Source organism: Pseudokineococcus basanitobsidens (assembly GCF_037482545.1).
GTDB classification, from domain to species: Bacteria; Actinomycetota; Actinomycetes; order Actinomycetales; family Quadrisphaeraceae; genus Pseudokineococcus; species Pseudokineococcus basanitobsidens.
Window position 1 is genome coordinate 1 of sequence record NZ_JBBIAA010000002.1, and the last position, 56,878, is coordinate 56,878.

The 56,878-nt window shown below is 77.4% G+C and carries 51 protein-coding genes and 1 tRNA gene (1 of these 52 cut by a window edge); 40 read left to right on the forward strand and 12 right to left on the reverse strand.

Translation table 11 applies throughout. The features are described 5' to 3' along the window. The first annotated feature begins 159 nt into the window (after positions 1-159). From WDZ17_RS02280 to WDZ17_RS02295, 4 genes are all read left to right on the forward strand, one after another. Entirely contained in the window at positions 160-1,197 is a 1,038-nt protein-coding gene (locus tag WDZ17_RS02280; RefSeq protein ID WP_339573513.1) for a hypothetical protein, read from the forward strand. After that, positions 1,130-2,737: a putative bifunctional diguanylate cyclase/phosphodiesterase gene (locus WDZ17_RS02285; RefSeq protein WP_494516965.1), complete on the forward strand. Its 1,608-nt coding sequence runs from the start codon at positions 1,130-1,132 to the stop codon at positions 2,735-2,737. The genes WDZ17_RS02280 and WDZ17_RS02285 overlap by 68 nt, the downstream gene beginning before the upstream one ends. 141 nt (positions 2,738-2,878) lie before the next feature. Then, the gene (locus tag WDZ17_RS02290; protein ID WP_339573515.1) at positions 2,879-3,394 is read left to right on the forward strand and encodes a glutathione peroxidase; all 516 of its coding nucleotides are present in this window, start codon (positions 2,879-2,881) and stop codon (positions 3,392-3,394) included. A 137-nt stretch (positions 3,395-3,531) separates the two neighbouring features. Continuing rightward, positions 3,532-3,605: transfer RNA gene (locus tag WDZ17_RS02295), tRNA-Thr, on the forward strand. Positions 3,606-3,731: 126 nt separating this feature from the next. On the opposite strand, the gene WDZ17_RS02300 is transcribed toward WDZ17_RS02295, so the two are convergent. Continuing rightward, positions 3,732-4,412 (reverse strand): flagellar brake protein, encoded by a 681-nt coding sequence (locus WDZ17_RS02300; RefSeq protein ID WP_339573516.1) that lies wholly within the window; start codon positions 4,410-4,412, stop codon positions 3,732-3,734. A 181-nt stretch (positions 4,413-4,593) separates the two neighbouring features. Between WDZ17_RS02300 and WDZ17_RS02305 the strand changes: the two genes are divergently transcribed. From WDZ17_RS02305 to WDZ17_RS02335, 7 genes are all read left to right on the forward strand, one after another. Beyond that, on the forward strand, positions 4,594-5,385 hold the full coding sequence (locus WDZ17_RS02305; RefSeq protein WP_339573517.1) for an SOS response-associated peptidase: 792 nt from the start codon (positions 4,594-4,596) through the stop codon (positions 5,383-5,385). Next, positions 5,382-5,834, forward strand: coding sequence for a hypothetical protein (locus tag WDZ17_RS02310; protein WP_339573518.1), 453 nt, complete (start codon positions 5,382-5,384; stop codon positions 5,832-5,834). The genes WDZ17_RS02305 and WDZ17_RS02310 overlap by 4 nt, the downstream gene beginning before the upstream one ends. Positions 5,835-5,994: 160 nt before the next feature. Further along, entirely contained in the window at positions 5,995-7,038 is a 1,044-nt protein-coding gene (locus WDZ17_RS02315) for an efflux RND transporter periplasmic adaptor subunit (protein WP_339573519.1), read from the forward strand. Further along, on the forward strand, positions 7,035-8,063 hold the full coding sequence (locus tag WDZ17_RS02320) for an ABC transporter ATP-binding protein (protein WP_339573520.1): 1,029 nt from the start codon (positions 7,035-7,037) through the stop codon (positions 8,061-8,063). The genes WDZ17_RS02315 and WDZ17_RS02320 overlap by 4 nt, the downstream gene beginning before the upstream one ends. Then, positions 8,060-9,262 carry an ABC transporter permease gene (locus WDZ17_RS02325; protein WP_339573521.1) on the forward strand — a complete coding sequence of 401 codons (1,203 nt, stop codon included), beginning with the start codon at positions 8,060-8,062 and terminating at the stop codon, positions 9,260-9,262. Before WDZ17_RS02320 ends, WDZ17_RS02325 begins: the two co-directional genes overlap by 4 nt. A gap of 87 nt (positions 9,263-9,349) precedes the next feature. After that, positions 9,350-10,705 (forward strand): MFS transporter, encoded by a 1,356-nt coding sequence (locus WDZ17_RS02330; protein WP_339573522.1) that lies wholly within the window; start codon positions 9,350-9,352, stop codon positions 10,703-10,705. An 83-nt stretch (positions 10,706-10,788) separates the two neighbouring features. Continuing rightward, positions 10,789-11,391, forward strand: a complete 603-nt coding sequence (locus WDZ17_RS02335) for a hypothetical protein (protein ID WP_422631796.1) — start codon at positions 10,789-10,791, stop codon at positions 11,389-11,391. A 58-nt stretch (positions 11,392-11,449) separates the two neighbouring features. Here WDZ17_RS02335 and WDZ17_RS02340 read toward each other — a convergent pair whose 3' ends face one another. Then, positions 11,450-12,010, reverse strand: coding sequence for a type 1 glutamine amidotransferase domain-containing protein (locus tag WDZ17_RS02340; protein ID WP_339573524.1), 561 nt, complete (start codon positions 12,008-12,010; stop codon positions 11,450-11,452). A 292-nt stretch (positions 12,011-12,302) separates the two neighbouring features. Between WDZ17_RS02340 and WDZ17_RS02345 the strand changes: the two genes are divergently transcribed. Next, the gene (locus WDZ17_RS02345) at positions 12,303-14,615 is read left to right on the forward strand and encodes an HAD-IB family phosphatase (RefSeq protein WP_339573525.1); all 2,313 of its coding nucleotides are present in this window, start codon (positions 12,303-12,305) and stop codon (positions 14,613-14,615) included. After that, a complete protein-coding gene (locus tag WDZ17_RS02350; protein WP_339573526.1) occupies positions 14,612-15,133 on the forward strand; it encodes a MarR family winged helix-turn-helix transcriptional regulator in 522 nt (173 codons plus the stop codon). The genes WDZ17_RS02345 and WDZ17_RS02350 overlap by 4 nt, the downstream gene beginning before the upstream one ends. Positions 15,134-15,151: 18 nt before the next feature. On the opposite strand, the gene WDZ17_RS02355 is transcribed toward WDZ17_RS02350, so the two are convergent. From WDZ17_RS02355 to WDZ17_RS02365, 3 genes are all read right to left on the reverse strand, one after another. Beyond that, positions 15,152-15,991: an energy-coupling factor ABC transporter ATP-binding protein gene (locus WDZ17_RS02355; RefSeq protein ID WP_339573527.1), complete on the reverse strand. Its 840-nt coding sequence runs from the start codon at positions 15,989-15,991 to the stop codon at positions 15,152-15,154. Then, complete coding sequence (gene cbiQ, locus WDZ17_RS02360) at positions 15,988-16,728, reverse strand: cobalt ECF transporter T component CbiQ (RefSeq protein WP_422631797.1); 741 nt, start codon at positions 16,726-16,728, stop codon at positions 15,988-15,990. Before cbiQ ends, WDZ17_RS02355 begins: the two co-directional genes overlap by 4 nt. Before the next feature lie 89 nt (positions 16,729-16,817). Continuing rightward, positions 16,818-17,888 carry an energy-coupling factor ABC transporter permease gene (locus WDZ17_RS02365; RefSeq protein ID WP_339573529.1) on the reverse strand — a complete coding sequence of 357 codons (1,071 nt, stop codon included), beginning with the start codon at positions 17,886-17,888 and terminating at the stop codon, positions 16,818-16,820. A 188-nt stretch (positions 17,889-18,076) separates the two neighbouring features. Between WDZ17_RS02365 and WDZ17_RS02370 the strand changes: the two genes are divergently transcribed. The 5 genes from WDZ17_RS02370 (at position 18,077) to WDZ17_RS02390 (ending at position 24,548) form a co-directional block, all read left to right on the forward strand. Further along, positions 18,077-18,601: a Fur family transcriptional regulator gene (locus WDZ17_RS02370; protein WP_339573530.1), complete on the forward strand. Its 525-nt coding sequence runs from the start codon at positions 18,077-18,079 to the stop codon at positions 18,599-18,601. A 176-nt stretch (positions 18,602-18,777) separates the two neighbouring features. Next, the gene (locus WDZ17_RS02375) at positions 18,778-20,421 is read left to right on the forward strand and encodes a DUF4331 domain-containing protein (protein WP_339573531.1); all 1,644 of its coding nucleotides are present in this window, start codon (positions 18,778-18,780) and stop codon (positions 20,419-20,421) included. Continuing rightward, positions 20,421-21,329 (forward strand): sortase domain-containing protein, encoded by a 909-nt coding sequence (locus WDZ17_RS02380; protein WP_339573532.1) that lies wholly within the window; start codon positions 20,421-20,423, stop codon positions 21,327-21,329. Before WDZ17_RS02375 ends, WDZ17_RS02380 begins: the two co-directional genes overlap by 1 nt. Next, entirely contained in the window at positions 21,322-22,899 is a 1,578-nt protein-coding gene (locus tag WDZ17_RS02385) for a tetratricopeptide repeat protein (protein ID WP_339573533.1), read from the forward strand. The genes WDZ17_RS02380 and WDZ17_RS02385 overlap by 8 nt, the downstream gene beginning before the upstream one ends. Beyond that, on the forward strand, positions 22,896-24,548 hold the full coding sequence (locus WDZ17_RS02390; RefSeq protein WP_339573534.1) for a HoxN/HupN/NixA family nickel/cobalt transporter: 1,653 nt from the start codon (positions 22,896-22,898) through the stop codon (positions 24,546-24,548). The genes WDZ17_RS02385 and WDZ17_RS02390 overlap by 4 nt, the downstream gene beginning before the upstream one ends. A gap of 81 nt (positions 24,549-24,629) precedes the next feature. Here WDZ17_RS02390 and WDZ17_RS02395 read toward each other — a convergent pair whose 3' ends face one another. Beyond that, the gene (locus tag WDZ17_RS02395) at positions 24,630-25,130 is read right to left on the reverse strand and encodes an inorganic diphosphatase (RefSeq protein ID WP_339573535.1); all 501 of its coding nucleotides are present in this window, start codon (positions 25,128-25,130) and stop codon (positions 24,630-24,632) included. Between the two features lie 316 nt (positions 25,131-25,446). Here WDZ17_RS02395 and dacB point away from each other — a divergent pair, with 316 nt between their 5' ends. From dacB to WDZ17_RS02450, 10 genes are all read left to right on the forward strand, one after another. Beyond that, positions 25,447-26,922: a D-alanyl-D-alanine carboxypeptidase/D-alanyl-D-alanine endopeptidase gene (gene dacB, locus WDZ17_RS02400; RefSeq protein WP_339573536.1), complete on the forward strand. Its 1,476-nt coding sequence runs from the start codon at positions 25,447-25,449 to the stop codon at positions 26,920-26,922. An 86-nt stretch (positions 26,923-27,008) separates the two neighbouring features. Further along, positions 27,009-28,214, forward strand: coding sequence for a zinc-dependent metalloprotease (locus tag WDZ17_RS02405; RefSeq protein ID WP_339573537.1), 1,206 nt, complete (start codon positions 27,009-27,011; stop codon positions 28,212-28,214). A 148-nt stretch (positions 28,215-28,362) separates the two neighbouring features. After that, positions 28,363-29,472 carry a tRNA lysidine(34) synthetase TilS gene (gene tilS, locus WDZ17_RS02410; protein ID WP_339573538.1) on the forward strand — a complete coding sequence of 370 codons (1,110 nt, stop codon included), beginning with the start codon at positions 28,363-28,365 and terminating at the stop codon, positions 29,470-29,472. 18 nt (positions 29,473-29,490) lie between these two features. Continuing rightward, the gene (hpt, locus tag WDZ17_RS02415) at positions 29,491-30,096 is read left to right on the forward strand and encodes a hypoxanthine phosphoribosyltransferase (RefSeq protein ID WP_339573539.1); all 606 of its coding nucleotides are present in this window, start codon (positions 29,491-29,493) and stop codon (positions 30,094-30,096) included. A 70-nt stretch (positions 30,097-30,166) separates the two neighbouring features. Next, positions 30,167-33,259 carry an FAD-binding and (Fe-S)-binding domain-containing protein gene (locus tag WDZ17_RS02420; protein ID WP_339573540.1) on the forward strand — a complete coding sequence of 1,031 codons (3,093 nt, stop codon included), beginning with the start codon at positions 30,167-30,169 and terminating at the stop codon, positions 33,257-33,259. Positions 33,260-33,492: 233 nt separating this feature from the next. Then, on the forward strand, positions 33,493-35,595 hold the full coding sequence (gene ftsH / locus WDZ17_RS02425; protein ID WP_339573541.1) for an ATP-dependent zinc metalloprotease FtsH: 2,103 nt from the start codon (positions 33,493-33,495) through the stop codon (positions 35,593-35,595). Positions 35,596-35,657: 62 nt separating this feature from the next. Continuing rightward, positions 35,658-36,257 (forward strand): GTP cyclohydrolase I FolE, encoded by a 600-nt coding sequence (gene folE, locus WDZ17_RS02430; protein WP_339573887.1) that lies wholly within the window; start codon positions 35,658-35,660, stop codon positions 36,255-36,257. A gap of 74 nt (positions 36,258-36,331) precedes the next feature. Further along, positions 36,332-37,237, forward strand: a complete 906-nt coding sequence (folP, locus tag WDZ17_RS02435; protein WP_422631798.1) for a dihydropteroate synthase — start codon at positions 36,332-36,334, stop codon at positions 37,235-37,237. Next, positions 37,234-38,169, forward strand: coding sequence for a dihydroneopterin aldolase (gene folB, locus WDZ17_RS17425; RefSeq protein WP_422631787.1), 936 nt, complete (start codon positions 37,234-37,236; stop codon positions 38,167-38,169). Before folP ends, folB begins: the two co-directional genes overlap by 4 nt. Then, positions 38,166-38,648 (forward strand): DUF3180 domain-containing protein, encoded by a 483-nt coding sequence (locus tag WDZ17_RS02450; RefSeq protein ID WP_339573543.1) that lies wholly within the window; start codon positions 38,166-38,168, stop codon positions 38,646-38,648. Before folB ends, WDZ17_RS02450 begins: the two co-directional genes overlap by 4 nt. Before the next feature lie 710 nt (positions 38,649-39,358). Here WDZ17_RS02450 and WDZ17_RS02455 read toward each other — a convergent pair. Beyond that, on the reverse strand, positions 39,359-39,787 hold the full coding sequence (locus WDZ17_RS02455; protein ID WP_339573544.1) for a TA system VapC family ribonuclease toxin: 429 nt from the start codon (positions 39,785-39,787) through the stop codon (positions 39,359-39,361). Continuing rightward, positions 39,784-40,044 carry a ribbon-helix-helix protein, CopG family gene (locus tag WDZ17_RS02460; RefSeq protein WP_339573545.1) on the reverse strand — a complete coding sequence of 87 codons (261 nt, stop codon included), beginning with the start codon at positions 40,042-40,044 and terminating at the stop codon, positions 39,784-39,786. Before WDZ17_RS02460 ends, WDZ17_RS02455 begins: the two co-directional genes overlap by 4 nt. Before the next feature lie 124 nt (positions 40,045-40,168). Between WDZ17_RS02460 and hrpA the strand changes: the two genes are divergently transcribed. Next, positions 40,169-44,512 carry an ATP-dependent RNA helicase HrpA gene (gene hrpA, locus WDZ17_RS02465; protein WP_339573546.1) on the forward strand — a complete coding sequence of 1,448 codons (4,344 nt, stop codon included), beginning with the start codon at positions 40,169-40,171 and terminating at the stop codon, positions 44,510-44,512. 26 nt (positions 44,513-44,538) lie between these two features. On the opposite strand, the gene WDZ17_RS02470 is transcribed toward hrpA, so the two are convergent. Next, on the reverse strand, positions 44,539-45,348 hold the full coding sequence (locus tag WDZ17_RS02470; RefSeq protein ID WP_339573547.1) for an MOSC N-terminal beta barrel domain-containing protein: 810 nt from the start codon (positions 45,346-45,348) through the stop codon (positions 44,539-44,541). A gap of 134 nt (positions 45,349-45,482) precedes the next feature. Here WDZ17_RS02470 and WDZ17_RS02475 point away from each other — a divergent pair, with 134 nt between their 5' ends. From WDZ17_RS02475 to WDZ17_RS02485, 3 genes are all read left to right on the forward strand, one after another. Next, positions 45,483-46,553, forward strand: a complete 1,071-nt coding sequence (locus WDZ17_RS02475; RefSeq protein WP_339573548.1) for an asparaginase — start codon at positions 45,483-45,485, stop codon at positions 46,551-46,553. A 115-nt stretch (positions 46,554-46,668) separates the two neighbouring features. Then, on the forward strand, positions 46,669-47,106 hold the full coding sequence (gene dtd / locus WDZ17_RS02480; protein WP_339573549.1) for a D-aminoacyl-tRNA deacylase: 438 nt from the start codon (positions 46,669-46,671) through the stop codon (positions 47,104-47,106). 79 nt (positions 47,107-47,185) lie between these two features. After that, positions 47,186-47,509: a DUF2516 family protein gene (locus WDZ17_RS02485; protein WP_339573550.1), complete on the forward strand. Its 324-nt coding sequence runs from the start codon at positions 47,186-47,188 to the stop codon at positions 47,507-47,509. A gap of 43 nt (positions 47,510-47,552) precedes the next feature. Here WDZ17_RS02485 and WDZ17_RS02490 read toward each other — a convergent pair whose 3' ends face one another. Next, positions 47,553-48,443 (reverse strand): class I SAM-dependent methyltransferase, encoded by an 891-nt coding sequence (locus WDZ17_RS02490; protein ID WP_339573551.1) that lies wholly within the window; start codon positions 48,441-48,443, stop codon positions 47,553-47,555. Between the two features lie 217 nt (positions 48,444-48,660). Between WDZ17_RS02490 and mshA the strand changes: the two genes are divergently transcribed. Both mshA and WDZ17_RS02500 read left to right on the forward strand, forming a co-directional pair. Further along, on the forward strand, positions 48,661-49,992 hold the full coding sequence (gene mshA, locus WDZ17_RS02495; protein WP_422631799.1) for a D-inositol-3-phosphate glycosyltransferase: 1,332 nt from the start codon (positions 48,661-48,663) through the stop codon (positions 49,990-49,992). Between the two features lie 107 nt (positions 49,993-50,099). Next, on the forward strand, positions 50,100-50,864 hold the full coding sequence (locus tag WDZ17_RS02500) for a phosphoglyceromutase (protein WP_339573553.1): 765 nt from the start codon (positions 50,100-50,102) through the stop codon (positions 50,862-50,864). Between the two features lie 104 nt (positions 50,865-50,968). Here the strand turns inward: WDZ17_RS02500 and phoU are convergent, their stop codons facing one another. Then, entirely contained in the window at positions 50,969-51,634 is a 666-nt protein-coding gene (phoU, locus tag WDZ17_RS02505; protein ID WP_339573554.1) for a phosphate signaling complex protein PhoU, read from the reverse strand. Positions 51,635-51,756: 122 nt separating this feature from the next. On the opposite strand from phoU, the gene WDZ17_RS02510 reads away from it, so the two are divergent. The 3 genes from WDZ17_RS02510 (at position 51,757) to WDZ17_RS02520 (ending at position 54,284) form a co-directional block, all read left to right on the forward strand. Then, positions 51,757-52,956 (forward strand): sensor histidine kinase, encoded by a 1,200-nt coding sequence (locus WDZ17_RS02510; RefSeq protein ID WP_339573555.1) that lies wholly within the window; start codon positions 51,757-51,759, stop codon positions 52,954-52,956. Between the two features lie 112 nt (positions 52,957-53,068). Further along, positions 53,069-53,752 (forward strand): winged helix-turn-helix domain-containing protein, encoded by a 684-nt coding sequence (locus WDZ17_RS02515; RefSeq protein WP_339573556.1) that lies wholly within the window; start codon positions 53,069-53,071, stop codon positions 53,750-53,752. Between the two features lie 118 nt (positions 53,753-53,870). After that, on the forward strand, positions 53,871-54,284 hold the full coding sequence (locus WDZ17_RS02520; protein ID WP_339573557.1) for a VOC family protein: 414 nt from the start codon (positions 53,871-53,873) through the stop codon (positions 54,282-54,284). 89 nt (positions 54,285-54,373) lie between these two features. Here the strand turns inward: WDZ17_RS02520 and WDZ17_RS02525 are convergent, their stop codons facing one another. Further along, positions 54,374-55,141 (reverse strand): hypothetical protein, encoded by a 768-nt coding sequence (locus tag WDZ17_RS02525; RefSeq protein WP_339573558.1) that lies wholly within the window; start codon positions 55,139-55,141, stop codon positions 54,374-54,376. 250 nt (positions 55,142-55,391) lie between these two features. Here WDZ17_RS02525 and WDZ17_RS02530 point away from each other — a divergent pair, with 250 nt between their 5' ends. The 3 genes from WDZ17_RS02530 to ispF all read left to right on the forward strand — a co-directional run. Beyond that, the gene (locus WDZ17_RS02530; RefSeq protein ID WP_339573559.1) at positions 55,392-55,874 is read left to right on the forward strand and encodes a CarD family transcriptional regulator; all 483 of its coding nucleotides are present in this window, start codon (positions 55,392-55,394) and stop codon (positions 55,872-55,874) included. A gap of 101 nt (positions 55,875-55,975) precedes the next feature. Beyond that, positions 55,976-56,674 (forward strand): 2-C-methyl-D-erythritol 4-phosphate cytidylyltransferase, encoded by a 699-nt coding sequence (gene ispD / locus WDZ17_RS02535; RefSeq protein ID WP_339573560.1) that lies wholly within the window; start codon positions 55,976-55,978, stop codon positions 56,672-56,674. Continuing rightward, positions 56,671-56,878, forward strand: the beginning of a protein-coding gene (gene ispF, locus WDZ17_RS02540) for a 2-C-methyl-D-erythritol 2,4-cyclodiphosphate synthase (protein ID WP_339573561.1). 299 nt of this gene lie beyond the right edge of the window; only the first 208 of its 507 coding nucleotides appear in the window; its start codon is at positions 56,671-56,673; its stop codon lies off the right edge, out of view. The genes ispD and ispF overlap by 4 nt, the downstream gene beginning before the upstream one ends.

Consider the following 56,878-nt stretch of genomic DNA (forward strand, 5'->3'; position numbering starts at 1 on the left):
TCCGCTGGGACGCGAAGACGGCCGGCAAGGGTGACGCGTTCCGTTGGGACAGCTCCGAGCGCTGACGGGCGGTCTTCCCGCCGTGGGAACCTTCTCGCGACGGGAGGGCGCCCGACGGGACGGCCTCAGGTGCGGTCGACGATTCGATCGGGGGTCTCGGTGACGAGCGAGGAGCGGCTCGGCTCGCCCGTGGCGCCGCCACGTGGGCAGGCGTCGCGGCGACGTCTCGCCGGACGCCACGACAGCACCATCGCGGTCCTGGCGGTACTCATGGCTGTCGCCGCCGTCGCCCTGTCCGTCCCTCTCCTCCTCGACGACCTCTCGGACGCCTTGCCCTCGCCGGCGTGGCTGGCCGTCGTCGTGCTCTTCGCGCTGTGCGAGGCCCTCGTCGTCTACCTCCCCTCGACGCGGCACTCCCACACCTTCTCCCTGCGCGAGATCCCTGCCGTGCTCGGGCTCGCCTTCCTGCTGCCGCAGCAGTACCTCAGCGCGTACGTGGTCGGGTCCTTGCTCACGCTGGTCATCTGGTCCCGCCAACGAGGCCTCAAGCTCGCCTTCAACGTCGCCATGTTCGCGCTCGAGGCGAGCGTCGGCCTGATCGCCTACCGCTGGGTGCTGGGGACGGGGGAGGCGAGCGAGCCACAGGGCTGGGTCGCGGCGCTGGTGGCCGTCCTCCTGACCGACCTCATCTCGGCCGCGGCGGTGGGCGCGGCCATCTCCCTGGCCGAGGGGCGTCTCCAGGCGTCGCTGGTCCGCGAGATCGTCACCTCGACGCTCCCGGCCTCGCTCGTCAACACGTGCGCTGCCCTCATCATCGTCATCCTCGTCGAGCTCCGTCCCCAGGCGTTGCCCCTGCTCGCCCTGGTCGTCGGACTCCTGCTGCTCGCGTACCGCTCCTACGTGCGGTTGGGCACGGGGTACGCACGGCTGCAGGCGCTCTACCGCTTCGTCGGGTCGACCGGGGGCGTCTCCGAGCTGGACGAGGCGCTCACCACCGTCCTCGAGGAGGCGAGGGACCTCCTGCGGGCAGAGAGCGCCGGCCTCGTGGTCATGGAGGCCTCGGGGACGCAGGCCGTGGTGTACAGCCTGAGGCGGCGAGCTGAGCAGCTCAGCGCTGTCGGAGGCGGAGGTGGAGGCTTCCTGGTGGGCCGCCGCGACCACCGGGTCGGAGGTCCTGCGCAGGAGCGACGCCCGTGAGAGCCCTCGGAGCACGGATCTCGACCCCCGCGACGGCATCGCCGTGCCGCTCGAGTCGGAGGGCTACCGCGGTGTCCTGCTCGTGACCGACCGGACCTTCGAGAAGGAGACGTTCGGGCCGCAGGACGTCCAGCTCTTCGAGACCCTCGCCGCGCACGCGGCCGTGACGCTGGAGAAGGCTCGGCTGGTCGACCGGCTGCGCCGGGTGGCCCTCGAGCGCGAGTACGACGCGCTCCACGACGCCCTCACCGGGCTGCCGAACCGCCGCGCGTTCAACGAGGCGGTCGCCCGGACGCTCGCCGCGGAGGTCGGCGGCGCCGTCCTGCTCATGGACCTCGACGACTTCAAGGACGTCAACGACACGCTGGGCCACCGCGCCGGTGACGAGCTGCTCCAGATCACCGGCCGCCGGCTGCACGCCGCCGTCGTCGAGGACCTGCCCGACGGGGTCGCCCCGGCGCTGCGGGGCACCGTCGCCCGGCTCGGCGGCGACGAGTTCGCGGTCCTGCTCCCGGGGGTGGGGGAGGTGGAGGCGGAGGCGCGGGCGCACGAGCTGCTCGAGGCCGTCATCGCCCCGGTGCCGCTCCAGGACATCACCCTGACGACGACGGCGAGCTTCGGCGTCGCGCCGATCCCGCCCGGGGCCCGGGACAGCGACGAGCTGCTCGTGCACGCGGACGTGGCCATGTACGCCGCCAAGGCCACGGGGGACGGCGTCGCCTCCTACGTCCCCGAGGACACCGACGCCGTGCACCGGCGGCTCGCCCTGGCCGGCGAGCTGCCCGCCGCGATCGAGGAGCGCCGCTTCGAGATGTGGTGCCAGCCGCAGATCGAGGCCCGGACGGGCGCGGTCACGGGCGTCGAGGCCCTGCTGCGCTGGTGGCACCCGGTCTACGGCTGGGTCCCCCCCGGCGAGGTGGTGGCGATCGCCGAGCGCACCGGCCTGCTGGGCCGGCTCACGCTCGCCGTGCTCGCGGAGTCGCTGCGGCTGCGGTCGGCGTGGGCGCGCGAGGGCCTGGAGCTCGACGTCTCCGTCAACGTCACGGCGCGCGACATCTCCGACCTGGCGCTGCCGGGCTCGGTGGGGGCGCTGCTCGCGGCGACGGGCACCCCGCCGGCCTCGCTGGTCCTCGAGATCACCGAGAGCGGCGTGATGAGCGACCCCGAGCGCAGCCTCGAGGTCCTGGCCTCCCTCGGCCGCCTGGGGGTCGGAGTCAGCGTCGACGACTTCGGCACCGGGCACTCCTCGCTCGCCTACCTCGAGCGTCTGCCCGTGCACGAGGTCAAGATCGACCAGTCCTTCGTCAAGCGGCTGGAGCGGGAGGCCACGGACTCCACCGTCGTCCGGTCGATCGTGCTGCTCGCGCACGACCTCGGCATGCGCGTGGTCGCCGAGGGGGTCGAGAGCGACGTCGCCCGCGAGCGCGTGCAGGCGCTCGGCTGCGAGCTCGTGCAGGGCTTCGTCGTGGCGCGCCCCATGCCGGGCGAGCAGATCCCCCGCTGGGTGGACGAGCACGTCGCGGAGCCGCTCGTCGGGTGAGGCCCCCGCTCCGGTGACCGGGACGCCGCGCCCGATCACCGGGACGCGGGCTCACCTGCGCGTCGTCGACCCCCGCGGCTCCGGGCAGCACGCGCGGGGACCGCCGCGGCCGGCGCGGCGGAGCCTCCGTAGCCTCGTCGCATGACCTCCTCGCCGACCCCCTCGACCGGGGTGCTGGGCACCCTCCCCGGTGCCCTGTCCGGAGGCCCGCTCGACCGTGCCGCGCTGGACGGCCGGGCGGTGCTCGTCGTCAACGTGGCCTCCCGCTGCGGGCTGACCCCGCAGTACGAGGGGCTCGAGCGCCTCCAGGAGCGTTACGCCGACGCCGGCCTCACGGTGCTCGGGGTGCCCTGCAACCAGTTCCACGGGCAGGAGCCCGGCAGCGCCGAGGAGATCGCCGACTTCTGCTCCGCGACCTACGGCGTCAGCTTCCCGATGACGGAGAAGGTGGACGTCAACGGTCCCGACCGTCATCCGCTCTACGAGCACCTCGTGCGGTCGAGCGACGCCGAGGGCGAGGCGGGCGACGTGCGGTGGAACTTCGAGAAGTTCCTCGTCGGGCCCGACGGCGACGTCGTCGCCCGTTTCCGGCCCGGCACCGAGCCGGAGGCGCCCGAGGTCCTCGCGGCGGTCGAGGACGTCCTGCCCCGTCCCTGACCCGGGTCCGCGGCGGCACTCCGGCCGGCGGGCTCCTCACCCGCTCCCTCGCGGCGGTCCCGTCGCACGGGCAGGGGTCGAGAGCACGCGCACCGGACCGGTAGCATCCTCGGCTGTCGCGCCCCACGGGCGCGCACGCCGCCTTAGCTCAGTCGGCTAGAGCGACGCACTCGTAATGCGTAGGTCGTGGGTTCGACTCCCACAGGCGGCTCCCGGGCCACGACGGCCCGCCCCTCGACCCCCGTCGGCGCACGCCACGGGGGTCGACGCGCGTCCGGGCCTGTGCTCCTCCACGGCGGGCGCTCGTCCACGGCGGGTGCCCTTCTACGGGACGTGCTCAGAGCGCCCCACGGCGCCGCAGCTCGCGCAGGCGGGCGAAGACGTGGCGGCGCAGGACGTCGGCGTCGCCGTCGGACAGGTCGACCAGGCGCAGCCCGACGAGCACGCCACGGCTGCCGGCGCGGAAGCGGCGGTGCACGACCTGCGCCGCCAGGGGGCCGGACAGCCCCGCCACGGGCAGCCCGAGCCGCACGCGCTCGCCCTGCTCCAGCCGCAGGGCGACCGGGTCGACGACGCAGCGGGCGCCGGACTCGCTGAGGTCGGCGACGGGGACGTCGAGCGTGCCGGGCGCTCCGTCGCCGGCGCCGTCGCGCGCCAGCGTCGCGCGCAGGTCCACGGGCACGCGCACGGCGTCGCGACGCTGGACCCGCTGCGGGGGCGCGACGACGACGGCGGTCCACCCCGGGCCGGTGCGGCGCTCGAGGAGGGCCGCGACGCCGACGACGTCGCCGTGCTCGCCCCAGACGAGGTCGACCTCCTCGCCCTCGACCATCTCCGTGGGCGTCCCCAGCACGTCGGTGGGCGGCCCGAGCACGAGGCGGTCGTGCCCGCTGTCGAGCAGGCGCGCCGTGAGCGCGGGCGCGGCGCGGTGCGGGGCGACGTCCAGCAGCGAGCCGACGGGGGGCACCGCGTCCGCGGGCAGCAGCCGCCCGCTCGTCCCGCCACGCGCAGCCCCCACGGGCCCTCCTCCTGGTCCGACGGCGGCGTCCGTCCCGCGGTGCCGCGTGCGCGGCCGCAGGCCCCATCGGCGGGCGAGGCCCGTCCCTGAGCCCCGACGTCGACCGGTCCCGCGGCGGGCCGGCGGACGTGCCGCCGGCCGCACGTGCCGCGGCTGCCGCCGTCCCCGGCACACTGGGCGCATGTGCGGTCGGTACGCGAGCTCCGTGCGGGACGCCGAGGTCGTCGACGAGCTGGCGGTCGACGACGTCGTGGGGGACGAGCTGCCGCCGTCGTGGAACGTCGCCCCCACCGACGAGGTCCGCGTCGTGGTCGAGCGCCCGGCCCGCGGCGACGACGGCCCGGGGGAGCCGCGCCGCCAGCTCCGGACGGCGCGCTGGGGGCTCGTGCCCTCGTGGTCGAAGGACCCCTCGACGGGGGCCCGCATGATCAACGCGCGCTCGGAGACCATCACCGAGCGCTCCGCCTTCAAGGCCGCCGCGAGCCGTCGCCGCGCCCTGGTGCCGGCCGACGGGTACTTCGAGTGGCAGGCCGTCGAGGGTCGGCGGCGCAAAACGCCCTGGTTCCTGCGCGCCGACGACGCCTCGCTGCTCACCTTCGCCGGCCTCTACGAGCTCTGGCGCGACCCGTCGAAGGGCGACGACGACCCGGCGCGGTGGCTGTGGTCGGTCTCGGTCGTCACGACGGCCGCGCACGACGCCCTCGGCGCCATCCACGACCGGACCCCGCTCGTCGTCCCGCGGGAGTCGCGGGAGGAGTGGCTGAGCACGGGCACGACGGACCTCGAGGAGGTCCGCCGTCTCGTCGCCTCCCTCCCGGAGCCGCGGCTGGTGCCCCACGTCGTCGGCCCGGAGGTGGGCGACGTCCGCAACGACGGGCCCTCGCTCGTCGAGCCCGTGCCCGACCAGCCCGACCAGCCCGACCAGCCCGACCAGCAGGAGCGGCCCGGCGCCGCGGGCGGGAGGTCCTCGTGAGCGCGTCGGGACGGGGGGACCGCCCGGTCGCCTCGGCCGAGCGGGCCGCCCTGGTGGCCCGGGGCGCACGCTCGGGGGCGGCCCTCGGCGCCGTCGGAGGCCTCGTCAGCGGTCTGGCGGTGCTCGCGCTGACCCCCAGCACGGGGGACGCGCTGCTCGTCGTCCTCGCCCCGGTGCTGCTGTCGGCCGCCGTGGGGGCGGCCACCGGCGCGCTGGGCGGGCGCCTCGTCGCGGCGCAGGTCGAGTCCGGCAACGGCGTCCGGCCGGTCCCCGTGCTCGTCGTCTGCGCGCTCGTCGCCGTCGTGCTGCTCCTGCTCGTCTCGGCCCTGCTGCAGAACCTCGCCGTCGGCCCCGTGCTCGCCGGTGCGGGGGCGGTGCTGGGCCTCGTGCGCGTCGCCGGCCTCGCCCGTGCGGCACGCACGAGGGGGCCGCTGCCGCCGGTGGTCTGACCACCGCACCTGGCCAGGTGGTCGCCGGAGGGCCGGCGGGAGCCGGGACCGGTACCCGGACCGTTACCCGGAGGACCTGCCCACTGAGGGTGACGCCGGTTACCGTCTGACCGGCGCCGCCGTGGTGCCGCCCGAGAGGGGCCGAGGGAGAGGGGGCGGCATGGGCGTGCTGCGTCACGTCGTGTTCCCCGCGCTGCGGCTCGTCGTCTGGACCGTCATCGCCGCCGCGCTCGTCTGGCTCGCCTTCGGCCGGGGGGACGCCGACCTGGGCGGGACCGAGGCCGCCGCGCCGTCGGTCGAGCTGACGCCGCCGGAGACCACCGTCACGACCGGCGACGTCACGAACACGGTCGTCCTCACGGGCACCGTGGCCGACGACGCCGCCGTGGAGGTCCGCAGCACCGGGGCCGGCGAGGTGGACGACCTGCGGGTCGCCGTCGGCGACGCCGTGGAGGAGGGGGCGCCGCTCGTCGACGTCACCGTCCTGGAGGAGCGGCCCGACACCACCGAGACGCTGCCCGACGGCACGACGACGACCGTCCCGCAGGACCCGGTCGCGACGACGGAGGTCGTGCGGGCGACCGCCGACGGCACCGTCACGTCGCTGCCGGTGCTGGAGGACCAGGTCGTCTCGGTCGGGGACGTCGTCGCCTCGGTCTCCCCGGGCACGCTGTCGGTCTCGGCGCCGCTGACGCAGGAGCAGCAGTTCCGGCTGCTGGAGCCGCCGTCGGAGGCCACCGTCACGGTGCCCGGCGGTCCCGCGCCGTTCACGTGCACCGACGTCAGCACCGGGGTCCCCGAGGGCGGGGAGGCCGGGGGCGGCGACGCCGCGGCCGCGGACCCCTTCGCGGACCCCTTCGCCGGGGCCGCGAGCGCGCCCACCGGCGCCGAGGTGACGTGCCGGGTCCCCCCGGACGCCACGGCCTTCGCGGGCCTGTCCGCCGAGCTCGAGCTGACCGCCGGGTCCGCCGAGGGCGTCCTCGTCCTCCCGGTGACGGCCGTGCGCGGCAGCATCGGCACGGGAGACGTCTGGCTCGTCGACCCGGGGACCGGGGAGGCCGCGCAGACGCAGGTCGAGCTCGGCCTGACCGACGGCACGCAGGTCGAGATCCGCGGCGGTCTCGCGGAGGGCGACTCCGTCCTGGAGTTCGTGCCCGGCAGCGACACGGTCGAGGACCCCTACGCCGTCGGCCCGTTCGGGTGAGCCGGTCCGAGAGCCCGCGGTCACGGCGCCGGGGGCCCCGCCGGCACCCCGGCCCGGTCGGGGAGCTGCGCCTCGAGGGCGTCGGCCGACGCGTCGAGCTGCCCGACGGCGGGCACCTCGACGTGCTGAGCGGCGTGGACCTCGTCGTGGAGCCCGGCGAGCACGTCGCCGTCGTCGGCCGCTCCGGCTCCGGCAAGTCGACGCTGCTGAACGTGCTCGGCCTCCTCGACACGCCGACGAGCGGGCGGTACCTGCTGGACGGCGTCGACGCCTCCCGCCTGCCCGGTCGACGCCGGGCGCGCCTGCGCGGGGAGTCCTTCGGCTTCGTCTTCCAGCAGTTCAACCTGCTGCCGCGCCGGACGGCCGTCGAGAACGTGGCCGCGCCGCTGCTCTACGCCCGGGGACGGGCGTTCTGGACGCGAGGGCGCCGGGCCCGCGAGGCGCTGCGGCGGGTGGGCCTCGGCCACCGCCTGGAGGCCGTGCCCGAGCGGCTGTCGGGCGGCGAGCAGCAGCGCGTGGCCGTCGCGCGGGCGCTCGTGCGGCGCCCCCGCGTGCTCCTCGCCGACGAGCCGACGGGCGCCCTGGACGTCGACACCGGCGCCGCCGTCATGGACCTGCTCGAGGAGCTCGTGACCGCGCAGGGGACGACGCTCGTCACCATCACCCACGACCTGTCCGTCGCCGCCCGGGCCGACCGGGTGCTGCGCCTGGACCACGGCGTCCTGACCCCCGTGGGGGACGCCGACGTCGCCGCCTCGACGGCCGACCGGGACGAGCTCGTCCTGCCCGACCCGCAGGAGCCCTCGGGCCTCGACGGGCCCGTCGGCCCGGCACCGGAGCCGGCCGAAGGCCCCGCCGACCAGACCGGCGCGGACGAGCCCCTCGTGGACGGGGCCGGCGCGGACGGGGCCGTCCCGGCGACCGAGCCGGTGCCCGCCGGGCCCGCCGCCGGGCCCGCCGCCGGGCCCGTCGCCGGGTCGGGCGGGTGGCGTCGCCGTCGTCGCCTCCTGGGCGCGCGCGGGTGACCGGCCTCGTCGGCGTCCTCGCCGAGGCGTGGGGCGAGGTGCGCGTGCACCGGGTGCGCGTCGTCCTGTCGCTCGTCGGCGTCTTCCTCGCCGTCCTCGCCCTGACGACCGTCACGGCCGTCGGCGCCATGGGGCGCCAGCTCGTCACGGAGGAGGCCGAGCGGATCGGGGGGCGGCCGGCGACGGTCCTCGTCGACGCCTACCCCGACACGGGGGAATTGGACCGCGAGCAGGCCTCGGCCGTCCTCGACGAGTTCGTCGAGCGCCACCAGGTGCGGTGGTCCACCACCGGCGGCTACGGCACCGACGTCGTCGTCCGCTTCCCGGACGGCGCGCAGACCGCGACGATGACCCCCGTCGACCCGGCGTACGGCGTCATCCACCGCGTCGTCACCGAGGAGGGCCGGTGGTTCACCGACGACGACGTCCTCGCCCTCGCCCCGCCGCTGGTCGTCAACCGTGCCTTCGCCGACGCCCTCGGCGGCTTCTCCGCGCAGGACCCGAGGACGGTCCAGCTCGGCGGCAGCACGCCGGTCACGGCCGTCGTCGTCGGCGTCGTCGACGACGGGCAGGTGGACTACCCGAGCGGCTACCTGCTGCACCAGCACGCCGAGCGGTGGATCCCCGACGCGCTCGCGGGCTCCTCGGTCAGCGTGGAGATGTGGGTCCCGCCGGACGACGCGGACGCGGTGGTCGCGCTGGCCACCGACGAGCTGTCCGGCGCCGTCCCCGGGGCCACGGTGCAGGCCTACCGCAGCGACAGCGCGGAGGGCCTCGCCGTGCTCGACCTCGTCCTGGCCTACGGGGTGCGCGGCGCCGGCCTGTTCGCGCTGCTGCTCGGCGGCATCGGCGTGCTGAACGTCGGCCTCGTGACGGTGCGCCAGCGGATCCGGGAGATCGGGGTGCGCCGCAGCTTCGGCGCGACGTCGACCCGCGTGTTCACCGCCGTCCTGCTGGAGAGCGTCGTCGCCACGACGCTGGCCGGCGCCGCCGCCGTGGTGGTCTCGGTCGCCGTCGTGACCAACCTGCCGCTGGACCTGCTGGCCGGCACCGGCCTGTCCCTCACCGACGTCCCGCCCTTCCCGGTGCGCGCCGCCGTCGAGGGCCTCGTCGCCGCCGTGGCGGTGGGGGCGCTCGCCGGCCTCGTCCCCGCCGTCATGGCCGTGCGCGCCCGCGTCGTGGACGCGATCCGGTACTGACGCCGACCGACCGACCGGCCGGCGTCGGCGGGCCGCACCTCCGCAGGCCGCGGGCCGGCTGCGGGAGGTCGCGGGTAGCGTCCTCGCGTGCCCCGCTCCCGCGCCCGCAGCGCCGGGCCGTCGGCGTCGGGCGCGAGCCCGCGGGCGGGTCTCCCGGAGCAGGCCCCGGAGCAGGCCCCTGAGCAGGGCCCTGAGCAGGCCCCGGGCCGGGTCGAGGGCTACCGACGGGGCGAGCCGGGCCTGCGACGGGCGTCGCTCGCGCTCTTCCTCGGCGCGCTCGTCGTCTTCGCGCTGCTGTACGTGCCGCAGCCGCTGCTGCCGCTGCTCGCCGACGACTTCGGCGTCACCCCCGGCGCCTCCACGCTGTCGGTGTCGGCGGCCACCGCCGGCCTCGCGCTCGGCCTGCTGGTCGCCGCGCCCCTGTCCGAGCGGCTCGGGCGCACGCGCCTGGTCTACGTCTCCCTCCTGTCGGCCGGGGCGCTCGGCCTGGCGTGCGCGCTGGCGCCCACGTGGCCCGCGCTCGTGGCGCTGCGGGGGGCGCAGGGCGTCGTGCTGGCCGGGCTGCCCGCGGTGGCCGTGGCCTACCTGCGCGAGGAGGTGCACGCCTCCGCCGCCGGCTGGGCCACCGGGCTCTACGTCGGCGGCAACGCGGTCGGCGGGATGGTCGGCCGGCTGCTCTCCGGCGGTCTCGCCGAGGTGGGGGGCTGGCGCCTGGCGGCGGCCGTGACGGCGGTGGGCGCGCTCGGCTGCGCCCTCGTCGTGCGGCGTCTGCTGCCGGCCTCGCGGCGCTTCACCCCGGCGCCCGCGGGGGTGCGCGAGCTCGGGCGCCGGACGTGGGGCGTGCTGACCGACCCCGCGCTGCTGGCGCTGTACGGGCTGGCGTTCCTGCTCATGGGTGGGTTCGTCGCCGTCTTCAACGCCGTGGGCTTCCGCCTCGCGGCGGCGCCGTACGGCCTGGGCACCGGCCTGGCGGGGCTCGTCTTCGTGGTCTACGCGCTGGGCTCGGTGTCCTCGACCGCCGCCGGGCGCCTCGCCGACGTCGTCGGGCGGCGGGTCGTCGTCCCGGTGGCGGTGCTCGTCGCCGTCGCGGGCCTCGCGACCACGCTCGCCGGCCCGCTGCCGCTCGTCGTCGTGGGCCTCGCCGTGCTGACCACGGGCTTCTTCGCCGCCCACGGCGTCGCGAGCGGGTGGGTCGGGGCCCGCGCCGGCGTCGGCGGCCGGGCGACGGCGCAGGCGGCCTCGACCTACCTCGTCGCCTACTACGCCGGCTCGTCGGTCGGCGGCACGCTCGCGGGCGCGGCCTGGGCGGACGCCCGCTGGCCCGGCGTCGTCGTCCTCGCGGGCGCCTGCCTGCTCGGCGCTCTCGCGCTGGCCCTCCTCCTGCAGCGCACCCGCTCGCTGCTGCCGGCCCCGGCGCGGCCGACGGCGGAGGGTGCGCCGTGAGCCCGCGCGGCGCAGCGTCCTCCGCCCGGCACGCCGCTCCCCGTCGGCAGGGGGGCCGTCGGCGGGACCGCTTCGAGGGCGCGATCGCCGGGGTGGGGACGCGCGAGGGCACGCGCGTCGTCCTCGGGCACTGGCGGCGATCGCCCTTCGGGCCCGGGGCCGCGGGCGCCTTCACCGACGTCATGGTCGAGCGGGCCGACGGGCACCGGGTCCTGCTCGCCCCGACCCGGGCCGTCGCCGACTACGTCGCGGCCGTCTACCGCTTCGACGAGGTACGCGTCGTCGACGTCCGCGTGCTCACGCCGCCCGTGGCCCCGGGGGCGGTGTGGCGGGTCGAGGCCGGTCCGCTGCGCCTGGCCGTCGAGGTGGGCCGCCGGACGCCGCTGGGGTGGCTGCTCCGCGCGGTCCCGGGTCCGCTGGCCGCCGCGCCGGCGTGGGCCGAGGCGGTCGACCCGGTCGCCCGCCGCGTCCTGCGCGGCGTCAGCACCCGCGGCAGCGCCGGGGGCGGCCGGCGCGAGTGGTACGGGGCCCGGGACGTCCGGTCCGTCACCGCGGCGACGACGTCCTGGGACGGCCTGGACCTCGGTCCGCTGGCCCCCGTCGAGCCCCCGGTCCGCTTCGGCTTCGGCTCGACGCCGCCGGCGCCCTCGCTCGTCCGGGTCGTCTCGACCGTCGAGGCCGCCTGAGCCCTGAGCCCTGAGCCCGGCCGCGGCGCCGAGGGCCGCGGCCGGCCCTCGGGGCGGCTCAGACGGCGCTGCGGCGGGCGCCCGAGAAAACCTCGACGAGCTTCGCCGAGAAGGCCGGGATGTCGTCGGGGTTGCGGCTGGTCACGAGCCCGGAGTCCACGCACACCTCCTGGTCCACGCGGTGCCCGCCGGCGTTGCGGATGTCGGTCGTCAGGCTCGGCCACGAGGTCAGGGTCCGGCCCCGCACGACGTCCGCCTCGACGAGCGTCCACGGCCCGTGGCAGATGGCGCCCACGGGCTTGCCCGAGGCGACGAAGTCCCGCACGAAGGTGACGGCGTCGTCGGAGAGCCGCAGCTTGTCGGGGTTGACGACGCCGCCGGGCAGGACCAGGGCGTCGTAGGAGGTGGGGTCGACCGAGCCGACGGCGCGGTCGGGCGTGAACGTGTCCGCGGGGTGGATGTCGCTGTTCACCGCCTGGATCGGGTCGGTGCCGGGCGAGAGGAGGTGCACGGTCGCGCCCTCGGCCTCGAGCGCCTTCCGCGGCTCGACGTACTCGACCTGCTCGACGCCGTCGGCGGCGAGGAAGGCGACGGTGAGCCCGTCCAGTGATCCGGCCATGGGGGTCCTCCTAGGACGACGGTCGCCCGGGGCGGACGCCCGGGCGGGACGGCGGCCTGCGTGAGGCGCGCCGCTGTCCGGGCACCGTAGGCACGGGCGCCGCGGTGCCGCCCGGCGAGCACCCCGCGGGACGCCCCCGCGTGGGCGCCCCGCTCGCCGGCGGCCCGGGAGCGGCGGCGGCTCCCGTAGGGTCTGCGCCGTCCGGCCGCGCCCCGGGAGGATCCCCGGGCGCCCGCCGGCCCCGGGCGGGAGCCGTCGCGGGCGCGCGAGGAGGGCACGAGGTGGGGCTGCGGTGCGGCTGAGGGACTCCCTGGCGGGACGCCGCATCCTGGTGACGGGCGTCACCGGCTTCATCGGCGAGGCCCTGCTGCGGACGCTGCTCGTCGAGGTGCCGGACGCCCGCCCCGTCGTCCTGGTCCGCCCCAAGGCCGGCCAGCCCGCCGCGGACCGCGTCCTGCGGCTGCTCCGTCGCCGCACCTTCGCCCCCGCGGTCGAGGCCGCCGGTGGTCTCGACCGGCTGGCCGGGCGTGTCGAGGTCCTCGAGGGCGACCTCGCGGACGTCCCGCCGCTGCCGCGCGACCTCGACGTCGTCGTCCACTGCGCCGGCGAGGTCGGCTTCGCCCCTCCCGTCCAGGAGGCCTTCGCCGTCAACGTCGTCGGCACGGGCCAGCTGCTCGAGCGGGTCCTGCAGGCGAGCGCCCCCGGCGAGGGCCGCGAGGCGGGGCGCAGCGGCGTCCACTACGTCCACGTCTCGACGGCCTACGTCGGCGGCCGCCGGCGCGGGCCGGTCCCCGAGGCCTCCGTCGAGCACTCCGTCGACTGGCGCACCGAGCTCGACGCGGCCGTGCGCCTGGCCGCCCGGCTGGAGGAGGACTCGCGCACGCCCGCCGTGCTGGCCCGCCTCAACGCGCAGGCGCAGGCGCTGCACGGGCGCGCCGGCCCGCTGACGGTCGCGGCCGACGCCGAGCGCCGCCGCCGCGAGTGGGTGCTCGACCAGCAGCGGGAGGCGGGTCGCCAGCGGGGCCACAGCCTGGGCTGGACGGACGTGTACACCTTCACCAAGGCGCTGGGGGAGCGCGTCGTGGAGGAGATCGGGGCGCCCCTGCCGGTCACCGTCCTGCGCCCCTCCATCGTCGAGTCGGCCCTGGAGCACCCCTACCCGGGGTGGATCGAGGGCTTCAAGATGGCCGAGCCGCTGATCATGGCCTTCGGTCGCGGCGAGCTGCCCGAGGTGCCGGCGGCGCCGGACGCGACGATCGACATCGTCCCCGTCGACCACGTCGTCAACGCCCTCGTCGCGGTGTGCGCGAGCACGCCGGAGCCGGGGTCGCCGCAGTACCTGCACGTGTCCTCCGGCGCGCGCAACCCGCTGACGATCCGGCGCCTCTACGAGCTCGTGCGCGACCACTTCCTCGCGCACCCCTTCGACGCGCCGGACGTCGGCCCGTTGCCCACCTGGGAGTTCCCGGGCGCCGCCCCCGTCGAGCGTCGGCTCGCGCTCAGCGAGAAGCTGCACGCGGGCGCCGAGCGCGCCCTCACCTACGTGCCGCGCTCGGAGCGGGTGCGCGGCTGGAGCCGGGACCTCGACCGTCTCGGCACCCGCCTGGAGGTGCTGCGGCGCTTCTCCGACCTCTACCAGCCGTACACGCAGTCGGAGCTGCACTTCGTCGACGACGCGACGCTGGCGCTCCACCGGTCGCTGGACCCCGCGGACGTCCCGGCGCTGGGCTTCGACACCGCCGCCGTGGACTGGGAGCACTACGTCCGCGACGTGCACGTGCCGAGCGTCACGACACCGGTCCGCAAGCAGGACGAGCTGCGACGGCTGCGCGCGCGGCGCGGGCCGGCCGGGGTGCGCCGCCCCCTCGTGCCGGCCGAGCCGGGGGCCGCCCCCTCGGACGTCCTCGCGGTCTTCGACCTCGACGGGACCCTGCTGACGGCGAACGTGGTGGAGACCTACCTGTGGACCCGCCTGCCCGGGCTGCGCAGCGCCCGCGCCGCGCGCGAGGTCGTGGCGCTGGCGGGCCGGCTGCCGTCCATGCTCATGACCGAGCGCCGCGACCGCAGCGACTTCCTGCGGCAGGTGTACCGGCGCTACCGCGGCGCCGACCTCGCCGTCCTCGACGAGCTGGCCGACACGGTGCTGGCGCCGGCTCTGCTCGGGCGCACCAGCGACGCCGCGCTGCGCCGGGTCGCCGAGCACCGCGCCGCGGGCCACCGCACGGTGCTGCTCACGGGCGCCGTCGAGCAGCTCACCCGGCCGCTCGCCCCGCTGTTCGACGAGGTCGTCAGCGCACGCCTGGCCGCGGACGCCGACGGCCGCGCGACCGGCTACCTCACCGCCCCCCCGCTCGTCGGCGAGGGCCGCGCGGCCTGGGTGGTGCGCTACGCCGAGGTCCACGGGTACGACCTGACGCGCAGCTACGCCTACGCCGACAGCCACTCCGACCTGCCGCTCCTGCGGGCCGTCGGGCTCCCGACGGCGGTCTCGCCCGACGTCCCCCTGCTGCGGGCGGCGCGCGGGGCCGGCTGGCCCGTCGAGGTGTGGGCCTCGCGGACGACGCTGCCGCGGCGGCTGCGCCCGCCGCGCGGGGTGACGTCGTGAGTGCGGCGGACCCGGCGCGGGACCGAGCGGTGGAGGGGGAGCAGATGGCCGAGGGCGAGCGGACGGCTGCGGGTGGCGCGGGCGACACGCACGAGGAGGCGGTCGCGGCCCTGGAGACGCAGGTCGGGCTGCTGGTGCGGCGGGCTCGCGCGGTCTCGGCGTCCGGGGCGAGCGAGGTCCACCCGGACCTCGACCACGCCGCGTACGGGCTGCTGCTGCGGCTGTCCGCCGTGGGCGCCGAGCGGACGACGGACCTCGCGGCGTTCCTCGGCATCGGCAAGCCGACGACCTCGCGCCAGCTCTCCCAGCTCGTCGACCTGGGCCTCGTCGAGCGCACGAGCGACCCGACGGACGGCCGCGCCTCGCTCGTGCGGCTCACCGCCGAGGGGCGCGAGCGCTTCGACCGGGTCCGCTCGGTGCGCCGGGCCCGCCTGCGCGAGCGGCTGGAGCCCTGGTCGGACGCGGACGTGCGGACGCTGGCCACGCTGCTCGAGCGCTTCAACGACGTCCCGGGCTGAGCGCGCGGGAGGGGTGGCTCAGCCCGCGGCGCGTCGGGCCCCGCCGGGGCGAGGCTCGGGCCCGGCCACCGACAGCGGGTCGAGCCCGTAGGGCAGCTCGAGCCGGTGCGCCCGCAGCAGGGCCTCGTCGGCGAGGAGCTCGCGGGTCGGTCCGTCCGCCACGACCCGGCCCCCGTCGAGCAGGACGGAGCGCTCGCACAGCTGGAGGGCGTACGGCAGGTCGTGGGTGACGACGAGCAGCGTCGTCGGGAGCGCCGTGAGGACCTCCGACAGCTCGCGCCGGCTGGCCGGGTCCAGGTTGCTCGTCGGCTCGTCCAGGACGAGCACGTCGGGCTCCATGGCGAGGACCGTGGCCACGGCGGCCCGTCGCCGCTGACCCAGGGAGAGGTGGTGCGGCGCCTCGTCGGCGGCGTGCCGCAGCCCGACGAGGTCCAGGGCGTGCTCGACCCGGGCGGCGAGCGCCGCACCGGTCAGGCCGAGGTTGGCCGGCCCGAAGGCGACGTCGTCGCGGACCGTCGGCATGAAGAGCTGGTCGTCGGGGTCCTGGAAGACGAGGCCGACGCGGCGGCGCACCTCGGGCAGGCTGCGGCGCGTCAGCGCCAGCCCCGCGACGCCCACCCTCCCGGCGCCCGTGCCCCCCGACCCCCCGGCGGCGGGACCGACGACGCCGACGAGGTGCAGGGCCAGCGTGGTCTTGCCGGCGCCGTTGGGCCCGAGGAGCGCGACCCGCTCGCCGGCGTCCACGCGGAGGTCGACGCCGAAGAGGACCTGGCGCCCGTCGGGGTAGGCGAAGGCCACCTGCTCCAGCAGGAGCGCCGGGACGGAGGCCGCGGGCGCTGCGGGCGTGCCCGCCCTCACGCGCCGACCCGGGCGGCGAGGGCGATCACCAGGGCCAGCGCGGGCGCCGCCCCGGCGGCCAGCCACTCCCGGCCCGTGGCGGGCCGGCTCTCGAGCGCCGGCATGGCTCCCGTCCACCCGCGCACGAGCATGGCGCGCTGCACGCGCTCGCCGCGCTCGTAGGACCGGACGAAGAGCGTCCCGGCTCCGGCGGCGACGGCGCGCAGGTGCCGCAGGCGCCCGTCCCCGCCGCCGCGGACGGCGCGGGCCACCCCGAGGCGGCGGCTGTCCTGGACGAGCACGACGGAGTAGCGGACGGCGAAGCCGAGGATGGCGACCATCGTCCGGGGCAGCCGGAGCCGGTCCAGCCCGGCCAGCAGGTCGCGGCTGGTCGTCGTGGCGGCCAGCACGACGGCGGCGAGGACGCCGAGCGTCGCCTTGGCGAGCAGGGTGCCCCCTCCCACCAGCCCGGACCGGGAGAGCTCGAGCCCCAGCACGTCCACCCGTGGTCCCGTGGCGACGAGGGGGAGCAGCAGCGCGAAGACGACGAACGGCACCTCGACGAGCATCCGGCGGGCGACCCGCCCCGGGGGGAGCCGTGCGAGGGCCACGACGGCGAGCAGCAGCACGGCGCAGGCGCCGAGGGCCCACCACGCCCCCGCGGGCACGAGGACGACGCAGGCGGCGAGGGCCGGCAGCGCGACGAGCTTGGTGTGGGCCGGCAGGACGTGGACGGGGGACCCGGTCGGCACGAGCAGCCCGTGCGCGCGGCCCGCGTCCTGCGGGCGGGTCCGGCGGGGCGGGAGGACGACGCGAGCGCCGTCGTCGAGGACGTCCGTCGGTGCCGTCACCGGGCGGCGCGCCGACGCGCGGCCAGGGCGAAGGCGGCCGCGCCGACGACGGCGGTGGCGACGACCCCGGCGACCCCGGCCAGGACCGGCGCCGCCGCACCCCCCAGCCCCGCGACGGCGTAGTCGGCGAGCGGCCCCGCGGCCACGGCCGAGTCGGCGGCGGCGGTGCCGAAGCCGAGGGTGCCGGCGACGGACTCCAGCCCGTCGGGGCTCGCGCTCGCGAGCAGGCTGAGGCCCCCGGCCACCGCCAGCGAGACCAGCAGCGCGACGGCGAGGGCGCCACGTCCGGGCCGTGCCCCCTCCTGGGCCCCATCCCGGTCGTCGTCCGGGCGGTCCGGCCCGACGGCGCGGCCGCCGCGGGCGGCCACGGGCCGCCGGACGCCGTCCGCCCCCACGACGACGAGGTCGGGCAGCGCCGCCCGCGTCGTCCGCGCCAGGCGGACGAGGTCCGGCCGGCTCGCGACGACGGCCGCGAGCACGGCGCCGGTGATGACGGCCTCGCCGACGCCGATGAGGGCGTGCCACCCGAGCATCGCGGTGGCCAGCCGGCCCAGGGGCACGGGCACGCTGCCCCCGACCGCGTACAGCCCGACGAAGACGAGCGCTGCCGCCGGCACGGAGACGAGGGCCCCGGCGCTCCCGGCGGCGACGACGGACCAGCGCCGCCGCGGCAGCACCGCCGCGACCAGGCGCATCACGCCGTAGCCGACGACGACCGTGACCACCCCCATGAGCAGGACGTTCGTGCCCAGGGCGGTGAGCCCCCCGTCGGCGAAGAGCAGCGCCTGCACGAGCAGGACGACCGTCAGGCAGACCACGGCGGTGGCCGGACCCACGAGCGCGGCCGCCAGCGCTCCCCCCATGAGGTGACCGCTCGTGCCGGCCCCCACGGGGAAGTTGACCATCTGCACGGCGAACACGAACGCGGACACGAGACCGGGCATCGCCGGTCCGGCCAGCTCGACCTCGTGGCGGGCGCGTCGCAGGCACAGGCCGACGGCTCCGACGCTCACCGCCGCGGTCGAGACGGAGGTGGCGAGGTCGAGGAAGCCGTCAGGGACGTGCATGGCGTGATCATGCGGACATCTGCGACGGAGTCGCAAGAGGTTGGAGGACCCACCCCAGATCGTTACCTGAAGTTCGACTCGGTGACATAGCGTCAGGACTGCCCGTGGCGGCCGTCCGGCGACAGCCCGTCCCGCGGCGCGCCGACAGGGGCCGACGGCGTCCGACGCGTACCCAGGGAGGTGTGGCCGTGACCGGAGACGACGTGCGCGTGAGGTCGGCCGCGCCGCCGGACGTCGTCCGGGGGGCGCACGACGCGGTCGCCCGCGCCGTCGCGCGGCTGCGCACCGGGGGTCAGCGGGTGACGCCGCCGCGGCGCGCCGTGGTCGAGGTGCTCGCCGCGGCCGACGAGCACCTCACCGCGGACGACGTCTCCGCGCGCATCGACGCCGTCCTGCCCGGGGTCAACCGCGCCACCGTCTACCGGACCCTGGAGACCCTCGCCGACCTCGGCGTCGTCACCCACGTCCACGTCGGGCACGGGGCGACCGTGCACCACCTGGCCGGCGAGGCCGTCGGCGAGGACCACCTGCACGCGCACTGCCGCCGGTGCGGGCGGGTGGTGGACGTGCCGGGGGACCTGCTCGACGCCGTCCGCGGGCGGCTCGTGCAGGAGCTGGGCTTCCACCTGGAGCCGCAGCACGTGGCGCTCTCGGGCACCTGCGCCGTCTGCTCCCCGAGCCGTGCCCACCGCGTCCCATCGGGTGAGACGTGATGCGACCTCGTCGCAGGTGGCCCGTCCTGGGCGGTCGTGGGCGATTTCGCTAGTTGCTCTGAGTGTTTGCTGGTTACGTTCTGGTGCGCGGGACGTCCGACGGCCCGCGCGGGACGGCACCACGCCGTCCCGACGCGGTGCCGCTGCGGCACCGCGACGACGCCCCAGGAGGACTCGTGAGCCCCACCCACCGCACCACCCGAGCGCAGCGCGCCGCCGCTGCCGTCGCCGCCACGGCGGTGGCCGTCGGCGGCACGTCGCTCGTGCTCGGCGCCCAGGGCGGCTGGGCCTCCAGCCACCGCGAGGCGCCGCTGACCGCCGCGGACCCGACGATCGACAACACCGACACCTACGCCTTCGTCAGCCCGGACGCGCCGGGCACGACGACGCTCATCGCCAGCTGGCTCCCGTTCCAGGAGCCGGCGGGGGGCCCCAACTTCTACCCGTGGGCCACCGGCGACCAGGCGCACTACAACGTCAAGATCGACAACGACGGCGACGCCGTCCCGGACATCACCTACCAGTGGACGTTCGACAACGTCGACGCCCGGGGTGACGTGGACTACCCCGACGGGGCCGACCTGCCCGCCGACGGCACGTTCCTCTACAACAACGGGCCGGTGAGCAGCCTCGACGACCCGACGCTGCTCTTCAAGCAGACGTACACGCTCACGGAGATCACCGACGAGGGCGAGGACGTCCTCGTCGAGGGGGCCCCGGTCGCCCCCTCGCACGTCGGCGACGCCTCCTTCCCCGACTACCAGGCGCTGCGCGACGAGGCCGTGGTGGACGTCGCGGACGGCGGCAAGTCCTTCGTCGGGCAGGCCGAGGACTCCTTCTTCCTCGACCTGCGCGTCTTCGACCTCCTCTACGGCGGCGACCTCTCCGAGACGGGCAACGACACCCTCGCCCCGTACAACGTCAACTCGGTCGCGCTGCAGCTGCCCACCGAGTCGCTCCTCGGGGACGCGACCTACGAGGTCACCGGGCCCGACGGCTCCACGTCCGAGGGGCCCGACCCGACGATCGGCGTCTGGTCGACCACCGACCGCGCCTCGGTGCGGACCGCCGCCGCGGACGGCACGCTCACCGGCAGCGGCGAGTTCGTGCAGGTCTCGCGCCTGGGCAACCCGCTCGTCAACGAGGTCGTCATCCCGGCCAACCTCAAGGACGCGTTCAACGCGCTGCCGCCGGAGCAGGACGCCGACGTGACGGCGGCCGTCAACAAGGTGCTGAACCCCGAGCTGCCGTACCTGCTCAACGGCATCTACGGCCTGCCCGTCAAGGAGACCCCCCGCACCGACCTGCAGGCGATCTTCCTCACCGGGCTCAAGGGGCTGAACCAGCCGCTGGCCGACGAGGTGCGGCCCTCCGAGCAGCTGCGTCTCAACACGTCGGTCCCGGTGACCGAGGAGCCGAACCGGCTGGGCGTGCTGGCCGGGGACAACCAGGGCTTCCCCAACGGCCGTCGTCCCACCGACGACGTGCTCGACATCGCCCTGCAGGCCGTGGCCGGCGCCGTGAGCGTCGACGAGACCGGTGCGCCGACGGGGGTCGAGATCGTCGACGCCCTGGCCGCGGGCGACGGGGTGGACGCCAACAACGTCGACTTCTCCGACTCCTTCCCCTACCTCGCGCTGCCGAACTCCGGCTCCGGGACGGTCGCGGACGTCCCGAGCGGCGGGGTCGACACCGGCTCCGAGGCCGTCGCGACCGGCGGCACCTCTCCGCTGGTGCCCGTGGGCGCCGGCGTCGTGGGCCTCGGTGCCCTCGGCTACCTCCTCGTGAGCTCGCGTCGTCGTCGGGAGGGCTCCGCCTGATGCACGACACCGACGGTGGGGACGCCGTGCGCGGCGTCCCCACCGCCGGCGGTGGCTCCCCGGTCGGGGACGCCCCCTCCGGTGACCACCAGCCCCACCGCTCCGGCGCCGGGTCCTCGGCGGACGGCACCGACGTGCCGGCCGCCGGGCCCGGCGCCGCGGCGCGCCCGGTGCGGCGTGCCGGTGCGGCACGTCTCACGGCGCCGGCGTCGGCGCGGCTGCGGACCGCCCTCGTGGGCGTCGTCGGCGTGGGCGCAGGCCTGCTGCTCGGTGGTGTCGTCGGCGGGCAGGGCGGACCGCCGTCCGCCGTGGCCGGGGTCACCGCCACGGCCCCGGCCCCGGTCCCCACCGTGACCGTCACCCGACGCCCCCCGCCGCGGGTGCTACGACCGGAGTCCCGGGCGGCGGAGCCGACCCGTCTCGTCATCCCGGCGCTCGGCATCGACCAGGGCTTCGTCGACCTCGGGATCACCGGGGACGGCTCGCTCGAGGTCCCCACCCGGGCGCAGGACATCGGCTGGTGGTCCGGCGGCCCCGCCCCGGGTGACCCGGGGGGCGCCGTCGTCGCCGCGCACGTGCGCCTCGGAGGTGAGCCGGCGGCCTTCCTCGACCTGGGCGAGATGGAGCCGGGGCAGGAGGTCGTCGTGGGCCGTGCGGACGCCAGCGTCGCGACGTACCGCGTGACCTCGGTCGAGCAGTTCGCCAAGGACGCGTTCCCGGAGGACCGGGTGTACACGAGCGACGGTGCCTCGCAGCTGCACCTGATCACCTGCGGCGGGGAGGTCGACCCCGCCACGGGCCACTACCTCGACAACGTGGTCGTCTTCGCCGACCTCGTGGACGAGACACCGCCGGCCGCCGAGGGCGACCCGGGCGACGAGACGGCGGAGGAGAGCACGGATGCCTGAGCAGCGCGGCCGGGACGAGCACCCGCACGGTCACGAGCACCTGCACGGCCACGAGCACCCGCACGACCACGACCACGAGCACCCGCACGACCACGAGCACCCGCACGACCACGAGCACCCGCACGACCACGAGCACCCGCACGACCACGAGCACCCGCACGACCACGAGCACCCGCACGACCACGAGCACCCGCACGACCACGAGCACCCGTCGCGCACCGGCGGGGGTGGTCTGCGGGGCGCGCTGGCCCGCCACCGGCGGTCCGCGGTCGCGGCCGCGGTGCTGGCGCCCGCGCTCGTCGTGCTCGGCGGCGTCGCCTTCACGTCCGGCCCGTCGGCCGGGCCCCCGCCGACCTCGGCCTCCGCCGCGACCGCCGTCGACCCGGCGGCCGCCGCGCGCGACCCCCGGGCCGCGGTGGCCGCGCTCCAGGACCGGCTGCGCCGGCTGCCGCAGGACGACGCGTCGTGGGCCGCCCTCGGCGTCGCCTACGTCGGCCAGGCCCGCCGCACCGGTGACCCCTCCTTCTACGACAAGGCCGACCAGGCCCTCGCCCGCTCGCTCGAGGCCCGTCCCGAGGGCAACGCCGACGCGCTGGCCGGGCAGGCCGCCCTTGCGAACGCCCGCCACGACTTCGCCGGTGGCCGCCGGCTCGCCGAGCAGGCCGTCGCGGCCGACCCCTACGACGCGACCGCGAAGGGCGTGCTCGCCGACGCGCAGGTCGAGCTGGGGGAGTACGCGGCCGCGGACGCGACCCTGCAGGAGATGGTCGACCTGCGCCCGGGCGTGCCCTCCTTCACGCGGGTCTCCTACGCCTACGAGCTCGCCGGGAAGCGCGAGAACGCGCGCGTCCTGCTGGAGCGCGCCCTCGAGCTCGCGAGCAGCGACGCCGACGCCGCCTTCGTCCTCCAGCACCTCGGCGCCCTCGCGGCCGGGGAGGGCCGTTACGCGGACGCCGTCGCGCACTACGACGCCGGCCTCGAGCGCGACCCCTCCGACACCGCCCTGCTCGCGGGCCGGGCCGCGGCCCGCGCGGCGCAGGGCGACGTCGAGGGCGCGCTCGCCGACGGCGCGCTCGTCGTCGAGCGGCTCCCGCAGCCGGCCTACCTCGTCCAGCACGGCGAGCTGCTGGAGAGCCTCGGGCGCGAGGAGGAGGCGCAGCAGCAGTACGACGTCGCCGCCGCGACGCGGGCGCTCTTCGACGCGGCGGGCGTCGTGCCCGACGTGGAGGTGGCCCTGTACGAGGCCGACCACGGGGACCCGGCCGTCGCCGTGGAGATCGCGCGGGCCGACGCCGCGACGCGGTCCGGCGTCGGGGTCGAGGACGCCCTGGCCTGGTCGCTGCACGCGGCGGGGCAGGACGAGGAGGCCCTCCAGCACGCCCTGGCCGCCCAGGAGGTGGGCACCCGGGACGCGCTCGTGGACTACCACCGCGGGATGATCCAGCTCTCGCTCGGCCTGCGGGACGACGCGCGGCAGTCCCTGGAGCTGGCTCTCGCCACGAGCCCCCGGTTCTCCCCGCTGCACGCCCCGCGGGCCCGGGCCGCGCTCACCAGCCTGACCTCGTCGTGACGCGGCGACTCGCGCTCGGCGCCCTCGGTGCCCTGCTGCTCGCCCTCGGGCTCGCAGCGCCGGCGCAGGCGCACCCGCTCGGGAACTTCACGGTCAGCCAGTACGACGGGCTCGTCCTGCGCCCCGACCGCGTCGACGTGCTGAGCGTCGTCGACACCGCCGAGATCCCCACGCAGCAGCAGCTGCCCGACGTCGACACGGACGGCGACGGGCAGATGTCCGCCGACGAGCTCGCGGCCGCGGCGACGGGGGAGTGCCCCGACGTGGCGGCGGCGGCGGAGCTGGCGACCGCCGACGGCGGCGCCACCCCGCTCGAGGTCTCCTCGGCGTCGATGACCGTGGTCCCGGGGGCGGCCTCGCTGCCGACGCTGCGTCTCGTCTGCGAGCTCACCGCCCCCGTGGACCTCGGCGCGGCGACGACCGTCTCGTTCTCCCAGGGCTACCGCACGGACCGCGTGGGCTGGCGCGAGATCACCGCGACGGGGGAGGGCGTCTCGCTGGAGGACCCACCGGTCCCGGCGGAGAGCGTGAGCGAGGAGCTGCGCAGCTACCCGCGCGACCTGCTGTCCTCGCCGCTCGACGTCCGCTCGGTGGAGCTCTCGGTCGTGCCGGGCGGGCCCGGCGGCGGCGGCGCGCTGGAGGTGCTGTCCTCCGGCGGTGACCCCTTCAGCCGGCTCGTGGCCGCCGGCGACGCCCGGCTCGAGTCCTTCGTCGGCGCCCGCGAGCTCACGCCCGTCGTCGGGGTGCTGGCCGTGGTCCTCGCGGCGCTCCTCGGCGCGGGGCACGCCGTCCTGCCCGGGCACGGCAAGACCGTCATGGCGGCCTACCTCGCGGGCCGCCGCGGCCGGCGCCGCGACGCCCTGCTCGTCGGCGGCACCGTCACCCTCACCCACACGGTCGGGGTGCTCGTCGTGGGCCTGGTGCTGACGGTCGCGAGCACCCTCGCCGGCGAGCAGGTGCTGCGCTCCCTCGGCGTCGTCAGCGGCCTGCTCGTCATGGCCGTGGGCGCGGTGCTCGTGCGGGACGCGCTCCGCGAGCGCCGGGCGGCCCCGACGCTCGACGCCGAGGTGCACGCCGCGCTGCACGAGGAGCAGGCGCGGAGGGGGACGCCCGGGGTCCTCGTGGCCCCGGCCGCCGCGCACGCCGCCGAGGGGCGGACGAGCGCCGCGACGCTCCCGCCCGAGCCCGACGTCGACCACGGGCACGGCCACGGTCACCCGCACGGCCCGCACGGGCACGCGCACGGCCCGCACGGGCACGCGCACGGCCCGCACGGGCACACGCACGGCCCGCACGGGCACACGCACGGGCCCGGGGAGGGCTTCAGCCGTCGCAGCCTCGTCGGCATCGGCGTGGCCGGCGGCCTGGTGCCGAGCCCGTCGGCCCTCGTGGTGCTCCTGGGCGCGGTCGCCCTGGGGCGCAGCGTCTTCGGCGTCCTGCTCGTCCTCGCCTACGGGGCGGGCATGGCCGGGACGCTGACGGCCGTGGGGCTCCTGCTCGTCCACGCCCGTGGCCGCCTGGACCGGGCGGGGCGCTCCGTCCGGGCCCCGAGGTCGCTCGCACGGCTGCGCGAGGTGCTGCCGCTGGCGACGGCGGCGCTCGTGGTCGCCGTCGGAGCGGGCCTCGTCCTGCGCGGCCTGCTGCTCTGACCGGCGACGCGGGGGGCCCCGCCCGTCACCGGCACCCGGCGCGGGGCCCCGCCGACCGGGAGGGCCCCGCGCCGCGCGCGCTCAGTGGCCGCCCGGGCCGCCGTTCTCGGCGAGGCGGCGGCGCGAGTTCTCGATCTCCGACTCGGCGTCCGCGCGGCCGACCCAGTGCGAGCCCTCGACGGACTTGCCGGGCTCGAGGTCCTTGTAGATGCGGAAGAAGTGGTCGATCTCCTGCCGGTAGAACTCGCCGACGTCGCCGAGGTCCTGGATGTGCTCCAGACGCGGGTCGCCGGCCGGCACGCAGAGGACCTTGTCGTCGCCGCCGGCCTCGTCGCGCATGTGGAACATGCCGACCGCCCGGGCCCGCACCACGCAGCCGGGGAACGTCGGCTCGTCGAGCATGACCAGCGCGTCGAGGGGGTCGCCGTCGTCGCCGAGCGTGTCGTCGATGAAGCCGTAGTCCGCCGGGTACCGCGTGGCGGTGAACAGCGTGCGGTCGAGACGGATACGTCCCGTCTCGTGGTCCACCTCGTACTTGTTGCGGTTCCCCTTGGGGATCTCGATCGTGACGTCGAACTCCACGTGCGTGCCCTCCCGGCGGTGCGCCGGCCTCCCGGCCCTCTGCTGGTCCGGCGGCCTGGCTCGGTGCTGGTCTGTCGTGCTGGTCTGTCGTGCTGGTCTGCCGTGGTGCTGGTGCGTCGTGCTGGTCTGCCGTGGTGCTGGTGCGTCGTGCTGGTCTGTCGGGTGTGGCGACGGGCCGGGGCGCTCGCGCGGTCCCGGCCCGGTCCAGGCTGCGTAGTGTGGCGCACCGCGGCCCTGACCTGGGCCTGCGCGTCGCCGGGGACCGTGCGGGTCCCGACCGGGCGGCCCGAGCCGGGACGGACGCGGGGGGCGAGCGGTGCCGAGCGCGTCCACCGTGCGTCCCGACCGGCGGGCCGGTCGCCGGGGCCCCCGGCGGCCGGTCGTCGTCGCGACCGCCCTGCTCGCCGTCCTCGTGCTGCTGGCCGGCTACGCCGCCGCCGACGCCGCGGACGTGCTCCCCGGCCCGCTGACGACCGCCCCGCCGCCGGAGCCCGACCCCTGGCCGCAGGCGCCCGGCGCCGAGGTCCCGACCGAGGGGGCCGCGCCCGTGCTGGCGGAGGCGTCCACCGCGGCGCCGCGGCCCGGGCCCGCGGCCCTGGCCGCCGTGCTCGACCCGCTGCTCGGAGCGCCGGCGCTGGGCCCCGCCCGGTCGGCCGTGGTGACCGACGCCCTCACCGGCGACGTCCTGCTCGACGAGGGCGGAGGCGCACCGCGGCAGCCGGCGTCGACCGTCAAGCTGCTGACCGGGGCCGCGGCCCTCTCGCTGCTCGGCGGCGGGACGACGCTGCCCACGTCCGTCGTCCTCGGCGCGGACGACGGCGCGACCCCGGTCGTCGTGCTCGTCGCCGGCGGCGACGTGCTGCTCGGCGCGGGGGCAGGGGACCCGGGGGCCGTGGTGGGCCGTGCCGGGCTCGCGGACCTCGCGGACGAGGTCGCCTCCGCCCTGGCGGACCGCGGCGAGCGCCGGGTGGCGTTGCGCCTGGCCGACCCCCTGGCGCCGTCCGGGCCGGTCCGGCCGGCCGGCTGGACGCCGGGGGACGTCGCGCTCGGGTACGCCGCCGACGTCACGGGCGTCGCGGTCGACGCGGGCCGGCTGGCGGACGAGGAGTACGCCCCCCGGGCGCCCGACCCGGGGCTCGCCGCCGCGGAGGTCCTCGCCGACCGGCTGCGCGAGCGCGGCGTGGACGTCGTCGGCGACGTCGCGCGGGGCGACCCGGCGGCGCTGCCGCAGGACGCGCCCGTGCTGGGGGAGGTGCGCTCGGCCCCCCTCGCCGAGGTCGTGGGCGACGTGCTGCGCGTCAGCGACAACACGGGGGCCGAGGCCCTCGGGCTCCTCGTGGCACGGGCCTCGGGAGCCCCGGTCACGCCCGCCGGCGCGGCCCGGGCGGTCCCGGCGGCGGTGGCCGAGCTCGGTGTCGACGTCGGCGGCGCGGAGCTCGCGGACGTCAGCGGGCTCGGCGACGGCAGCGGCGTCCCGGCCACCGCGCTGACCGGCGTCCTGGCGGCGGCCGCGCGGGAGGACGCCTTGCGCCCGGTGCTCGAGGGCCTGCCCGTCGCCGGCCTCACGGGCTCCCTCGCCGGACGGCTCGGCGACGAGCCCGCCGCCCGCGGGCAGGTGCGCGCCAAGACCGGGACGCTGACGGGCGTGTCCTCGCTCGCCGGCGTCACCGTCGACGCGGACGGGCGGCTGCTCGCCTTCGCCGTCCTCGCCGACGAGGTCCCCGCGACCGAGGCGGCCCGCGGGGCGCTCGACGACGTGGCCGCGGCCCTCGCCGGGTGCGGCTGCCGCTGACGCCTCACCGCCGTCCCTCCTCCCCTCGGGCCGCGCCGTACCGTGACGCCGGTGAGCAGCCCCGCGACGACCCCGGCGGACCTCTCGTGACGGGGACGACCGCGCAGGCCCCGCTCGTCGACCAGCTCGTCGACTGGGAGCTGGCCGTCTCGGTCGCCGGCCGCCTCGCCGCGCCGGGGCCGGAGGTGTCGCGCGCCGAGGCCGACCGCGCCGTCGCGCAGCTGCGCCGCCTGGCCGAGCGTGCGACGGGCCACGTCGGGGAGACCTCCGGCCTGCACGTCGCCCCGGACACCGGCGCCGTCGTCGTCGACCGCCGGGGGTGGGCCCGCGCCAACGCCGCCGCCTTCCGCGCCCTGCTCGAGGAGCCCGTCGTCGCCGCCCGGGACGCGCGGCGCGCCCGGGACGAGCGCGAGGGGCGCACGCGGCGCGAGGACGGCCCGGGTGCCGCGGCGGCCACCGCGGTCGCCCGCCGCGCGTCCGGGGCGGAGGTCGGCGCGCTGCTCGCCTACCTCGCCCCGCGCGTGCTCGGCCAGTACGACCCCTTCGGGCCGGACCCGGTGGGCCCCGGGGCGAGCACGGGCACCGGGGCGACCGGCTCCGACGGCGTCGCCCCGGCGGGGGGCGGACGCACGACCGGGACCCCGGACGAGCCCGGCCGGCTGCTCCTCGTGGCCCCCAACGTCGTGGCGGTCGAGCGCGAGCTGCGGCTGCGCCCGCGGGACTTCCGGCTGTGGGTCTGCCTGCACGAGGAGACCCACCGGGTGCAGTTCACCGCGGCGCCGTGGCTCGCGCCGCACCTGCGCGCGCGGACGCAGGGCCTGGTCACCGACGTCGTCGGCGGGCCCGGCGAGCTGGCCGCGCGGCTGCGGTCGGCGGTCGCGCGGCTGCCCGCGGCCCTCGGCGAGGACGGGGACGGCCTCGTCGGGCTGCTCGCCACCCCGGAGCAGCGCCGGGTGGTCGAGGAGGTCACCGCCGTGATGTCGCTGCTCGAGGGGCACGCCGACGTCGTCATGGACGCGGTCGGCCCCGCGGTGGTGCCCAGCGTGGAGACCATCCGTGCCCGCTTCACCGCCCGCCGCGGCGGGCGGCCCGGCCTGGACCGCGTGGTCCGCCGGCTGCTGGGGATGGACGCGAAGATGCGCCAGTACCGCGACGGCGCCTCCTTCGTCCGGGGCGTCCTTGAGGACGTGGGCTTCGACGGGCTGAACGCCGTCTGGACCGGCCCCGAGCACCTGCCGACGCCCGCGGAGATCGCCGACCCCCGCGCCTGGGTGCGGCGGGTCCACGGCTAGGCCTCCGCGCGTGGCGCCCAGCGGTGGTGCGGTCGCCGACGGACCCGGAGGTGGGCCGGGGGGCGGGCAGGGGGGCGGGCCGGGACCTGCGTCGGGAGGCGCCCGCCGGCGCGGCCCCGACCCCGCCGTCGCCGCGGTGCGCCGGGCGGTGGGACGCGACCTGGACGACCTGCCCGCGGGCGCCTTGGTGCTCGTGGGGTGCAGCGGTGGTCCGGACTCCCTGGCGCTCGCCGCCGGGCTCGCCTGGTGGGCCCGGGGGCCCCGGGGCGGTGGGCGGCGCCGGGGCGGCGCGGTCGTCGTCGACCACGACCTCCAGGAGGGCAGCGCGGACGTCGCGGCCCGTGCCGCCGCGGCCTGCCGCGGGCTGGGGCTCGACCCCGTCGAGGTGGTCCGGCTGGACCTCCCGCCGGGCGCGGGGGCGGGGGGAGGCTCCGGGAGCGGCTCCGGCGGGCCCGAGGCGCGGGCGCGCGCGGGACGGCACGCGGCGCTGGCGGCCGCCGCCGCCGCGACCGGCGCCGCCGCGGTGCTGCTGGGGCACACCCGCGACGACCAGGCCGAGCAGGTGCTGCTGTCGCTGGCGCGCGGCTCCGGAGCGCGCTCCCTGGCGGGCATCCCGCCGCGGCGGGGGCTGCTGCGGCGGCCGCTGCTCGACCTCCCGCGGGCCACCACGCGGGCCGCGTGCGTCGCGCTGGGGCTGGAGCCCTGGCACGACCCGACCAACGACGACCCCCGCGAGGTCGCCCCGCAGGACCCCGGGCGGCGGCGGGCCCTCGTCCGGGCCTCCGCTCTGCCCCGGCTGGAGGCCGACCTCGGGCCCGGGGTGGCGGCGTCCCTCGCCCGGTCGGCCGCCCTGCTGCGCGAGGACGCCGACCTCCTCGAGTCCCTGGCCGCCGAGCTGCTCGAGCGGGCGAGCCCGCCCTGGGTGAGCTCCGCCGGGGACGTCGGGGAGGTGGTGCTGGCCGCCGACGTCCTCGCCGCCGGTCACCCGGCCTTGCGCGGGCGGGCGCTGCACGCGGCCGCGCGGCGCGCGGGGGCGCCGGCCGGTGCGGTCTCGGCCGCCCACGTCGAGGCCCTCGACCGGCTCGTCACCGCCTGGCGGGGGCAGGGGCCCACGCACCTGCCCGGCGGCGTCGAGGCCCGTCGGGCCTGTGGCAGGCTTCTCCTGGCGCCAGCCCCCGCTGACCCCGCGCCCCCCGCACGAACGCCGCAGCACCTCGAGGGTGCTGCCACCTCGGGCCCGAGCGGGCCCGGGCGGTGAGAAGGAGACCAGCGCCGCGTGGACGCCTCGGACATGGGAGCGGACCTGGAGAAGGTCCTCGTCACCGCCGACCAGATCTCGCAGCGGCTGGCGGAGCTCGCCGCCCAGGTCGACGAGGACTACGCCGGCAAGGACGTCCTGCTCGTGGGGGTGCTCAAGGGGGCCGCGCTCGTGATGTCGGACCTCGTCCGGGCCCTGCACCTGCCGGCCCAGATGGACTGGATGGCGGTCTCCAGCTACGGCTCCGGGACGAAGTCCTCCGGCGTCGTCCGCATCGTCAAGGACCTGGACACCGACGTCACCGGGCGGCACGTCCTCATCGTCGAGGACATCATCGACTCGGGGCTGACGCTCTCGTGGCTCGTCGCGAACCTGTCCAGCCGGGGGGCCGCCTCGGTGGAGATCCTCACCCTGCTGCGCAAGCCCGACGCCGCCAAGGTCGACGTCGCGGTCCGCTACACCGGCTTCGACATCCCCGACGAGTTCGTCGTGGGCTACGGCCTGGACTTCGCCGAGCACTACCGCGGGCTCCGCTTCGTCGGCACGCTCGCCCCGCACGTCTACGAGACCCCGCACCCGACCGGGGCCTCCTCCACCACCGAGGCCTCCACCACCGAGAGCTGAGCGCGCCGCCCGGGCCATGACCTCCGCCCGGGCCGCCGCGCACGCCCCGCGCCCCCTGGGAGCAGCGCCCGTGACCACGACCGCCCCCCCGCCGCCGTCGACGACCGGCCCCGCCGCGCGCGACGTCGCGGCGGCCCTGCGGGGCGCCGGCCTGGCCGACGTCGACGACTCCCCGCGCCGGCGCGCCGAGTACTCCACCGACGCGTCCCTCTACCGCGTCGTGCCGCAGGTCGTCGCCTTCCCGCGCTCGGCCGACGAGGTCGCGGCCGCCGTCGAGGTGGCCCGCGAGACCGGGGCGCCCGTCGTCGCCCGCGGCGGCGGGACCTCGATCGCCGGCAACGCCGTCAGCACCGGGATCGTCCTGGACACCTCCCGGCACCTCGACCGGCTCCTCGACCTCGACGTCGAGGGGCGTCGCTGCGTCGTCGAGCCCGGGGTGGTGCTGGGCGACCTGCAGCGACGGCTCGCCCCGCACGGCCTGCGCTTCGGGCCCGACCCCTCCTCCGGCAGCCGCGCGGCGATCGGCGGGATGATCGGCAACAACGCCTGCGGCTCACGGGCGCTGGGCTACGGCCGCACCGACGCGAACGTCCTCGGCCTGGGTGCCGTCGCCGGGACGGGGGAGCGGCTCGTGCTGCGCAGCCGCGGCGGCGAGGCCCCCGACCGCCCGCAGACCACGCCCGCGGTCTCCACGCCCGGCTCGTCGCCGCTGCTGGCCCGCCTGCAGGAGGTCGTCGCCGGGGACCTCGGCACCCTGCGTACCGAGCTCGGACGCTTCGGCCGGCAGGTCTCCGGGTACGCCCTGGAGCACCTGCTGCCGGAGAAGGGCTTCGACGCCGCTCGGCTGCTCGTGGGCAGCGAGGGCACGCTCGCGCTCGTCACCTCGGCCGAGCTGCGGCTCGTCCGCTCGCCGGAGCGCACGGTCCTCGTCGTCCTCGGCTACCGCGACATGGTCGAGGCCGCCGAGGCGGTCCCGGCGCTGCTGCGCCACCACCCGGTGGCGTGCGAGGGGCTGGACCGCCGGATCGTGGACGCCGTCGAGCAGCGTCTGCGGGCCCCCGTGCCCGCGCTGCCCACCGGCGGCGGGTGGCTGCTCGTCGAGCTCGGCACGGACGAGCGCGGCGCGACGCCGGACGGCCTGGCCGACCTCGCGGCCCGGGCGCGGGCCGTCGTCGCCGACGCCGGGACCTCGGCCACCCGGGTGGTCGAGGACGCCGTGGAGGCGCGGGCGCTGTGGCGCATCCGCGAGGACGGCGCGGGTCTGGCCACCCGCGCCCCCTCGGGTCGCCCGGGGCATGCCGGGTGGGAGGACACGGCCGTCCCGCCGGAGCGCCTCGCGGCCTACCTGCGCGAGTTCGACGCGCTGATGGACTCCTACGGGCTCACCGCCATCCCCTACGGCCACTTCGGGGACGGCTGCCTGCACGTGCGCGTCGACTACCCCCTGGAGCAGCCGGGGCGCGAGGGCGTCTACCGCGAGTTCGTCGACGCGGCCGCCGCGCTCGTCGCCTCGCACGGGGGCTCGATGTCGGGCGAGCACGGCGACGGGCGGGCCCGCTCGGAGCTGCTGCACCACATGTACTCCCCGCGCGTGCTGGACCTCTTCGCGCAGGTCAAGGAGGTCTTCGACCCGGGCGACGTGCTCAACCCCGGCGTCCTGGTGCGCCCCCGCGCGCTCGACGACGACCTGCGGCCGCGGCCGTGGTCGCCGCCCGCGCTGACGGGCCGCGGGACGCCGGGCGCGTCGGGGGCGCCGCGCGGCCCGCAGCCGCTGGCCTTCGGGTACCGCGCGGACGGCGGCAGCTTCGCCGCGGCCGTCCACCGCTGCGTGGGCGTCGGCAAGTGCCGGGCCGACACGACGTCCTCGGGCGGCGTCATGTGCCCGTCCTACCTCGCGACGAAGGACGAGAAGGACTCCACGCGCGGCCGCTCGCGGGTGCTGCAGGAGATGGTCGCCGGCTCTCTCGGCGCCGACTCCCCGGTGCGGCGGGGCTGGCGCTCGCCCGAGGTCGCCGAGGCCCTCGACCTGTGCCTGTCCTGCAAGGGGTGCCTGTCGGACTGCCCCACGGGCGTCGACATGGCCACGTACAAGGCGGAGGCCACGCACCAGCGGTACAAGGGCCGCCTCCGGCCGGCGAACCACTACGTCCTCGGGTGGCTGCCCTACCTGTCGCGCGTCGCGTCCCGCGTGCCCGCGCTGGCCAACGGCGTGCTGGCCGTCGGTCCGCTCGCGCGCGGGCTCAAGCGCCTCGGCGGCATCGACGAGCGCCGCGGGCTGCCGCGCTTCGCCCGGCGGCGCTTCTCGGCCTCGGCGCCGGCCGTGCTCGAGCGGGCGCGGCGGACGACGCGGCCGTCCGACGACGCGGCCCGCGCCGCCCGCCCGGGGGCGGGCGGGCAGAAGGTCGTCCTGTGGGCGGACAGCTTCACCGAGCACTTCTCGCCCGAGGTCGGGCACGCGGCGGTCCGCGTCCTCGAGCACGCCGGCTTCGACGTCGAGCTCGCCCCCCGCGACGTCTGCTGCGGCCTGACGCTGATCTCCACGGGACAGCTCGACCTGGCGCGCCGGCAGCTGCGCCGCACGGTGCGCCGCCTTGCGGCGGCCACCGCCGGCGAGTCGGGCGGGGCGCCCGTGCCGCTCGTGGTCCTCGAGCCCTCGTGCCTCGCCGTGCTCCGGCACGACGCCTCCGCGCTGCTGTCCGGGGAGGCCGGCGGGGAGGGGCCGCTCCCCGAGGGCCTCGTCACCGAGCTCGCCGCCCGCTCGCGCACCCTCGCCGAGGTGCTCGCCGCCTTCGCGCCCGACGTGCGGTGGCCGCACCTGGACGGGCTGACCGCCGTCGCCCAGCCGCACTGCCACCAGCACGCCGTCCTCGGCTTCGAGACGGACACCCGGCTGCTCGAGTCCAACGGCGTCCGCGTCCAGGCCCTCGGCGGCTGCTGCGGGCTCGCCGGGAACTTCGGCGTCGAGCAGGGGCACTACGACGTCTCGGTCGCCGTGGCGCGCACGGCCCTGCTGCCCGCCGTCGAGGCGGCACCCGCCGACGCCGTCGTCCTCGCGGACGGCTTCTCCTGCCGCACCCAGCTCGCCGAGCTCTCCGAGCGCCGCGGCGTCCACCTGGCCGAGCTGCTCGCCCGGGGCCTGCCCGAGGGCCGGGTCGGGGCCTGACCGGGGGCCTGACCGGGGGCCGGACGGGCCTGACCGAGGGCCGGACGGCGCGCACGGCGACGTGCGCTCCGCTCCTGGCGAACGACCGGAACACCGTCCGCGGGCCGCCCGTTCGAGCCCGAGAAGCCCGGTGGTCCCGCGGGCGCCGGGGCCCGAGAGCGCCGGCGGACCCGGTGTACCGTCGTCCGACGCCCGCGCGACCAGGAGGGACGGGGGCCCGCCCCCTGCAGCAGATGAACGTCAAGAAGCTCGCCCGCGGACCGATCCTCTGGGTCGTCCTCGCGCTCGGAGTCCTGCTGGTCGCCCTGCAGTTCCTCAACCCCGGGGCGCCGACGAAGGTCGACACCTCGCAGGGCCTGGAGCTCATCGCCGGCGGCACGGTGGACAGCGCCCTCGTCGTCGACGGGGAGCAGCGCGTCGAGCTCGGCCTGTCCGAGCCGTACGAGGTCCGCGACGGCCAGGAGACCCGGAGCGTCCAGTTCTACTACGTCGAGCCGCGCGGCGAGGAGGTCGTGCAGGCGCTCTCCGACGCGAATGTGGCGACGGTCGACGACGAGGTCCCCCAGCCGTCCTTCCTCGGGTCGCTGCTCTCGACGCTGCTGCCCCTCCTGCTGCTCGTCGGCATCTTCTGGTTCGTGCTGTCCCGCATGCAGGGCGGTGGCGGGCGGATCGCCCAGTTCGGCAAGTCCAAGGCGAAGATGGTCTCCAAGGAGGCCCCCAAGGTCACCTTCGCCGACGTGGCCGGCGCCGACGAGGCGGTCGAGGAGCTCCAGGAGATCAAGGACTTCCTCGCGGACCCGACGCGCTTCCAGGAGGTCGGCGCGAAGATCCCCAAGGGCGTCCTGCTCTACGGCTCGCCCGGCACCGGCAAGACGCTGCTCGCCCGCGCCGTCGCGGGGGAGGCGGGCGTCCCGTTCTTCTCGATCTCCGGCTCGGACTTCGTCGAGATGTTCGTCGGCGTCGGCGCCAGCCGCGTGCGCGACCTGTTCGAGCAGGCCAAGAACAACGCGCCGGCCATCATCTTCGTCGACGAGATCGACGCCGTCGGCCGCCACCGCGGCGCCGGCATGGGCGGCGGCCACGACGAGCGCGAGCAGACGCTCAACCAGCTGCTCGTGGAGATGGACGGCTTCGACGTCAAGACGAACGTCATCCTCATCGCCGCCACCAACCGGCCCGACATCCTCGACCCGGCGCTGCTGCGCCCGGGGCGCTTCGACCGGCAGATCTCCGTCGAGCCGCCGGACATGAAGGGCCGCGAGCGGATCCTGTCCGTGCACGGCAAGGGCAAGCCGCTGGCGCCGGACGTCGACCTGCTCGCCGTCGCGCGCCGCACCCCCGGCTTCAGCGGCGCCGACCTGGCGAACGTCCTCAACGAGGCCGCGCTGCTCACGGCGCGCACGCACGCCAAGGTGATCGACAACGCGGCGCTCGACGAGGCCATCGACCGCGTCATCGCCGGGCCGCAGAAGCGCACCCGCCTGATGAACGACAGCGAGAAGAAGATCACCGCCTACCACGAGGGCGGCCACGCGCTCGTGGCCGCGGCGATGCGGCACACCGACCCGGTGACCAAGGTGACGATCCTGCCGCGGGGGCGGGCGCTGGGCTACACGATGGTCATGCCCAGCGAGGACAAGTACTCGACGACCCGCAACGAGCTGCTCGACCAGCTCGCGTACGCCCTGGGTGGCCGGGTCGCCGAGGAGATGGTCTTCCACGACCCCACGACGGGGGCCGGCAACGACATCGAGAAGGCCACCGGCATGGCCCGCAAGATGGTCACCGAGTACGGCATGAGCGAGCGCGTCGGCGCCATCAAGCTCGGCTCGGGCGCCGGCGAGCCCTTCATGGGGCGCGACATGGGCCACGACCGCGGCTACGGCGAGGGCCTCGCGTCCGTCGTCGACGACGAGGTCCGCCGGCTCATCGAGGCGGCGCACGACGAGGCCTGGGAGGTCATCGTCGAGCACCGCCCGGTCCTGGACGCGCTCGTCGAGCGGCTCCTCGAGAAGGAGACGATCGACCGCGCGGAGCTCGCGGAGATCTTCGAGCCGGTGCACAAGCGGCCGCTGCGCCCGGTGTGGCTGTCGAGCGAGCGGCGCGCCGTCTCCGACCAGCCGCCGGTGCTCTCGCCGGCCGAGCGCCGTCGCCTGAACGGGAGCGCCAACGGGTCCCGCAACGGGTCGGTGAACGGCGCGAACGGTTCCTCCGCGAACGGGTACCGGCCGCCCGCCCCGCAGGACCAGGCCGCCGGCGCCCGGCCCGAGCACCCGGCCGAGGGGGCCGTCGAGGTCCCCGAGGGCGGGCAGGTCGACCCGGGCGAGCGGGGCTGAGCGCCCCCGTGGCGGGCGCGGGCAGCCCGTCGCCCCCCCGGGCGCCGACGCGGATCGGCCGGCTGGAGACGCAGGCGCTGACGGCTCCGTCGTCCCGGCCGTTCGACGCGGGGCGGGCCGAGGCGGCCGTGCGTGAGCTGCTCGCGGCCGTCGGGGAGGACCCGGAGCGGGACGGGCTGCGGGAGACCCCGGCCCGGGTGGCCCGGATGTACGCCGAGGTCCTCGGCGGGCTCCACGAGGACGCCGCCGACGTCCTGCAGACGTCGTTCGACCTCGGCCACGACGAGCTCGTCCTGGTCCGGGACATCGAGGTGCACTCGCTCTGCGAGCACCACCTGGTGCCCTTCCACGGCGTCGCCCACGTCGGGTACGTGCCGGCGGCCGACGGGCGGATCACGGGCCTGTCGAAGCTCGCGCGCCTCGTCGACGTCTTCGCCCGTCGCCCGCAGGTGCAGGAGCGGCTGACGACCCAGGTGGCCGACGCCCTCGTCGAGCACCTGCAGCCGCGGGGCGTCATCGTCGTCGTCGAGTGCGAGCACCTCTGCATGTCGATGCGCGGCGTGCGCAAGACGGGGGCCCGGACGATCACGTCCGCGATGCGGGGCCAGCTGCGCGACCCGGCGACGCGGGCCGAGGCCCTGTCGCTCATCCACGGCCGGTGAGCGCCGCCACGGGCGCGACCGCCGCGGCGGTCGTGCCGGGCCTCACGGGCCCCGCCGCCGGCCGGAGCCTCGTCATGGGCGTGCTCAACACGACGCCGGACTCCTTCAGCGACGGCGGGTCCTGGCTCGACCCCGCCGCGGCCGTCCGGCACGGCCTCGCGATGGCGTCCGACGGCGCCGACCTCGTCGACGTCGGCGGGGAGTCGACCCGGCCCGGCGCGCGGCGGGTGGACGCCGCCGAGGAGCGGCGCCGCGTGCTGCCGGTCGTGCGGGGGCTGGCCGCCGCGGGGGTGGCGGTCAGCGTGGACACGACGCGCGCCGCCACCGCGGAAGCGGCCCTCGACGCCGGGGCGGTCCTCGTCAACGACGTGAGCGGCGGCCTGGCCGACGCGGCGATGGCGGGGCTCGTCGCCGAGCGCGGCGTCCCGTACGTGGCGATGCACTGGCGCGGGCCCAGCGACGTCATGACGTCGCTCGCCGACTACGACGACGTCGTCGTCGAGGTCCGCGACGAGCTCGCCGCCCGGGTGGAGGCCCTGCTGCACGCGGGTGTCCGACCCGACCGGCTCGTCGTCGACCCGGGCCTGGGCTTCGCCAAGACGGCGGAGCACGGCTGGGCGCTGCTCGCGCACCTCGACGCGCTGGGGGAGCTGGGCCTGCCGCTGCTCGTCGGCGCCTCGCGCAAGGGGATGCTCGGGCCGGTGCTGGCCGGCCCCGACGGGACGCCGCGGCCGGCCGTGGGCCGGGACGACGCCACGACCGCGGTCACGGCGCTGGCCGCCGCGGCGGGGGTCTGGGGCGTCCGCGTGCACGCCGTCCGGGCGAGCGCCGACGCGGTGCGCGTGGCGGCCCGGCTGGCGGAGGCCCGCACCGAGGGGACCCGCGCCGAGGGGACCCGCACCGAGGGGTCCCGCACCGAGGGGTCCTGCACCGAGGGGTCCTGGGCGCATCCGCGACCGGGACGGGCGGCCCCGGCGTGAGCACCGACCGCATCGAGCTCTGCGGCCTGCGCGTGCGCGGCCGGCACGGCGTGCTGGCCGCCGAGCGCGAGCTGGGGCAGGAGTTCGTCGTCGACCTGGTGCTCGAGGTGGACACCCGCGCGGCGGCAGCCAGCGACGACGTCGTCGACACCGTGCACTACGGGGAGGTCGCCGAGGAGGTCGCCGCGGTCGTCGCCGGGGAGCCCGTGGCGCTGCTGGAGCGGCTCGCGCAGCGCGTGGCCGACGTCGTCCTCGCCCGCCCGCGCGTGCTCGCCGTCGAGGTCGCGGTGCACAAGCCGCAGGCGCCGGTCACCGTGCCCTTCGACGACGTCGTGGTCCGGGTCCGTCGGACGGCGCGGCCGGCGGGCGACGGCGCGACGCCGGTGGTGCTGGCCCTCGGGTCCGACCTGGGCGACCGCGCGGAGCTGCTGCGCTCGGCGGTGGCGTCGCTCGCCCGCGTCCCCGGCCTGCGCCTGACCGGCGCCTCGCCCGTCGTGGAGTCGGCGCCGGTGCGTCTGCCGGGCTCGGCGCCGGTCGCGGACGAGCAGCCCTTCCTCAACGCCGTCGTCGTCGGCACGACGACGCTCGCGCCGCAGGCCCTGCTGGCCGCCTGCCAGCGCGTCGAGGCCGGTCACGGCCGGGTCCGCCACGAGCGCTGGGGCCCGCGGACGCTCGACGTCGACGTCGTCGACCTCGGCGGCGCGGTCGCCCACGACGACGAGCGGCTGCTGCTGCCGCACCCGCGGGCCCACGAGCGCGCCTTCGTCCTCGTGCCCTGGTCGCTCGTCGACCCGCACGCGCACCTGCCCGGCCCGGGCGGCGGCCGCGTCGCCGACCTGGCGGCGGACCTGCTCGCGGCGGACCCGGACGGCGTCCGCGAGCGCCCCGACGTCGCCCTGCCGCTGCCGGACGCCCCCGGGGACCGCTCGTGACCCCCACCCGTTGGACCACCCCCGTCGCGGTCGTCCTCGTCGCCGGCGTCCTCGGCGTCGCGCTCGCCGGCCCCCTGGAGTCGTTCGGGCTGCCCCTGACGCGGCTTCCCTGGACCGCGGTCGCGGCGGTGCTCCTGCTGGCCGTCGCCGTCCTGGCCCTCGGCTGGCCTGTGCGCCGCTGGAACCGTGGTCACCGCGACCGCCCGCTGGACCCGCTGCGCGCCGCCCGCACCGCCGTGCTCGGCCAGGCGTCCGCCCTGGCCGGCGCCGCGCTGCTCGGCTGGTACCTGGGCCAGGTCGCCTACCTGCTGCCCGACGTCGCCTACCCGCTGCCGCGGCAGTCCGCGGTCAGCCTCCTCGTGGCCGCCGGCGCCTCCGCGGTGCTGCTCGTCGCGGGCCTCCTCGTCGAGCGCTGGTGCCGGCTGCCGGACGACGACGACGAGCCCCCGACGGGGGCTGCGGGCCTGCGGTCGCGCTGAGCGGGTCCGGTCTGCAGCTGCGGCTGCGTGCCGCTCGGGAGCACGCGCTACCGCGGTGGTGACGCACGGCGGCGCCCAGATCTAGAAGATCTCAAGACCACGTGCGCTGATCACGAGGAGGTGGTCCTGTGCCCGACCCGTTCTAGCCCACGGCTGGTGCGCGGCCCCCCGCTGCTCATCGGTGACGACAGGTGCTCGACGAGCTCGGGACGGCGCTCGAGGACGGGCCGGGAGCCCCCGGACGGCTCAACCTGCTGACCGGCGCACGCGGGGGCGGGAAGTCGGTACTCCTCCCCGGGACGGGCGAGGGAGCCCGGGGACGGGTCGTGGTCGACGAGACCGGGCGGCACCTCGTGGTGAGCGCCTCGACGGCTACGGCGTCGGGCCGGACGGGACCGGTGACCGGCACGTGTCGGCGTCCGCCGTCCAGGACGACGACCGCGGGGACCTGCTCGTCGTCCTCATGTCGTCCGAAGCCATCGTGCTGGGACCGGTCGTCGTGCCGGTCTGACTGCATCTCGGCGGGCCTGACGGCTACGAGGTCCGGAGCGGGGCGGCGGCCTGACGGCTCTTCCGCGAGTGGAACGGCACGGGCGGTCCTGCGTCGGCGTCGGCGCTGGTCGGCCTCTCGGCGAGCTGCTGCCCGGGCCGGAGTGGGAGCAGCGGTCGCTCGCCCGCCGGTTCGCCGCTGTCGTACCGCCGGCCTCCGCTCAGCGCAGGGGGTCCGTCCACCGCAGGCCGGGGAAGCGGGCGAAGTCGGAGTCCGTGGAGCACAGCTCGGCGCCGTGCTCCACGGCCAGCGCGGCGAGGTGGGCGTCCGACGTCAGGTTGCCGGCGGTCCCGGTGGGGGCGAGCAGCTCTCGCAGGACGCGCGCGTGGTCGGGCGTCTCCTGCGGCGTCGTGACGACCGGGAGTCGCAACCAGCCGTCGACGACGTCGAGCGACTGCTCGGCCGTGAACGGGTCGGCGAAGACGGCGGACCTCGTGCTCAGCCGGACGAAGCCCAGGAGGACGACCCACGGCAGGCCGACCGTCTCCGACCCGTTCAGCTGCGCCTCCAGCCAGGGCGCCGCGGCGTCGTGGCGGGGGCTGGTCTCGTCGAGCGCGTAGAGGAGGAGGTTGAGGTCGAGGAGCCTCACCGGCGGCGCTCGAGCTCGGTCACGACCTCGTCGTCCTCGAGGTCGTTCGCCAGGCGCATCGCCCGGTCCAGGTCGACGCCCTCGCGCAGCCCGAGCCGGCGCGTGGGCAGCCGGTAGGCGACCTCCCGGGGAGGCGTCGGGCGCAGCCCCGCCCGTACGGCTCCGTTGAGGACCTCCTTGAAGGAGGTGCTGCGCTCTCGCGCCCGGCGCTGCAGCTCGGCCACGAGGTCGTCGTCGAGGGTCACCGTCGTGCGCACGTGACGACCCTAGCGTCAGCGGCGAGGCATCATGATGCTCGAGGACGGTCCGGGCACCTCTCGGGCGCACCAGGGGCGGGCGGGCGAGCCCGTCCTGACTCGCCCCGCCTACCCTGGGCACGACATGGCCGACCAGCGCACCGCCTCCCGCCGCGGCTCCCGACGGGGACGCCGTCCGGATGGTGCGGGGAGCCGTCCCGGCGGACCGCCGCCGCAGGAGACCCCCCAGAGCTCTGCGCTGCGCGAGGCGCTCGCGGAGGTCGGTGTCGCCGACGCCCAGCGGCTGGAGCGCCGCGTCGACGGGGCGCTGCGCCGCCCCGGCCCGGAGCGCGGACCGGCGCTGACCCGGCTGGAGCCTGAGGTCGAGGCCGCCCGGGCGCGGCTGGCCGCCCGCCGGGCGTCGGTGCCGGCGGTCTCCTACCCGCCCGAGCTGCCCGTCTCGGGCGCCCGGGACGAGATCGCCGCCGCCATCCGCGACCACCAGGTCGTCGTCGTCGCGGGGGAGACCGGCTCCGGCAAGACGACGCAGCTGCCGAAGATCTGCCTCGAGCTGGGCCGCGGCGCCCGCGGGATGATCGGGCACACGCAGCCGCGGCGCATCGCCGCCCGCGCCGTCGCCGAGCGCGTGGCCGAGGAGCTCGCGGTGCCGCTGGGGGAGCAGGTCGGCTACGCCGTCCGCTTCACCGACCGGGTCAGCGAGCGGACGCTCGTCTCCGTCGTCACCGACGGGATCCTCCTCGCGGAGGTGCAGCGCGACCCGCTGCTGTCCCGCTACGACACGGTCATCATCGACGAGGCGCACGAGCGGTCGCTCAACATCGACTTCCTGCTCGGGATCCTGCACCGGCTGCTGCCGCGCCGGCCGGACCTCAAGCTCGTCATCACCTCCGCGACGATCGACCCGCGGCGCTTCGCCGATCACTTCGCCGACGTCGCGGGCGAGGTCCCCGTCATCGAGGTCTCCGGGCGCACCTACCCCGTCGAGGTCCGGTACCGCCCGCTCGTCGACGACGCCGCGGAGGACGAGGACGACGAGGACGAGCGCGACGACGACCGGCCCGTCCGCGCCGCGAAGGAGCCCGTCGAGGCGCTGTGCGACGCCGTCCGGGAGCTCGCCGCCACCGGACCGGGCGACGTCCTGGTCTTCCTGCCGGGCGAGCGCGAGATCCGGGAGGCCTCCGACGCGGTGGCCCGGATGCAGCTGCGCGGCACGGAGGTGCTGCCGCTGTACGCGCGGCTGACCGGCGCCGAGCAGCACCGCGTCTTCTCCGCGCATGGGCCGGGCGTCCAGCGACGGGTCGTGCTGTCCACCAACGTCGCCGAGACCTCGCTCACGGTGCCGGGCGTCCGCTACGTCGTCGACGCCGGGCTCGCGCGCGTCTCCCGCTACAGCGCCCGCCTCAAGGTCCAGCGGCTGCCCGTGGAGCCGGTGAGCCGGGCGAGCGCCGACCAGCGCTCGGGGCGCTGCGGGCGCGTCGCGGAGGGGGTCGCGATCCGCCTCTACAGCGAGGCGGACTACGAGGGGCGTCCTCGCTTCACCGACCCCGAGGTGCTCCGCACGTCGCTCGCCTCCGTGATCCTGCAGATGGCGGCGCTCGGCCTGGGCCGGGTGGAGGACTTCCCCTTCGTCGACCCGCCCGACCGCCGCCAGGTGGCCGACGGGCTGGCGCTGCTCACCGAGCTGGGCGCCATCGAGACCGGCGAGGGCGCGGACGACGGGGCGGCGCAGGAGCGGGGCCCGGCGGAGTCCCGGCAGCTGCGCCTGACGCCCGTCGGGCGCCGGCTCGCCCGGCTCCCGCTCGACCCCCGGCTGGCGCGGATGGTGCTCGAGGCGGACCGCAACAGCTGCGTCGCCGAGGTCCTCGTCCTCGCCGCCGCGCTGTCGGTGCAGGACCCGCGCGAGCGCCCTGCGGACCACCAGCAGGCCGCCGACGCGGCGCACGCCCGCTTCCGCGACGAGCGCGGTGACCTGCTCACGCTGCTCGCGCTGTGGCGGTACCTGCACGCGCAGCAGGAGACGCTGTCCAGCAGCGCGTTCCGGCGGATGTGCAAGCGGGAGTTCCTGTCCTGGCTGCGCGTGCGCGAGTGGCAGGACGTGCACCGCCAGCTGCGCTCGCTGACCCGCTCGCTCGGCGTCGACGCCTCCAGCAGCGCGTCGTCGACCCCCGACGACGCCTCGACGACCGACGGGGACGGGGCCGACACGCTCGGCGAGGCCGACGACGACGTCGGCGAGGAGTCCGAGGGCGTGCTGCCCGGCAGCGAGCAGCAGGTGGACGCCGACCGCGTGCACGCGAGCGTCCTCGCGGGGTTCCTCTCGAGCATCGGGATGCGCGAGGAGCGCTCGAAGGACCCGCGGGCGCAGCAGGGGCGCGGCGGGCGCGAGCAGCGTCCGGCGCGGCCCGACCGGCGCGGCGTCGAGTACCTCGGTGCGCGCGGGGCGCGGTTCGCCCTGTGGCCCGGCTCGGTGCTGGCCCGCAAGCCCCCGGCGTGGGTGATGGCGGCCGAGCTCGTCGAGACCTCCCGGCTGTGGGCGCGCGGCGTCGCCGCGATCCAGCCCGAGTGGGTCGAGGCGCTCGCCGGGCACCTCGTGCGGCGCACGTACTCCGAGCCGCACTGGTCCAAGAAGCGGGCGTCGGTCGTCGCCTCCGAGCGCGTGCTCCTGCACGGGCTGCCGCTCGTCGCCGGACGCACGGTGGCCTACGGGCGGGTGGACCCGGCCCTCAGCCGCGACCTGTTCCTCCGGCACGCGCTCGTCGAGGGCGACTGGGTGAGCCACCACCGCTTCCTGGCCGAGAACCGGGCGCTGCTGGAGGAGGCCGAGGACCTCGAGCACCGCACCCGCACCAGGGGCCTCGTCGTCGACGAGGAGGCGCTGTTCGGCTTCTACGACGAGCGCGTGCCCGCCGACGTGGTGTCCGGGGCGCACTTCGACCGGTGGTGGAAGGGCGAGCGCCGCCGCCGCCCGGACCTGCTGACCTTCGACCCCGCGGCGCTGCTGGCCGAGGGCGCCTCCGGGGTGCAGGTCGACGACTTCCCGTTGACGTGGCGCGTCGGGGACCTCGACCTCCGCGTCTCCTACCGCTTCGCCCCGGGGGCGGACGACGACGGCGTCACCGTGCACGTCCCGCTGCGCGCCCTGGCGCAGGTGGAGCCGGACGCCTTCTCGTGGCAGGTCCCCGGGCTGCGGCACGAGCTCGTGACCGCCCTGGTCCGCGGGCTGCCGAAGGCGGTCCGCCGCCACCTCGCGCCCGCGCCGGACCGCGCCGAGGCGGTGCTCGCCGTCGCCGGGCCGCAGGACGGCCCGCTGCTGCCCGTGCTCTCCCGCGAGCTCGAGCGCCTCACCGGGACGGCGGTGCCGGTGGGGGACTGGGACCCGGCGTCGCTGCCGGAGCACCTGCGGGTGCGCTTCGTCGTCGAGGACGACCAGGACGACAGCGCCGGCCACGAGGGAGGCGGTCGTGGCGACGGCGGTCGTGTGCTCGGGGTCGGGCGCGACCTGCTCGCCCTGCGGGCGGATCTCACGGCCGACGTGCGGCGGGCCGTCTCCTCGGCGGCGTCCGACCTCGAGCGCGGAGGCGCCCGTGATGCCGGCGGTGCCTTCGCGAGCGGCGCGCTGCCGCAGGAGGTCTCGACCGCGGGCGTCGCGGGGTACCCGGCGCTGACCGACGAGGGCGACTCCGTGGCCGTCCGGGTGCACCCCACCGCGGCCGAGGCGGGCGTCGCCCAGCGCGCCGGGACCCGCCGGCTGCTGCGGCTGGAGCTGCCGACCCCGGGCAAGGACGTCGTGCGCCGCCTGTCGAACGCCGACCTGCTCGTGCTGGCGCGCAGCCCGCACGGCAGCACGGCCGCGCTGCTCGACGACTGCTGGGACGCCGTCCTCGACGACCTCGTGCGGAGGGCGGGCGGCCCGCCGACGGATCCCGAGGGCCACGCCGCGCTGCGGGAGCGTGCCCGCGCGGAGGGACCGGCGGCCGTGGCCGAGGCCGTCGGCGTCGTCGTCCGCGTGCTGCGCACGGCCACCGAGGTGGAGACGAGGATCGGCGAGCTCTCGTCCGGGGCGGGCGCCGGGCTGCAGGCGCTCGCGGTCCAGCCGGCCCTCGCCGACGCCCGCGCCCAGCTCGCGGGCCTCGTCCACGACGGCTTCGTCGCCGAGGCCGGGCGCGCGCGGCTGCCCGACCTGCAGCGCTACCTGCTCGGCCTGCTGCGGCGGCTGCAGCACCTGCCCGCGGACGCCCCGCGCGACCGCGACCGGACGGGCGTCGTCCAGCGGGCGTCCGCCGACGTCGACCGCGTGGTGGCCGCCCTGCCGGCGGTCCGCCGCGGCGACGACGACGTCCGCGAGGTGCGCTGGATGCTCGAGGAGCTCCGCGTCAGCCTCTTCGCGCAGGGGCTCGGCACGAAGGGCTCGATCTCCCCGCAGCGCGTCGATCGGGCCCTCGCGAGGCTGCCCCTCGTCGAGGCCTGAGCGTTCCCGGGGCCGGTCCCGCCCGGTCAGGTCTCGAGCGTCACGGCGTCGCCGAGCCCGAGCGTGCCGGGGCGGGCCACGTGCGCGCCCACGCCCAGCACCACCTCCGGTCCGGAGGACCCGTCGACGACCCGGTCGACGGCGAGCGCGCCCAGCAGGTCGTCCGCGGCGCGCTCGCCGGAGCCGGGCGTGCGCTGCACGACGGCGCAGCGCGCCACGCCCGGCCCGACGACCAGCCGCAGGCCGTCGGGCCCCGCGCCGGTCGCGAGGACCCCTCCCCGCCACGAGTCCTCGACGAAGGGCGGGCTGTCCCCGGTGTCCACGAGCAGCAGCGACCGGAAGCGCTCGTCGTCGACCGGGGTCCCCGTCCGGCGCCCGAGCTCGCGCAGGGTCGACGTCGTGAGGAGGACGACGGGGGCCGCGTAGACGACGTCACCGGGCCGACTCACCCGGGCGAGGACGACCGGGCGCCCCACGAGCGTCGACAGGGCGTCGTCCCACGGGCCGGGCGCCAGGACCAGCGCGGCGGGCCGGCCCCAGTAGTCCGCCACGACCTCGTCGCCGCCCGTCGGCTCCGGCACGACGTCGTCGGCCCGCCCGGGCAGCCGCAGCCGGAGCCCGCCGCCGGCGGGCACCTCCGCCCCGACCCGCAGCAGCGCCGGCGTGCGGACCGTCCGGGCGACCGTCCAGCCGCCGTCACCGGTCCGTTCGACGCACGTCCACCCCCGGTCGCCGACCGCACCGTGCTCGCGCACCTCGACCCGCTCGGGGTGCCGGTGCGACGCCCCCTTGAGCGGCGTCAGCCCGAGCCTCGCCACCGTCCCCACCACCGGCACCGGACGACCGTAGGCGCCGGGTGCCCCGCGGTGGCCCGCAGGGCGGAGGGGGACTGGCGAAGGGGGACGGGGAACCCCGGGCCGTCGGACGGCGACGAGGTCCGTGGGAGGGGCGACGTCCTAGGCTCGACGACGTGCCGACGCCCCGCCGCTCCTCCGCCCCGGACGTCACCTCCACCCCGGACGTCACCTCCGCCCCGGACGTCACCTCCACCCCGGGGGCCGGGCCCGGCCCGCTCGCCGGCGCGGTGCCCGTCGCGCTCGTGCGCCGCGGCGACGTCGTCGAGTCGGCCCACCACGGGCACGTCGTCCTGCTCGGCGCGGACGGCGAGGTGCTGGGCGGGCTGGGCGACCCGGGGGCGCTCGTCCTGCCGCGCTCCGCGCTGAAGCCGGTGCAGGCGCTCGCCATGCTGCGGTCCGGGCTGCGGCTCGGCGGGGACCTGCTGGCGCTGGCGACCGCGAGCCACAGCGGCGAGGACTTCCACACGGACGGCGTCCGGCGCGTCCTCGCCTCGGTCGGCCTGGACGCCTCCGCGCTGCGCAACACGCCCGACCTGCCCTACGACGCCGACCTGCGCGCGCAGTGGCGCGCCGAGGGGCGAGAGCCGGAGCGCCTGGCGCAGAACTGCTCCGGCAAGCACGCCGCGATGCTCGCCACCTGCGTCGCGGCCGGCTGGCCGACCGAGGGCTACCTCGACCCGCAGCACCCGCTCCAGCGCGCCGTGCTCGCGGCGACCGCCGAGGAGACCGGCGCCGCCCGCGACGTCGTCGAGGGCCACCTGACGACCGACGGCTGCGGGACGCCGCTGCCGCTGGTCCCGCTGCACGGTCTGGCCCGGGCCTTCTCGCGCCTGGCGAGCGCCGACGCCGGGACGCCGGCGGGGGAGCTGGCCGGCGCCGTCCGCGACTTCCCGCTGTGGGTCGGCGGCACGCGCCGCGACGTGACCGCCCTGCTGCGCGGCGTGCCGGGGCTCGTGGCCAAGGACGGTGCCGAGTCCGTCTACGCCGCGGCGCTGCCCGACGGCCGGGCGGTCGCCCTGAAGATCCTCGACGGCGGTGACCGCGCCCGCCGCGTGGTCATGGCGGCCGCGCTGCAGGCGCTCGGGGTGGACGCACCCGTCGTCGCCGAGCAGGCCTCGACGCCGGTGCTCGGGCACGGCGAGCCGGTCGGCGAGGTCGTCGGCGTGCCGGTCCCCCTGCGGTGAGGCCGAGGGTGAGGCCGGGGGTGAGGCCGGGGGTGAGGCCGGGGGTGAGGCCGGGGATGGGAACGGCGGTGGGAACGGTGGTGAGCCCGAGGACGGGGACGGGGGCGGGCACCGGGTGAGGACCGTCCTGCAGCGCGTCTCGCGTGCGTCGGTGTCCGTGGCCGGCGAGGTCGTCGCCCGCCTCGACCTCGCCGACGGCGAGCATGGGCTCGTCCTCCTCGTGGGCGTCGGCCGCGACGACGGCCCCGACCAGGTGGCGGCCCTCGTCCGGAAGGCGGCCGAGCTCCGCGTCCTGCGGGGCGAGCGCTCCGCCCTCGACGTCGGCGCACCCGTCCTCGTCGTCAGCCAGTTCACGCTGCAGGGCGACGTGCGCCGGGGCCGCCGTCCGAGCTGGTCCGCGGCTGCGCCCGGGGAGGTCGCCGAGCCCCTCGTCGACGCGGTGGCGAGCGGGCTGCGCGCGCGCGGGCTGGTGGTCGCCACCGGCCGCTTCGGCGCGGACATGGCCGTCGACCTCGTGGGCGACGGGCCGGTCACGCTCGTGCTCGACACCTGAGCCGGTCCGGTCGCCCACCGTCCCGGACCGGCACCACGGACGGCGGCGTCGCCCCGTGCCCGCCGCCTAGGCTGCGGCCATGGGTCTGAGCCTGTTCACCGCGCAGAGCTACGTCACGCTGCTGATCGGCCTCGCGGTCCTGGCCGTCTGCGTCTTCGCCCTCGTCGACGCGGTCCGGCACCCGGCGCAGGCCTTCACCGCGGCGGGCAAGCTCACCAAGAACAAGTGGATGCTCATCCTCGGCGCCGCCTGCCTGCTGAGCTTCGCGTCGCTGGGGGGCCTCGGCCTCATCATCATCTCGCTGGTCGCGGGCGGGGTGTACCTCGCCGACGTGCGCCCCGCGCTGCGCGCCGTCGGCGGCGGCGGCCGCGGCCGACGCGACAGCGGCGCCGGCGGCTGGTGAGCCCGGCCGGGGACCGCTGGCCGGCCGGCGGGGGCGGGTCCGCCTAGCCCGGGACGAGCGCCTCCCACCGGACGGCGACCTCTCCGAGCCGCCACCGGCGGGGTCCGCCGTCGGGCGCACGGACGAGCACGGGCCACCCCGCGTCGACGAGGCCCCGGCAGGTGGCGAGCCAGCGCTGGCGCGGCCCCCACGGCGCGAGCGGGGCCGCCCGGTCCCACGCCGCGTCGAGCGCCGCAAGCAGCGCGTGCACGGGCGAGCCCGGCACGTGGGTGTGGATCAGCGCCTTCGGCAGCCGCTCCGCCACCTCGGACGGGTGGGAGAGGTCGGCGAGCCGGACCGACAGCACGAGCTGCTCCGGGCCGCCGCGCCCCACCACGACCCAGCCCGCCCTGCGCCCGAGCTCGTCGCACGTCGCGTCGAGGAGCAGCCCGTCGGGGGACAGGCGCTCCCGCAGGAGGTCCCACGCCGCGGGGACGTCCGCGGGCGCGTACTGGCGCAGCACGTTCGCCGCCCGCACGAGCACGGGGGACCGGTCGGCGACCGGTCCGCCGAGCTCGAAGCCGCCGAGCCCGAAGGAGACCCCGCGCGCCGCGTCGCCCGGCAGGCCCGCCAGCGCCCGCCGGGCGAGGTCGACCCGGTCGGCGTCGACCTCGAGACCGACGACCTCGACGTCGTCGCGCACCCGCCGCAGGGCGCGGGCGGTCTGCAGCGTCGTCACCGGCGAGGCGCCGAAGCCGAGGTCGACGACCAGCGGGTCCCGCGCGGCCCTCAGCACCCGGGCCCCCGGCCCGGCGAGCCACCGGTCCAGGCGGCGCAGCCGGTCGACCCCGGTCGTCCCCCGGGTGGGCGTGCCGACGACGGCGCCGCGGTGCGCGCGGCGGGCGGCGCCGGCGAGGGAGCCGGCGGGCACGGCGGCGGCGGAGGGGGCGGGCACCCCTCGATGATCCCGCCGGCGTCCGCACGACCCGACGCCGCCACCCGCCGGCGGGGCCGGGTCGACGGCCGGGACGAGGGCCGGGACGGCGCCGGGGTGCGGCGGGCGCGCACCCACGCCCGGCGACGGGTGGAGCCCGTCGCACCCCGGCAGGCGCTGGCGTAGGTTCGCCGTCGTGGCGCACCCGCACGACCGGCCCTCCCCGGGTCGCGTGGCGATGCTCTCGGTGCACACCTCCCCGCTGGCGCAGCCCGGGACCGGCGACGCCGGCGGCCTCAACACCTACGTGCGCGGGCTCGCCTCGGCGCTGGTCCGGCGGGGCGCCCGTGTCGACCTGCTGACCCGGGCGACCTCGCCCGACCAGGCTCCGGTCGTCCCGGTCGAGGACGGCGTCCGCGTGCTCCACGTCGCCGCCGGCCCGCGGCGGGAGCTCGCCAAGGAGGAGCTCCCCCCGCTCACGGAGGCCTTCGTCGACGCCGCCCTGGCGAGCGCTGATGAGCCGGGAGGGCGGGACGGCGGCGGCTACGACGTCGTCCACGCGCACTACTGGCTCTCCGGGCTCGTCGGTGCCCGGCTGTCCCGCGCCTGGGACGCGCCCCTCGTCCACAGCATGCACACGATGGCCCGGGTCAAGGACGCGCACCGCGGCCCCGGCCAGGACGCGGAGCCCGCCGAGCGCGTGCGCGGGGAGGAGGCCGTCGTCGCCGCGGCGGACGCCCTCGTCGCCAGCACGCGCGAGGAGGCCCGCGAGCTCGTCGACCTCTACGGCGCCGACCCCGCGCGCGTGGACGTCGTGCCGCCCGGCGTCGACCTCTCCGCCTTCGGCCCGGAGCCGGTCGCAGGCTCCGCCGACGCGGAGCGGGCGGCCCTGGGTCTGGACCCCGGGGACCGGGTCCTGCTCTTCGCCGGGCGGCTCCAGCCGCTCAAGGGGCCGGACGTCCTGCTCCGCGCGGCCGCCCGGCTGCTCGAGCGCGGCCCGCGGGCCACCGGCCCCGGCCGGCTCGTCGTCGTCGTCGTCGGCGGTCCCTCCGGCAGCGGTGAGGGCAGCCGTGCGCGGGACGGCCTCCGGGAGCTCGCCCGCTCCCTCGGGCTGCAGGCCGGCCCGGGCGGGCGGGACCGCGACGTCGTCCGGTTCGTCGACCCGCAGCCCTCCGGGGACCTCGCCCGCTGGTACCGCGCCGCCGACGTCGTGGCGGTGCCCTCCCGGACGGAGTCCTTCGGGCTCGTCGCCCTGGAGGCCCAGGCGTGCGGCACGCCCGTCGTCGCGACCGCCACCGGCGGGCTGCGCACGGCCGTGGTCGACGGCCGGACCGGGGTCCTCGTGCCCGACGCCGACCCGGTCTCCTGGGCCGCCGCGCTCGCGGGTCTCCTCGCCGACGACGCCCGGCGCGGGCGGGCGGGGGAGGCCGCCGCGGCCCACGCCGCCGCCTTCGGCTGGGACGCGACGGCGGCGCGGACGCTGGACGTCTACGCCCGGGCCGCGCTCCGCCGTGGGCGCGGGGCCGCCCCCGCGGGCGAGCGTGCCCGCGTGCGCGCCGGCTGCCGCTGACCCCTCGTCGTCGCCCCCGCCGCGCCCGTCGCCCCCGCCGCGCCCGTCGCTGCTGCTGCGCCCGTCGCCCCCGCTGCGCCGGCGGGTCCCGCCCTACGCTGGCGGCCATGCCGACGACACCGAGGACGACCCTGGTCCTGCTCCGCCACGGCGAGAGCGAGTGGAACGCCAAGAACCTCTTCACCGGCTGGGTGGACGTCCCCCTGTCGGCCAAGGGCGAGGCCGAGGCACGCCGCGGCGGCGAGCTGCTGAAGGGGGAGGGGCTGCTGCCCGACCTCGTGCACACGTCGCTCCTGCGCCGCGCGATCACGACGGCCAACCTCGCGCTCGACGCCGCGGACCGGCACTGGGTCCCCGTGACGCGGTCGTGGCGCCTCAACGAGCGCCACTACGGGGCGCTGCAGGGCAAGGACAAGGCGCAGACGCTCGAGACCTACGGCGAGGAGCAGTTCATGCTCTGGCGCCGCTCGTACAGCACCCCGCCGCCCGCCATCGAGGCCGACGACGAGTTCAGCCAGGCGGGCGACCCGCGCTACGCCGACCTCGGCGAGGCCATGCCGGCGACCGAGTGCCTGCAGGACGTCGTCGCGCGGATGCTCCCCTACTGGGAGGACGCCGTCGTCCCCGACCTGCGCGCGGGCCGCACCGTCCTCGTCGCGGCGCACGGCAACTCGCTGCGCGCCCTCGTCAAGCACCTCGACGGGATCTCCGACGACGACATCGCCGGCCTCAACATCCCGACCGGCATCCCGCTGCTCTACGAGCTGGACGAGGACCTGCGCCCGACGACGCCGGGCGGTCGGTACCTGGACCCGGACGCGGCCGCCGCCGCCGCCGCGGCCGTCGCCGCCCAGGGGCGCCGCTCCGGCTGACCTCGACCAGGACACGCACAGGGCCCCACCGCCTCTCGGCGGTGGGGCCCTGTGCGTGTCCTGCGGGGGCGGGCTCGTCCTGGCTCGTCCCGGGAGGGGGCGCCTCAGCTCGCGACGGGCTGCACCGGCTTCATGACGTCGCCCGTGACGAGGAAGCCCACGCGCCGCACGACCGACACGGCGTGGTCGCCGAAGCGCTCGAAGTAGCGGCTGCAGAGCGTGACGTCGATCGTCCGCTCCGCCGTCTCGTGCCAGTCGGGGCTCTGCATCGCCGTGAAGACGGAGCGGTGCAGCTCGTCGAGCCGGTCGTCGTCGCGCTCCACCTGGGCGGCGAGGTCGAGGTCCCGGGTCGTGATGACGGTCCCCGCGGCGGTGGCGATGCGCGCCGCCGCGTCCCCCATCTCGGACATGGTCGGGACGAGCGACTCGGGGACGACGAGCTGCGGGTGGCGCAGCCGGGCCTGGCTGGCGACGTGCCGGGCGAGGTCGCCCATCCGCTCCAGCGACGTCGACATCCGCAGCGCCGAGACGACGACGCGCAGGTCGGTCGCGACCGGGGACTCCCGCGCCAGCAGGGCCACCGCCCGGTCGTCGAGGTGCCGCTGCTGGGCGTCGATCTGCGCGTCGGCGCTGATGACGCTCTCGGCGAGAGACAGGTCCCCCTCCAGGAGCGCCTGGGTGGCGCTGGCCATGGCGGCGCTGACGAGCCCGCTCATCTGGGTCAGCTGCTCGGCCAGGGACCGCAGCTCGTCGTGGAAGACCTCTCGCATGGGAGAAGGGTCGCACCGCTGCGTGAACGGCGCCGACCCCACCGGTGAACGGCGGGCGTCGGGACCGGTGGCGCCCCGCGGGGACGGCCTCGGGCCGCTGCCGCCGTCCTACGCTGGCGGGCGTGGACGTCACGTGGGCCGCCGCGGTCGCCGGCCTCCTCGGCGTCCTCGTCGGCGCCGGCGCGGTCGCCGCGTCCCGGTGGAGCGAGCGGCGCCCCGAGCCGCTCGGGCCGGTCGGGGACGACCTGCCGTCGGGGGCCGCCGACGTGCTCGCCGTCATCCCGTCCGCGGCGGTCGTCCTCGACGTCGCCGACGTCGTCGTGCGCGCCAGCGCCGCCGCGCACGCCTTCGGGCTGGTGCGCGACACCGAGCTCGTCCACGACGAGCTCGCCGGCATGGTGGCCTCGGTCCGCCGGGACGGCGAGATCCGCGACGCCGAGGTCGTCCTCCCGCGCAGCCCGTTCGCCCTCCCCGGGCCCGACGGCGCGGGCACCCTCGTCGCCGGCGTCCGGGTGGCACCGCTCGGGTCGCTGCACGTGCTCCTGCTCGTGGAGGACCGCACGGCCGCCCGGCGGCTCGAGGAGGTCCGCCGCGACTTCGTCGCCAACGTCAGCCACGAGCTCAAGACGCCGGTCTCCGCCATCGCCCTGCTCGCCGAGACCATGGACGACGCCGCGGAGGACCCGGCGGCCGTGCGCCGCTTCGCGCAGCGCATGACCCGTGAGTCCCAGCGGCTGGCGGCGCTCGTCCAGGAGATCGTGCAGCTGTCCCGCCTGCAGGACGCCGACGCCCGCCACCGGCCCGTGCCCGTGGACGTGGACGAGGCGGTGCTGGAGGCGGTGGACCGCACCCGGCTCGTCGCCGAGGGCCGCGGCGTGCGCATCGTGACGCAGCTGTCGGGCGAGGGCGAGGGCGACGGCGCCCGTGGTGGCACCCCGGCGGAGGTCTGGGGCGACCGCGAGCTCGTCGTCACGGCCGTGCGCAACCTGGTGGACAACGGGGTCCACTACTCCGACGCCGGCACCCGCGTCGCCGTGGTCGTCTCGGTCGTCGACGAGCGTGTGGAGGTCGTCGTCCGCGACCAGGGCATCGGCATCCCCGAGGCCGAGGCGGGGCGGGTCTTCGAGCGGTTCTACCGGCTCGACCCGGCGCGCTCGCGCTCCACCGGGGGGACGGGGCTGGGTCTGTCCATCGTCAAGCACGTGGCGGCCAACCACGGGGGCGACGTCGCCCTGTGGAGCCGGCCCGGCGAGGGCTCGACGTTCACCCTGCGCCTGCCGCTGCGCCGCGCGGACGCCGACGAGCAGGTCGCGGCGTCGTGACGTCGTCCTCCGCCGACGCGCGTCCGGCCCCGAGGCCCGGCCCCCCGAGACCCGACCCCCCGAGACCCGACCCCCCGAGACGTCCAGCCCCGAGACCCGGAGGACCGATCCTGTGACCCGCATCCTGCTCGTGGAGGACGAGGAGTCGCTGAGCGACCCGCTCGCCTACCAGCTCGGACGGGAGGGCTACGAGGTGTCCGTCGCGGCGGACGGCCCGAGCGCCGTGGCCGAGTTCGACCGTGCCGGCGCCGACCTCGTCCTGCTGGACCTCATGCTCCCCGGCCTGCCGGGCACGGAGGTCTGCCGGCAGCTGCGCGCCCGCAGCGCCGTGCCCGTGATCATGGTGACGGCGAAGGACAGCGAGGTGGACGTCGTCGTGGGCCTGGAGCTCGGCGCCGACGACTACGTGACCAAGCCCTACTCCTCGCGCGAGCTGCTCGCCCGCATCCGCGCGGTCCTGCGGCGCGGCGTCGACGTCGGCGAGCCCGACGGCGACGAGGGGCTCGCCGCGGGCCCGGTGCGGATGGACGTCGAGCGTCACGTCGTCACCCTCGACGGCGAGCCGCTCTCCTTGCCGCTCAAGGAGTTCGAGCTCCTCGAGGTGCTCCTGCGCAACGCGGGACGAGTGCTGACGCGCGGCCAGCTCATCGACCGCGTCTGGGGGGCCGACTACGTGGGGGACACCAAGACGCTCGACGTCCACGTCAAGCGGCTGCGCGCCAAGATCGAGGAGGACCCGGCGTCGCCGCGGCGCCTCACCACCGTGCGCGGTCTCGGCTACAAGCTCGAGGGCTGAGAGCCCGTCCGCCCGGCCCGGCCCGGTCGCCGCAGGACCGATGAGTCCCGCAGCGCCGGGCGGTCGGAGCACGTGGGGCCGGGCGTCGGCCGCCACCACCGGCGAGGAGGACCGTGACATGACCGTCGAGATGTGCCCCTACCTGCACCCGCGCGGCAGCGCCCGCGAGGCGCTCGCCGCCTACCGCCGCGCCCTCGGGGGCGACGAGCCGGCGCTCGCGACCTACGACGACATCGGCATGGACGACCCCGCGGTGCGCGACCTGGTCGCCAACGCGTCCCTGCGCTCGCCCGTGGTGGGTCCGCTCATGGTCTCCGACGTCCCGCCCGGCACGGAGCCGCTGCCCCCGGCCGGCCAGGTGTGCCTGTTCGGCGACGACGAGGCGGCGCTGCAGGCCGCCTGGGACGTCCTCGTCGAGGGCGGCGAGGTGGAGCAGCCGCTGGAGCCCTCGCCCTGGGGGAGCCGGTTCGGGTCCTGCCGCGACCGGTGGGGCGTCAGCTGGATGGTCGACATCGCCGGGGCGGGCGGCTGAGGACGTCGCCCACGCCGGGCGGCCGCGGCGCGCAGCCCGTCCTGCGCCGGACGGGCTGCCGCGCGGTGCCTCGGGTCAGGTGCGTCGGGTCAGGAGCCGCTCGAGCCCTCGGCGCCCGGGCCGTCCTCGCCGCTGACGTCCGCGGTGCTCGGCTCCTCGGTGGCCAGGGGCGTGGCCCCGTCCGTCGGGGAGGGCGTCGTGGCCGCCGACGTCGGCACCAGGGTCTGGTACTCCGGCAGCGAGCCGTTCAGCAGCGGGACGCCGATCTCGAGGAGCGCGTCGTCCACGGCCATCCGGACCTGCACGAGCGTCCCGGGCACCGCGTCGACCGGGTCCGCGGTCAGGTCGCCGGTGATCTCCGCGCCGTCGGGGAGGTCCTGGCTGCCGGGGTCCTGCGTCTGCTCCTCGCCGAACGGGACGCTGGTGCCCGCCGGCACGGTCACGGCGGCGCGCAGGCCGCCCGGGCCCTGCACGTCGACCACGCGCTCGTCGTCGGACTCGTTGACGAGGACGCCGTAGAGCCGGGCCGGGCCGTCGGCCTCCGGGCCGATCAGGAGCAGGTTGCGGACGAGCAGGGACGACTGCGGCGCGTCGTCCACCGCCTGGGCGTCGGTCTGCCCCTCCTGCGCGAGCGGGAAGTAGCCCTGGACGCCGTCGGAGGGGGCGTACTGCAGCTCGGTGGAGAACTGGTTGACCGCGGGGGAGACGGCGCAGCCGGACCCGGTCGCGAGGAGCGCCACGGCCGCGAGGGCGGTGGCGACCCTCCTGGCGGCGGGCACCGCGGTGCGGGGCGAGCGGGGCACGGGCGTCTCCTCGCGGGTCGGCTGCCGGCTGGTCACGGCGGTCACGTCGGGCACGGGGAGCGTACTGGGCCCTCCGCGCCGGCGCCGGGGGCCTCGCCCCGCGCCGGGCCCGTGGGCGTCGGCGGCGCCGGCGTGGGGGCCGACCTCGTGCGCGCGACAGCACGTCGGCGGGGGTGGTGTCAAGGGTCCGACGACCCGTGATCGGGAGCCCGCGGGCCCCTGACCTGCGATGATGCCCGTCCGAGCGCGTCGGGGGCCTCGTTCGCCGTGGTAACCTCGTCGCCGCGAAAGGGGAGAAGAGCAGATGGCTTTCACTGTTGGCGAGACTGTCGTGTACCCCCACCACGGGGCGGCCCTGATCGAAGAGGTCAAGACCCGGATGATCAAGGGCGAGGAGAAGCTCTACCTCCGCCTGAAGGTCGCCCAGGGCGACCTGACGATCGAGGTCCCGGCGGAGAACTGCGACCTCGTGGGCGTCCGTGACGTGGTCGGCAAGGAGGGCCTGGAGCGCGTCTTCGAGGTGCTGCGGCAGCCCTACACGGAGGAGCCGACCAACTGGTCCCGCCGGTACAAGGCGAACCTCGAGAAGCTCGCCTCGGGCGACGTCATCAAGGTCGCCGAGGTCGTCCGAGACCTGTGGCGCCGCGACCAGGACCGCGGCCTGTCGGCCGGCGAGAAGCGCATGCTCGCGAAGGCCCGGCAGATCCTCGTCTCCGAGCTCGCCCTGGCGGAGAAGACCGAGGAGGTCAGGGCCGAGGCCATCCTCGACGAGGTCCTGGCGTCCTGAGCGCCACCTCCCCCGCAGAGCCCGTCGTCCCCTCCGGGGCGGCGGGCTCTCGTCGTGCCGGGCGAGGGGCGGCACGGGGCGTCGGTGACCGGCGCGGGCCGGTGGCCTGCGTCCTCGTCGCGGCGGGTGCCGGCACACGGCTGGCCGCCGGCCGGCCCAAGGCCTACGTGCCGGTCGCGGGGACGCCGCTGCTGGAGCTCGCCGCCCGCGGGGTCGTGGGGAGCGGGGTGGTCGACCAGGTCGTCGTCGTCGTCCCGCGAGGGCTCGAGGCGGAGACCCGAACGCTGCTCGACGCCGTCCCGGGGCTCCCGCCGTCGACAGTCGTCCCCGGCGGGACGAGCCGCCAGGGCTCGGTGGCGGCGGGGCTGGCCGCCGTCGCGCCGGGGGCGGGCGTCGTGCTCGTCCACGACGCCGCCCGCGCCCTCACGCCCCCCGGGGTGGTCCGCCGCGTCGTCGAGGCCGTGCGGGACCAGGGCCACGACGCCGTCGTGCCGGCGGTCCCCGTCCACGACACGCTGCGGGACACCGGTGGTGGCGTGGTCGACCGCTCGCGGCTGCGGGCGGTGCAGACCCCGCAGGGCTTCTCCGCCGCGGCGCTGCGGCGGGCCCACGCGGCGGTGGCGGTGGGGGAGGGCGCGAGCGACGACGCCGGCCTCGTGGAGGCCACGGGCGTCCGGGTCCACGTCGTGCTCGGGGACCCGGAGGCGTTCAAGGTCACGACGCCGCTGGACCTGCTCCTCGCGCACGCCGTCGTGACGGCGCGCGCGACGGGAGCGCCGGCCGAGGGGACCGGGCCGTGAGCGGGGTGGCCGGGGGTCGGCGTCTCCCGCGGGTCGGCTCCGGCGTCGACGTCCACGCCTTCGCCGCCGACGGGTCCGACCGTGCGTTGTGGGTGGCCGGGCTGCACTGGCCCGGCGAGCGGGGGCTGGAGGGACATTCCGACGCCGACGTCGTCGCCCACGCGGCGTGCGACGCCCTCCTGTCGGCCGCGGGCATCGGTGACC

What these genes read in the sequence shown, in the direction of transcription:
- folP (WP_422631798.1), top strand. Translation starts at nt 36,332, where the DNA reads ATGGGCGTGCTCAACACGACGCCGGACTCCTTCAGCGACGGCGGGTCC.
- WDZ17_RS02380 (WP_339573532.1), top strand. Translation starts at nt 20,421, where the DNA reads ATGCACGACACCGACGGTGGGGACGCCGTGCGCGGCGTCCCCACCGCC.
- WDZ17_RS02520 (WP_339573557.1), top strand. Translation starts at nt 53,871, where the DNA reads ATGACCGTCGAGATGTGCCCCTACCTGCACCCGCGCGGCAGCGCCCGC.
- WDZ17_RS02385 (WP_339573533.1), top strand. Translation starts at nt 21,322, where the DNA reads ATGCCTGAGCAGCGCGGCCGGGACGAGCACCCGCACGGTCACGAGCAC.
- mshA (WP_422631799.1), top strand. Translation starts at nt 48,661, where the DNA reads ATGCTCTCGGTGCACACCTCCCCGCTGGCGCAGCCCGGGACCGGCGAC.
- WDZ17_RS02290 (WP_339573515.1), top strand. Translation starts at nt 2,879, where the DNA reads ATGACCTCCTCGCCGACCCCCTCGACCGGGGTGCTGGGCACCCTCCCC.
- WDZ17_RS02500 (WP_339573553.1), top strand. Translation starts at nt 50,100, where the DNA reads ATGCCGACGACACCGAGGACGACCCTGGTCCTGCTCCGCCACGGCGAG.
- WDZ17_RS02485 (WP_339573550.1), top strand. Translation starts at nt 47,186, where the DNA reads ATGGGTCTGAGCCTGTTCACCGCGCAGAGCTACGTCACGCTGCTGATC.
- hrpA (WP_339573546.1), top strand. Translation starts at nt 40,169, where the DNA reads ATGGCCGACCAGCGCACCGCCTCCCGCCGCGGCTCCCGACGGGGACGC.
- WDZ17_RS02340 (WP_339573524.1), bottom strand. Translation starts at nt 12,010, where the DNA reads ATGGCCGGATCACTGGACGGGCTCACCGTCGCCTTCCTCGCCGCCGAC.
- WDZ17_RS02530 (WP_339573559.1), top strand. Translation starts at nt 55,392, where the DNA reads ATGGCTTTCACTGTTGGCGAGACTGTCGTGTACCCCCACCACGGGGCG.
- phoU (WP_339573554.1), bottom strand. Translation starts at nt 51,634, where the DNA reads ATGCGAGAGGTCTTCCACGACGAGCTGCGGTCCCTGGCCGAGCAGCTG.
- ftsH (WP_339573541.1), top strand. Translation starts at nt 33,493, where the DNA reads ATGAACGTCAAGAAGCTCGCCCGCGGACCGATCCTCTGGGTCGTCCTC.
- WDZ17_RS02315 (WP_339573519.1), top strand. Translation starts at nt 5,995, where the DNA reads ATGGGCGTGCTGCGTCACGTCGTGTTCCCCGCGCTGCGGCTCGTCGTC.
- WDZ17_RS02365 (WP_339573529.1), bottom strand. Translation starts at nt 17,888, where the DNA reads ATGCACGTCCCTGACGGCTTCCTCGACCTCGCCACCTCCGTCTCGACC.
- WDZ17_RS02305 (WP_339573517.1), top strand. Translation starts at nt 4,594, where the DNA reads ATGTGCGGTCGGTACGCGAGCTCCGTGCGGGACGCCGAGGTCGTCGAC.